The sequence below is a fragment of the Elongatibacter sediminis genome, from assembly GCF_037892215.1.
Classification (GTDB): domain Bacteria; phylum Pseudomonadota; class Gammaproteobacteria; order Xanthomonadales; family SZUA-36; genus Elongatibacter; species Elongatibacter sediminis.
Genome location: NZ_JAZHOG010000004.1, coordinates 208,930 through 266,282, shown reverse-complemented (window position 1 = coordinate 266,282; position 57,353 = coordinate 208,930). Strand labels below are relative to the sequence as shown.

At 60.6% G+C, this 57,353-nt stretch carries 56 protein-coding genes (1 of these 56 running past the window's edge); 22 read left to right on the top strand and 34 right to left on the bottom strand.

From position 1 onward, the window contains the following. Positions 1-358 carry the beginning of an alkaline phosphatase PhoX gene (locus tag V3330_RS08050; protein ID WP_354694888.1) on the bottom strand. Its footprint begins 1,073 nt before the window's first position, so only the first 358 of its 1,431 coding nucleotides appear in the window; the start codon lies at positions 356-358; its stop codon lies beyond the left edge, outside the window. A gap of 54 nt (positions 359-412) precedes the next feature. Next, positions 413-1,804: a signal recognition particle protein gene (gene ffh, locus V3330_RS08045; RefSeq protein ID WP_354694887.1), complete on the bottom strand. Its 1,392-nt coding sequence runs from the start codon at positions 1,802-1,804 to the stop codon at positions 413-415. A 95-nt stretch (positions 1,805-1,899) separates the two neighbouring features. Between ffh and V3330_RS08040 the strand changes: the two genes are divergently transcribed. The 3 genes from V3330_RS08040 (at position 1,900) to V3330_RS08030 (ending at position 5,182) form a co-directional block, all read left to right on the top strand. Then, positions 1,900-2,715: a cytochrome C assembly family protein gene (locus V3330_RS08040; protein WP_354694886.1), complete on the top strand. Its 816-nt coding sequence runs from the start codon at positions 1,900-1,902 to the stop codon at positions 2,713-2,715. Between the two features lie 83 nt (positions 2,716-2,798). Then, positions 2,799-4,058, top strand: a complete 1,260-nt coding sequence (locus V3330_RS08035) for an HlyC/CorC family transporter (protein ID WP_354694885.1) — start codon at positions 2,799-2,801, stop codon at positions 4,056-4,058. Positions 4,059-4,066: 8 nt separating this feature from the next. After that, complete coding sequence (locus V3330_RS08030) at positions 4,067-5,182, top strand: acyltransferase family protein (RefSeq protein WP_354694884.1); 1,116 nt, start codon at positions 4,067-4,069, stop codon at positions 5,180-5,182. On the opposite strand, the gene radA is transcribed toward V3330_RS08030, so the two are convergent. Continuing rightward, a complete protein-coding gene (gene radA, locus V3330_RS08025; RefSeq protein ID WP_354694883.1) occupies positions 5,143-6,513 on the bottom strand; it encodes a DNA repair protein RadA in 1,371 nt (456 codons plus the stop codon). The two genes, V3330_RS08030 and radA, sit on opposite strands and share 40 nt — an antisense overlap. Before the next feature lie 135 nt (positions 6,514-6,648). Between radA and pspF the strand changes: the two genes are divergently transcribed. Further along, complete coding sequence (gene pspF, locus V3330_RS08020; protein WP_354694882.1) at positions 6,649-7,674, top strand: phage shock protein operon transcriptional activator; 1,026 nt, start codon at positions 6,649-6,651, stop codon at positions 7,672-7,674. 37 nt (positions 7,675-7,711) lie between these two features. Here the strand turns inward: pspF and alr are convergent, their stop codons facing one another. The 6 genes from alr to V3330_RS07990 form a co-directional block, all read right to left on the bottom strand. Then, entirely contained in the window at positions 7,712-8,785 is a 1,074-nt protein-coding gene (gene alr, locus V3330_RS08015) for an alanine racemase (protein ID WP_354694881.1), read from the bottom strand. A gap of 119 nt (positions 8,786-8,904) precedes the next feature. Beyond that, complete coding sequence (gene dnaB / locus V3330_RS08010) at positions 8,905-10,284, bottom strand: replicative DNA helicase (protein ID WP_354694880.1); 1,380 nt, start codon at positions 10,282-10,284, stop codon at positions 8,905-8,907. Between the two features lie 105 nt (positions 10,285-10,389). Then, a complete protein-coding gene (rplI, locus tag V3330_RS08005) occupies positions 10,390-10,836 on the bottom strand; it encodes a 50S ribosomal protein L9 (protein WP_354694879.1) in 447 nt (148 codons plus the stop codon). A gap of 25 nt (positions 10,837-10,861) precedes the next feature. Beyond that, positions 10,862-11,086: a 30S ribosomal protein S18 gene (gene rpsR / locus V3330_RS08000; protein WP_354694878.1), complete on the bottom strand. Its 225-nt coding sequence runs from the start codon at positions 11,084-11,086 to the stop codon at positions 10,862-10,864. A 20-nt stretch (positions 11,087-11,106) separates the two neighbouring features. Then, on the bottom strand, positions 11,107-11,625 hold the full coding sequence (gene rpsF / locus V3330_RS07995) for a 30S ribosomal protein S6 (RefSeq protein WP_354694877.1): 519 nt from the start codon (positions 11,623-11,625) through the stop codon (positions 11,107-11,109). Between the two features lie 165 nt (positions 11,626-11,790). Further along, positions 11,791-12,114, bottom strand: a complete 324-nt coding sequence (locus tag V3330_RS07990; RefSeq protein WP_354694876.1) for a HesB/IscA family protein — start codon at positions 12,112-12,114, stop codon at positions 11,791-11,793. 113 nt (positions 12,115-12,227) lie between these two features. Here V3330_RS07990 and asnS point away from each other — a divergent pair, with 113 nt between their 5' ends. The 3 genes from asnS to V3330_RS07975 all read left to right on the top strand — a co-directional run bounded on the left by asnS (position 12,228) and on the right by V3330_RS07975 (position 16,870). Beyond that, positions 12,228-13,628 carry an asparagine--tRNA ligase gene (gene asnS, locus V3330_RS07985; protein WP_354694875.1) on the top strand — a complete coding sequence of 467 codons (1,401 nt, stop codon included), beginning with the start codon at positions 12,228-12,230 and terminating at the stop codon, positions 13,626-13,628. 1,297 nt (positions 13,629-14,925) lie between these two features. Beyond that, positions 14,926-15,786, top strand: a complete 861-nt coding sequence (locus tag V3330_RS07980; RefSeq protein ID WP_354694874.1) for a DUF6502 family protein — start codon at positions 14,926-14,928, stop codon at positions 15,784-15,786. 115 nt (positions 15,787-15,901) lie between these two features. Beyond that, a complete protein-coding gene (locus tag V3330_RS07975; protein ID WP_354694873.1) occupies positions 15,902-16,870 on the top strand; it encodes a hypothetical protein in 969 nt (322 codons plus the stop codon). Between the two features lie 156 nt (positions 16,871-17,026). On the opposite strand, the gene V3330_RS07970 is transcribed toward V3330_RS07975, so the two are convergent. Continuing rightward, positions 17,027-17,371, bottom strand: coding sequence for a histidine triad nucleotide-binding protein (locus V3330_RS07970; protein ID WP_354694872.1), 345 nt, complete (start codon positions 17,369-17,371; stop codon positions 17,027-17,029). A gap of 227 nt (positions 17,372-17,598) precedes the next feature. Next, positions 17,599-18,288 carry an SDR family NAD(P)-dependent oxidoreductase gene (locus V3330_RS07965; RefSeq protein WP_354694982.1) on the bottom strand — a complete coding sequence of 230 codons (690 nt, stop codon included), beginning with the start codon at positions 18,286-18,288 and terminating at the stop codon, positions 17,599-17,601. Positions 18,289-18,510: 222 nt separating this feature from the next. On the opposite strand from V3330_RS07965, the gene V3330_RS07960 reads away from it, so the two are divergent. Further along, positions 18,511-18,849 carry an FmdB family zinc ribbon protein gene (locus V3330_RS07960; protein WP_354694871.1) on the top strand — a complete coding sequence of 113 codons (339 nt, stop codon included), beginning with the start codon at positions 18,511-18,513 and terminating at the stop codon, positions 18,847-18,849. A gap of 77 nt (positions 18,850-18,926) precedes the next feature. Here V3330_RS07960 and V3330_RS07955 read toward each other — a convergent pair whose 3' ends face one another. The 6 genes from V3330_RS07955 to efp are packed head-to-tail and all read right to left on the bottom strand — an operon-like array spanning position 18,927 to position 24,063. Next, complete coding sequence (locus V3330_RS07955; protein ID WP_354694870.1) at positions 18,927-19,835, bottom strand: squalene/phytoene synthase family protein; 909 nt, start codon at positions 19,833-19,835, stop codon at positions 18,927-18,929. Positions 19,836-19,844: 9 nt separating this feature from the next. After that, positions 19,845-20,720, bottom strand: a complete 876-nt coding sequence (hslO, locus tag V3330_RS07950; protein WP_354694869.1) for an Hsp33 family molecular chaperone HslO — start codon at positions 20,718-20,720, stop codon at positions 19,845-19,847. A gap of 5 nt (positions 20,721-20,725) precedes the next feature. Continuing rightward, entirely contained in the window at positions 20,726-21,412 is a 687-nt protein-coding gene (locus V3330_RS07945; protein ID WP_354694868.1) for an HAD-IA family hydrolase, read from the bottom strand. Further along, on the bottom strand, positions 21,409-22,131 hold the full coding sequence (gene ubiG / locus V3330_RS07940; protein WP_354694867.1) for a bifunctional 2-polyprenyl-6-hydroxyphenol methylase/3-demethylubiquinol 3-O-methyltransferase UbiG: 723 nt from the start codon (positions 22,129-22,131) through the stop codon (positions 21,409-21,411). Before ubiG ends, V3330_RS07945 begins: the two co-directional genes overlap by 4 nt. Then, on the bottom strand, positions 22,131-23,456 hold the full coding sequence (locus V3330_RS07935; protein ID WP_354694866.1) for a TRZ/ATZ family hydrolase: 1,326 nt from the start codon (positions 23,454-23,456) through the stop codon (positions 22,131-22,133). The genes ubiG and V3330_RS07935 overlap by 1 nt, the downstream gene beginning before the upstream one ends. A gap of 37 nt (positions 23,457-23,493) precedes the next feature. Then, on the bottom strand, positions 23,494-24,063 hold the full coding sequence (efp, locus tag V3330_RS07930) for an elongation factor P (protein WP_354694865.1): 570 nt from the start codon (positions 24,061-24,063) through the stop codon (positions 23,494-23,496). Between the two features lie 384 nt (positions 24,064-24,447). On the opposite strand from efp, the gene V3330_RS07925 reads away from it, so the two are divergent. The 7 genes from V3330_RS07925 (at position 24,448) to dxs (ending at position 32,962) form a co-directional block, all read left to right on the top strand. Further along, on the top strand, positions 24,448-26,475 hold the full coding sequence (locus tag V3330_RS07925) for an EAL domain-containing protein (RefSeq protein WP_354694864.1): 2,028 nt from the start codon (positions 24,448-24,450) through the stop codon (positions 26,473-26,475). Between the two features lie 67 nt (positions 26,476-26,542). Continuing rightward, complete coding sequence (gene gluQRS, locus V3330_RS07920) at positions 26,543-27,433, top strand: tRNA glutamyl-Q(34) synthetase GluQRS (RefSeq protein ID WP_354694863.1); 891 nt, start codon at positions 26,543-26,545, stop codon at positions 27,431-27,433. 63 nt (positions 27,434-27,496) lie between these two features. After that, complete coding sequence (locus tag V3330_RS07915) at positions 27,497-28,453, top strand: acetyl-CoA carboxylase carboxyltransferase subunit alpha (RefSeq protein WP_354694862.1); 957 nt, start codon at positions 27,497-27,499, stop codon at positions 28,451-28,453. 16 nt (positions 28,454-28,469) lie between these two features. Further along, positions 28,470-29,855 (top strand): tRNA lysidine(34) synthetase TilS, encoded by a 1,386-nt coding sequence (tilS, locus tag V3330_RS07910; RefSeq protein WP_354694861.1) that lies wholly within the window; start codon positions 28,470-28,472, stop codon positions 29,853-29,855. Positions 29,856-29,886: 31 nt separating this feature from the next. Then, positions 29,887-30,138, top strand: a complete 252-nt coding sequence (xseB, locus tag V3330_RS07905) for an exodeoxyribonuclease VII small subunit (protein ID WP_354694860.1) — start codon at positions 29,887-29,889, stop codon at positions 30,136-30,138. Next, complete coding sequence (locus V3330_RS07900; RefSeq protein WP_354694859.1) at positions 30,122-31,015, top strand: polyprenyl synthetase family protein; 894 nt, start codon at positions 30,122-30,124, stop codon at positions 31,013-31,015. The genes xseB and V3330_RS07900 overlap by 17 nt, the downstream gene beginning before the upstream one ends. A 33-nt stretch (positions 31,016-31,048) precedes the next feature. After that, entirely contained in the window at positions 31,049-32,962 is a 1,914-nt protein-coding gene (gene dxs / locus V3330_RS07895) for a 1-deoxy-D-xylulose-5-phosphate synthase (protein ID WP_354694858.1), read from the top strand. On the opposite strand, the gene V3330_RS07890 is transcribed toward dxs, so the two are convergent. Genes V3330_RS07890 through V3330_RS07880 form a run of 3 tightly spaced genes read right to left on the bottom strand, consistent with a single transcriptional unit; the run spans position 32,953 to position 34,672 of the window. Next, positions 32,953-33,585, bottom strand: coding sequence for an alpha-ketoglutarate-dependent dioxygenase AlkB family protein (locus V3330_RS07890; RefSeq protein ID WP_354694857.1), 633 nt, complete (start codon positions 33,583-33,585; stop codon positions 32,953-32,955). The genes dxs and V3330_RS07890 overlap by 10 nt on opposite strands. Continuing rightward, positions 33,549-34,172 carry a DUF2238 domain-containing protein gene (locus V3330_RS07885; RefSeq protein ID WP_354694856.1) on the bottom strand — a complete coding sequence of 208 codons (624 nt, stop codon included), beginning with the start codon at positions 34,170-34,172 and terminating at the stop codon, positions 33,549-33,551. The genes V3330_RS07890 and V3330_RS07885 overlap by 37 nt, the downstream gene beginning before the upstream one ends. 44 nt (positions 34,173-34,216) lie before the next feature. Then, positions 34,217-34,672 (bottom strand): universal stress protein, encoded by a 456-nt coding sequence (locus tag V3330_RS07880; RefSeq protein WP_354694855.1) that lies wholly within the window; start codon positions 34,670-34,672, stop codon positions 34,217-34,219. A 149-nt stretch (positions 34,673-34,821) separates the two neighbouring features. Here V3330_RS07880 and V3330_RS07875 point away from each other — a divergent pair, with 149 nt between their 5' ends. Next, on the top strand, positions 34,822-35,034 hold the full coding sequence (locus tag V3330_RS07875) for a hypothetical protein (protein ID WP_354694854.1): 213 nt from the start codon (positions 34,822-34,824) through the stop codon (positions 35,032-35,034). Continuing rightward, the gene (locus tag V3330_RS07870; RefSeq protein ID WP_354694853.1) at positions 35,031-36,110 is read left to right on the top strand and encodes an alcohol dehydrogenase catalytic domain-containing protein; all 1,080 of its coding nucleotides are present in this window, start codon (positions 35,031-35,033) and stop codon (positions 36,108-36,110) included. The genes V3330_RS07875 and V3330_RS07870 overlap by 4 nt, the downstream gene beginning before the upstream one ends. A 54-nt stretch (positions 36,111-36,164) precedes the next feature. Here V3330_RS07870 and V3330_RS07865 read toward each other — a convergent pair whose 3' ends face one another. From V3330_RS07865 to V3330_RS07835, 7 genes are all read right to left on the bottom strand, one after another. Further along, the gene (locus V3330_RS07865; RefSeq protein ID WP_354694852.1) at positions 36,165-37,547 is read right to left on the bottom strand and encodes a DUF1501 domain-containing protein; all 1,383 of its coding nucleotides are present in this window, start codon (positions 37,545-37,547) and stop codon (positions 36,165-36,167) included. Between the two features lie 89 nt (positions 37,548-37,636). After that, a complete protein-coding gene (locus V3330_RS07860) occupies positions 37,637-39,583 on the bottom strand; it encodes a DUF1800 family protein (RefSeq protein ID WP_354694851.1) in 1,947 nt (648 codons plus the stop codon). 206 nt (positions 39,584-39,789) lie between these two features. Beyond that, positions 39,790-40,188 (bottom strand): cytidine deaminase, encoded by a 399-nt coding sequence (locus V3330_RS07855; RefSeq protein ID WP_354694850.1) that lies wholly within the window; start codon positions 40,186-40,188, stop codon positions 39,790-39,792. Positions 40,189-40,193: 5 nt separating this feature from the next. Further along, the gene (deoA, locus tag V3330_RS07850) at positions 40,194-41,534 is read right to left on the bottom strand and encodes a thymidine phosphorylase (RefSeq protein ID WP_354694849.1); all 1,341 of its coding nucleotides are present in this window, start codon (positions 41,532-41,534) and stop codon (positions 40,194-40,196) included. A gap of 37 nt (positions 41,535-41,571) precedes the next feature. After that, the gene (locus V3330_RS07845) at positions 41,572-42,468 is read right to left on the bottom strand and encodes a nuclease-related domain-containing protein (protein ID WP_354694981.1); all 897 of its coding nucleotides are present in this window, start codon (positions 42,466-42,468) and stop codon (positions 41,572-41,574) included. 71 nt (positions 42,469-42,539) lie between these two features. Continuing rightward, positions 42,540-43,277 (bottom strand): TSCPD domain-containing protein, encoded by a 738-nt coding sequence (locus V3330_RS07840; RefSeq protein ID WP_354694848.1) that lies wholly within the window; start codon positions 43,275-43,277, stop codon positions 42,540-42,542. A 367-nt stretch (positions 43,278-43,644) separates the two neighbouring features. Continuing rightward, the gene (locus V3330_RS07835) at positions 43,645-45,789 is read right to left on the bottom strand and encodes an adenosylcobalamin-dependent ribonucleoside-diphosphate reductase (RefSeq protein ID WP_354694847.1); all 2,145 of its coding nucleotides are present in this window, start codon (positions 45,787-45,789) and stop codon (positions 43,645-43,647) included. Positions 45,790-46,122: 333 nt separating this feature from the next. Between V3330_RS07835 and V3330_RS07830 the strand changes: the two genes are divergently transcribed. Continuing rightward, positions 46,123-46,587: a tRNA (cytidine(34)-2'-O)-methyltransferase gene (locus tag V3330_RS07830; RefSeq protein WP_354694846.1), complete on the top strand. Its 465-nt coding sequence runs from the start codon at positions 46,123-46,125 to the stop codon at positions 46,585-46,587. A gap of 30 nt (positions 46,588-46,617) precedes the next feature. Here the strand turns inward: V3330_RS07830 and V3330_RS07825 are convergent, their stop codons facing one another. The 3 genes from V3330_RS07825 to V3330_RS07815 form a co-directional block, all read right to left on the bottom strand. Continuing rightward, positions 46,618-47,646, bottom strand: coding sequence for an NAD(P)H-dependent glycerol-3-phosphate dehydrogenase (locus tag V3330_RS07825; RefSeq protein ID WP_354694845.1), 1,029 nt, complete (start codon positions 47,644-47,646; stop codon positions 46,618-46,620). A gap of 10 nt (positions 47,647-47,656) precedes the next feature. Continuing rightward, a complete protein-coding gene (gene secB, locus V3330_RS07820; protein WP_354694844.1) occupies positions 47,657-48,196 on the bottom strand; it encodes a protein-export chaperone SecB in 540 nt (179 codons plus the stop codon). A gap of 171 nt (positions 48,197-48,367) precedes the next feature. Beyond that, a complete protein-coding gene (locus tag V3330_RS07815) occupies positions 48,368-48,793 on the bottom strand; it encodes a rhodanese-like domain-containing protein (RefSeq protein WP_354694843.1) in 426 nt (141 codons plus the stop codon). A 207-nt stretch (positions 48,794-49,000) separates the two neighbouring features. Here V3330_RS07815 and gpmI point away from each other — a divergent pair, with 207 nt between their 5' ends. From gpmI to V3330_RS07795, 4 genes are read left to right on the top strand one after another with little or no spacing between them, the layout of a single operon-like run. Continuing rightward, positions 49,001-50,536 carry a 2,3-bisphosphoglycerate-independent phosphoglycerate mutase gene (gene gpmI, locus V3330_RS07810; protein WP_354694842.1) on the top strand — a complete coding sequence of 512 codons (1,536 nt, stop codon included), beginning with the start codon at positions 49,001-49,003 and terminating at the stop codon, positions 50,534-50,536. Between the two features lie 15 nt (positions 50,537-50,551). Then, positions 50,552-51,721, top strand: a complete 1,170-nt coding sequence (locus V3330_RS07805) for a murein hydrolase activator EnvC family protein (protein WP_354694841.1) — start codon at positions 50,552-50,554, stop codon at positions 51,719-51,721. 32 nt (positions 51,722-51,753) lie between these two features. Next, a complete protein-coding gene (locus V3330_RS07800; protein ID WP_354694840.1) occupies positions 51,754-53,088 on the top strand; it encodes a S41 family peptidase in 1,335 nt (444 codons plus the stop codon). A gap of 18 nt (positions 53,089-53,106) precedes the next feature. Continuing rightward, complete coding sequence (locus V3330_RS07795; RefSeq protein ID WP_354694839.1) at positions 53,107-53,658, top strand: DJ-1 family glyoxalase III; 552 nt, start codon at positions 53,107-53,109, stop codon at positions 53,656-53,658. Positions 53,659-53,687: 29 nt separating this feature from the next. Here the strand turns inward: V3330_RS07795 and V3330_RS07790 are convergent, their stop codons facing one another. From V3330_RS07790 to V3330_RS07775, 4 genes are all read right to left on the bottom strand, one after another. Further along, entirely contained in the window at positions 53,688-54,017 is a 330-nt protein-coding gene (locus V3330_RS07790) for a DUF1820 family protein (protein WP_354694838.1), read from the bottom strand. A 28-nt stretch (positions 54,018-54,045) separates the two neighbouring features. After that, positions 54,046-54,672, bottom strand: a complete 627-nt coding sequence (locus V3330_RS07785) for a rhomboid family intramembrane serine protease (RefSeq protein ID WP_354694837.1) — start codon at positions 54,670-54,672, stop codon at positions 54,046-54,048. Between the two features lie 72 nt (positions 54,673-54,744). After that, positions 54,745-55,461: a general secretion pathway protein GspB gene (locus tag V3330_RS07780; protein ID WP_354694980.1), complete on the bottom strand. Its 717-nt coding sequence runs from the start codon at positions 55,459-55,461 to the stop codon at positions 54,745-54,747. 134 nt (positions 55,462-55,595) lie between these two features. Further along, positions 55,596-57,305, bottom strand: coding sequence for an AAA family ATPase (locus V3330_RS07775; RefSeq protein WP_354694836.1), 1,710 nt, complete (start codon positions 57,303-57,305; stop codon positions 55,596-55,598). Between the last annotated feature and the right edge of the window lie 48 nt (positions 57,306-57,353).

Genomic DNA, 57,353 nt, shown 5'->3' with positions numbered 1-57,353 from the left:
CGATCGGACCGGAAGACCCACGCAATTCATGATTGCGCACCAGCGTGACCCGCCCATCCCTCGAGGCCACCACGCCCATGCCGTCGGCACTGCCGGGCACGACGTGCCCGTCGTGCAGGGTCTCGCCCGCCCAGGAAATCGTCCGATAGCGAAACCCGGGTGGCAGCCGCAGGAGCGGAATTCCGGTGGTTTCGTCCGGCACAGCAACCAGAGGCCCCATCAATTCCGGCATTTCCCGCAGGCTGGATGCGGACGAATCCCGCGCCTGGCGCCGTGACCACGTCAACAAGCCAAGCGCGGCAGCGCCGGCACCGAAAACCCCGGCCTGAAGCAGAGTCCGTCGTGAAGCGGGAGGCATCGTGATTCCTAGGTTCGGTTCGGCTCGGTTAGGGTCGGGTCGGGCCGATCCGCCCTAGAATGGAGGCTTGTTGCCTCCACCGGGCAACATCCCGGGCGGCAGATTCCCTTGCAATTTGCTCAGTTTCTTCATCATCTTGCTGGCGCCGCCTCCGCCCAGTTTCTTCATCATCTTCTGCATCTGCGCATGTTGCTTGAGTAATCGGTTGACGGTCTGTATCTGCAAACCGGACCCCTGCGCGATGCGTTTCTTGCGCGAACCCCGGATGATGTCCGGAAAGCGCCGTTCCTGCGGGGTCATCGCATTGATGATGGCAATCATGTGGGCGGTGCTCCGATCGTCCATCTGGGCCTTCATCTGCGGAGCCAACTGACTCATTCCAGGCAGTTTTTCCGCGAGACTGCCCAGGCCGCCCATGTTCTGCATCTGTTCCAGCTGCGAGCGGAAGTCTTCAAGATCGAAGCGGTTGCCCTTGCGCATCTTGCGCGCCAGCTTCTCCGCCTTGCCGCGATCGACCTTCTGCTGAACCTCCTCGACCAGCGACAGTACGTCGCCCATTCCGAGAATTCGCGACGCGACCCGTTCAGGATGGAACGGCTGCAACGCATCGATTTTCTCTCCGGCGCCGAGAAATTTGATGGGCTTGCCGGTGACCTGCCGAACGGACAAGGCCGCACCGCCCCGGCTGTCGCCGTCCGTCTTGGTCAGAATGACGCCGGTCAGGCTGAGCGCCTGGTCGAAGGCTTGTGCGGTATTGGCGGCATCCTGGCCGGTCATGCTGTCAACGACGAACAGCGTTTCGTGCGGCTGCACCTGGCCATGAATGGCGCGAACTTCCTCCATCATTTCCTCATCGATGTGGAGGCGGCCAGCGGTATCGACGAGAAGGACATCAACCAGGTTCTTGCGTGCGGCGGCAAGCGCATCCCGGGCGATATCGACAGGACGTTGTGTTGCGTCGGAAGGATGGAAATCCACCCCGGCCTGCCCGGCCACGGTACGCAACTGGTCGATGGCGGCCGGACGATAGACATCGCAGCTGACCACCATGACCCGCTTACCTTCCCGTTCCCGCAGGTAGCGACCCAGCTTGGCCGTAGTCGTGGTTTTGCCCGCGCCCTGCAGTCCCGCCAGCAGCACAACGACCGGCGGTTGCGCCTTCAGGTCCAGAGCTTCATTGGCCGCGCCCATCAATTCGACGAGTTCATCGTGCACCAGCTTGATCAAAGCCTGTCCGGGCGTCAGGCTGCCAAGTACCTCCTGGCCGACGGCCTTGCCCTCGATGTCCTGAATGAATTGACGCACGACCGGCAGCGCAACATCGGCCTCCAGCAGCGCCACGCGGACCTCGCGCAGGGTTTCGCGCACGGATTCCTCGGTCAGCCGCCCCTTGCCGCGGATCCGATCCAGCGTGCCGGCGAGTCTTTCTGTCAGGGTGTCGAACATCAACCGCTCCACCACAAAATGAGTCGGGTATTATAGCCTCAGGACGACCTGCCCGACGCGGGTCCGGACCAATCCCGGAGTGATTCGTACCCAACATGAACCACGACACGACCCTGTTGTACGCGCTCGGCCTTTATGCCGCGGCCACGGCGCTGCTCTACCGGTCCATCATCACCGGCTCGCGCCGCTGGCGTCATGTATCGCTGGGAGCTGCCCTGGCGGGAGCCGCCCTGCATGGAGCGGCGCAGTGGCAGCATTGGTCGACCTCCGGAATGCCGGACGTCGGTTTCCTCAATCTTTTGTCGCTCTGCGCGCTCGTGATCGTCGTCATGCTCTGCCTGTCGGCGTTGTCGCGCGACTCACTGTTCGATGCCAGCCTGGTCGCCCTGCCGCTGGCGGTCCTGGTGCTGATCCTGGAGTGGAGCCTGCCATCGGAACGCCTGCTGGTGGAGATCGACTCGTGGGGTACGGCAGCGCATATCGTCAGTTCCGTGTTGGCGTTCGGGCTGTTCAGCATCGCCGGCGTATACGCCCTGTTCGTCGTCGCCATCGACCACTTTCTGCGAAGCCATCACCTCAATCCGCTGGTTCAGGCCCTGCCGGCCCTGGATGTGCTCGAGCGCCTGCTGTTCCGGTTGCTGGGGGCCGGATTCGTGTTACTCACCGTGTCGCTGGCCACCGGCCTGGCCTATGTGCAGGATCTGTTCGCCCAGCACCTGGCCCACAAAACCCTGCTGTCGTTCCTGGCCTGGTTCGTCTTCGGCACTCTGCTACTCGGCCGTTGGCGGTACGGGTGGCGCGGTCGGCGGGCGGTCTGGTTGAGCCTGGCGGGTGTCGTGCTGCTGCTACTGGCCTATTTCGGCAGCAAACTCGTGCTCGAAGTGATTCTCGACCGCAATTGGTGGGTCTGATACCTCCATCACCAAAACCGCCTGGCTCTGTCGCGCTGGTAAGATAGCCGATTGTCGCCGAGCACCCTGGATGTCCTTGGAACTTGAACGAGATACCGCTTAGCACCCTCTACCTGATTCTGTTCGTGCTGCTTTGCCTGTCCGGCTTCTTTTCCAGTTCGGAAACGGGACTGATGGCGGTGAACCGCTACCGCATGCGGCACCTCGCCAACAACGGTCACCGCGCCGCTCGCATGACCCAGCGCCTGCTGCGCAAACCGGACCGGCTCATCGGCCTGATCCTGCTGGGCAACAACCTGGTCAACATCCTCGCGGCTTCCATTGCCACGGTCATCGGCATCCGCCTGTTCGGTGACTCGGGGGTCTGGATCGCCTCACTCGCCCTGACGGTAGTCATTCTGATTTTCGCCGAAGTCGCCCCCAAGACCATGGCTGCACTGCATCCGGAACGGATCGCATTTCCGGCCTCCTTTGTATTGGCGGTTTTGCTCAAAGTGTTCTATCCACTGGTCTGGCTGATCAATGGCGTAACCAATCTGTTGCTGCGACCGTTTGGCATTCGCACGCGCGCCGAGGTGATCGAGCGGTTGAACCGTGAGGAACTGCGCACCTTGCTACAGGAAGGCGGGCAGATTTCCAACGAACATCAGCGCATGCTGGTGAACATTCTGGACCTGGAGCACGCCACCGTCGACGATGTCATGATTCCGCGCCACGACATCGTCGGCATCGATCTCGACGACGACTGGGAAACCGTGCTCAATGACTTGACCCAGACGCTGTACACACGGATGCCGGTGTTTCGCGACAGTATCGACAATGTCGAGGGCCTGCTGCACATACGCACGGTGATCGCCAAGCTGACCGAAGGCGGCTTGACGTTCGGTGACCTGAAACGCTCCATCCGGTCGCCCTACTTCATTCCCGAAGGAACCAACCTGATGCAGCAACTGCTGGAGTTCCAGTCGCGCGAGCGCCGCATGGGCCTGGTGGTGGACGAATACGGCGACATCCAGGGCATGGTCACGCTCGACGACATCCTCGAAGAAATCGTCGGCGAGTACACCACCGAGGGCAAGGAACGCTCCCGTGCGATCCGCCATCTGGATGACGACACCCATCTGGTGGAAGGCGCGACCAGCGTGCGGATGCTCAATCGGCGCATGAACTGGGACCTTCCGGAAGAGGAAGCCAACACCATCAACGGCCTGCTGCTTGAAGTGCTCGAAGTCATCCCGGATGGAAAGACCTGCGTGCGGATCGGCAGCCATGAAATGACCATCGTGGAAATCAACGATAACGTGATTGGCAAGGTTATGGTCCGAACCCGGCAGAGCGGCTGACACCACCGGTGCTCATCAACATCCAGTTCCTGCGCTTCGCGGCCGCCATGCTGGTCGTTTTGTACCACGCCAGTTCCCACCTGGCTGATTCCGGGGCCAAACCCGGCTTCTTCTTTCAGGCCGCCGAAGCCGTCGGATTCGCCGGCGTGGACATTTTTTTTGTCATCAGTGGTTACATCATGGCGCATACCACGGCGCGTGCCAGCGGCGTGACGCCCGGCCTGGCGTTCCTGCGCCGGCGGATCGCGCGTATCTATTCCGGCTACTGGCCCTTTTTTCTGCTGGCATTGGTCGTTTTCTGGTGGATCAACCCCGACCATCTCGCCCAATCCAGCCTGGTCCGTTCGGCCGTGCTCTGGCCGGCGAACCATTTGCTGATCGCCGTCAGCTGGACCCTCATTTTCGAGATGTTCTTCTATATCTTATACACCGTGTTGATCACCACCGGCCTGCATCGGTTGCGTCATTTGCTGGCGACGCTCACCGTGCTCATGGCTGCGTTCGCCTTGTACAGCCAGTTCGTACGACACGCCTATGATCCCGGCCAGCTGGAAACCATCAGCCTGGCCGAGTACTACATGCTCAGCCCCTACCTGCTGGAATTCCTCGGCGGCGCCCTGCTCGCGCGCTATAACGCCAACCGCAAGGCCGGTGCCGGTTGGCAGACCGTGGTGCTGGGCATCGTTGTTTTCGGGGCGGGCGGCTGGATCAACCTGGCCGGCTTTCAAGGCCATATCGAGCAGGGCTATTACGTGTTCTACCGGGTGGCTGTATTCGGTACCGCGTCGCTGCTGATCGTGGCCGGAGTGGTCGGGCTCGAAGCCCGCGGGTTCATGGCTCCGCGTCGTTTCAGCCTGCAGGCCGGCGGTGCGTCATATGCCATTTATCTCAGTCACACGCTGTTTCTGGCTGCAACACAGTACCTGGGTCTCAATCGGTGGCTGCGCGGCCAGGATGACGGCTTCGCGCAATGGATTTTCCTGCTCTATGCCGGTTTCATTCTGGTGCACGGCATCGTGCACTACCGCTGGATCGAACGGCCGCTCCACCAGCAGTTCCGCCGAGTACTCGGGGTGGGCAGGCGTCAGCCGGCCGCGTCATCTGAAATCACGTCCAGCGCCTGAGCCACGGAAGTCACAGGCAGGACCCGCAGGCCTTCGATGGGCTTGCGCGGCGCATTCGATGCCGGTACCACGACCGCTTCATATCCGTGACCGACCGCGGCTTTCAATCGATCCTGACCATCGGGCACGGGCCGAACTTCACCCGAAAGACCGACTTCGCCGAAGCAGGCCCAACGTGAGGGCAACGGGCGGTTACGGAAACTCGACTGCAGCGCCAGGATCAGCGGCAAGTCACCGCTCGTTTCATTGATGCGGATGCCACCGACCACGTTGACGAACACATCCTGGTCCGCCAGGTTGATCCCGCCATGCCGGTCCATCACGGCCAGCATCATCGCCAGTCGATTCGGGTCCAGGCCCAGGGAAACGCGCCGGGGATTGTTGAGATGGCTGGTTGCGACCAGTGCCTGAAGTTCGAGCAGCAGCGGCCGGGTGCCTTCACGAACCACGGTGACGACGCTGCCTGAAACCGGCCCTTCATGGCCAGACAGAAAGATCGCCGATGGATTGCTGACTTCCCGTAATCCCGTCCCGGTCATGGCGAACATGCCCAGTTCGTTGACCGCTCCAAACCGGTTCTTGATCGCGCGGATGATCCGGTACCGGCTGCTGCCATCGCTTTCGAAGTAGAGAACCGCGTCGACCATGTGCTCGAGCACCCGCGGGCCCGCAAGTGAGCCTTCCTTGGTCACGTGCCCGACCAGGATGACGCAACAGCCGTGACGCTTGGCCCAGCGCAACAGGCGCGCCGTGGCTTCGCGAACCTGGGAAACGGAGCCCGGCGCGGAGTCCAGGTCTGCGCACGAAGCGGTCTGGATCGAATCGATGATCATGAGTCCCGGACGGATACGATCAGCGGCGGCCAACACCTGGTCTACGTCCGTGGCCGCCAGGCACTGGAGTTCCTCCAGGCCGAGACCGAGCCGGCGGGCCCGCATGCCGACCTGCTGCAGCGATTCCTCTCCGGTGACATACAGGCTGGGCACCTGGCGAGCGACAGCCGACAGCATCTGCAACAACAGGGTCGACTTGCCGATGCCCGGGTCCCCCCCGAGCAACAACACCGAACCGGCGACCACGCCTCCGCCGAGAACCCGGTCGAGTTCACCAATGCCGCTTTGCAGGCGCTGAAGCCGGCCTTCCCCGACATCGGCGAGTCGACTCGGCTCCAGATCATCCGCACCCGCGTACCCTCCGCGGGCAGCGGCCACCGGACGGGTTCGGGTTTCCGACAACGTGTTCCACGCGCCACATTCCGCGCACTGGCCAGCCCACTTGGGCTGCATCGCCCCGCAGGTTTCGCACTGATAAGCAGTCCTGGATTTGGCCATGCGCCACCCGGCATCGAAGTATGGAGCACGACTTGTAACAGATCGGATGCATGACCTCCAGCCCGATACACGCCACGCTGGATTTTCCTACAATACTCCACACTGGCATGCCCCTGCCGACGGCCCGGTAACCCGATGGATAATGCAAGAGAACAGCAACTGATCGGTGAATCACGCGTATTTCTCGATGTTCTCGATCATGTTTCCCGCGTGGCGCAACTCAATCGCCCGGTGCTGGTGATTGGTGAGCGCGGAACCGGCAAGGAACTGATCGCGGCACGGATTCATTACCTGTCGCCGCGGTGGGACCGTCCCTTCGTCAAACTGAACTGTGCGGCGCTGGCGGAATCCCTGCTGGAAACCGAGTTGTTCGGTCATGAGGCCGGCTCATTTACCGGCGCGAACCGTCGCCGCCTGGGCCGTTTTGAACTGGCCCACCAGGGCAGCCTTTTTCTCGACGAACTGGCGAGCACATCCGGTCGCGTTCAGGAGAAGATCCTTCGCGTTATTGAATATGGTGAACTCGAACGCGTTGGCGGGACCGAGACCATCGAAACCGACGTTCGTATCATTGGTGCGACCAACGAGGATCTGCCGGCTCTGGCCGAAGCGGGCCGCTTCCGCGCTGATCTGCTCGATCGTCTCGCTTTCGATGTCATCACCCTGCCCCCACTGCGGGAGCGACAGGACGATATTCTGCCGATGGCGGAGCACTTCGCCGTGAAAATGTGCGGGGAACTGGGCCTGGAGGTTTTCGCGGGGTTTACGGACCAGGCGGTTACCCGCCTCGTGGACCATCCATGGCCGGGCAATGTACGCGAATTGAAAAATGTGGTGGAACGGGCGGTCTATTCATCGGAGGAAGCCGATCAGGAGCCCATAGACGCCATTGATTTCGACCCTTTCGAATCGCCGTGGCGGCCAAAAACATCCCGACCGGAAACGCCGCCGCCCGCGGTCGCCACCCCGGACCGACCCTACGATTTCAAGGAACACGTCCAGCAAGTCGAAATCGATCTGCTGAATCAGGCCCTCGAGCAGTGCCGGTTCAACCAGAAAAAAACCGCGGAGTACCTGAGCCTGACCTACCATCAGCTGCGCGGATACCTGCGTAAATACGACCTGACCGAAGCGGCCAGTACCACGGACGACTCCGCCTGATTCGCATCGCACGGCAACTTCGAAAATCAGCCAACCATCAGTCTGCGACGGATCGAACCCTTGCAGTGACCCCGCAGATCAATTCGTACGGAATGGCCTGCGCCCAGACTGCCACCTCTTCAATTGGCAGACCCTCCCCCCAGAGCGTGACCCGGTCGCCGACCCGGGCGTCCTCGAGGCCGGAAAGATCAATGGTAATCATATCCATGGAAACCCGACCGGCCAGCCGCGCGCGCCGACCATTGACCAGCACGGGAGTACCACTGCGGGCCCCGCGGGGATAGCCGTCGCCATAGCCAATTGCAGCCACACCGATCCGCATGTCCTGCGGACAAACGAATTCAGCGCCGTACCCAACGGTTTCGCCCTGGCGGACGGAATTGATGGCGATCAGGTCACATTGCAGACTCATGGCCGGTCGCAGCCCGATTTCGGTTGATCGTTCGCGCCCGCACGGCGAAATGCCATACAGCATGATCCCGGGACGCACCCAGTCCCGGTGACTGTCCGGAAAATTCAGGATGCCCGCTGAATTGGCGAGGGAAACGGGTCCATCCAGACCCCGAATCGCCGCGTCGAATCGTTCGATCTGGCCGGCGGTCATGGGATTCTCGCGATTGTCGGCGCAGGCAAAGTGGCTCATCAGGACAGTGGGTTGCGGGCCACGCAGCTGTTCCAGCTCGCCGTGGACGGCGGCAACATCATCGACCGGAAAGCCCAGCCGGTGCATTCCGGTATCGATCTTCAGCCAAAGCGCACCGGGTGGCGTGGCGGACTGCTGCCTGAGCAGGTCGAGCTGGGTGCGGTGATGCACCACCATGTCCGCTCGCAGTTCAATAATGTCTTCCAGCTCCGAACGGTTGTTGGGGCCTTCCAACAACAAGAGGCGGCCCTGCCATCCGTGTTCACGGCAAACGAAACCTTCCCCGGTCGTCGCCACGGCCAGAAGATCGGCCTTCTTCAGCGCGGAACAGATGCGGGACAAACCGTGCCCATAGCCGTCGGCTTTGACCACGCAGGCCACACGGCTGTCCGGCGCCAATTGGCGCACGCAGGCAAGATTATGGCGGATAGCCCGGAGGTCGATGCGGGCAACGGTGTTTCGGCTCATCGGTGCATTCTAGGCGGGCTCGCTGCACAGATCATGCACATTCTCGGGCAATTTCGGGAATCGTTACCGACAGCGCGCAAGTGACGGCAGACCGGCGCAAGCGGCGTAGGATCAGCCTTTTACTCGCCGTGTTCGTCGTAAAAATACTCGGGCGCGAAGTTCGCGAACCGTAACCAGCGACCCTGCCAGGTCAGATTTACCGTACCCGTCTCACCGTTGCGGTGCTTGCCGATGATGATCTCGGCCTTGCCCTTTTCAGCGGTTTCCGGGTTGTAGACTTCATCGCGGTAGATGAAGACGATCAGGTCCGCATCCTGCTCAATGGACCCCGACTCGCGAAGATCCGCCATGACCGGCCGTTTGTTGGGGCGCTGCTCGAGGGACCGGTTGAGCTGCGAGAGTGCAACTACGGGGACATTCAGTTCCTTGGCCACGGATTTCAATGAGCGCGAGATTTCGGCGATTTCGGTGGCCCGGTTATCGCGGCTGCCGGGAACCGCCATGAGCTGCAGGTAGTCGACCACGATCATACCAATGTCGTGTTCGCGCTTTAAACGCCGTGCCCGCGCACGCAATTCAGCAGGCGAAAGCGCTGGCGTTTCATCGACGAAAATCCGGCTCTTGTGCAGTAAATTCATCGCCGAAGTCAGTTTCGGCCAGTCCAGATCCGTGAGATTACCCGTGCGCAAGCGTCCCTGTTCGATCTGGCCCAGGGATGAAAACAGACGCATGACCAATTGCAACGCCGACATTTCCATGCTGAACACCGCGACCGGAACGTCGTGTTTGAGCGCTGCGTGTTCCGCGAAATTCATTGCAAGTGTCGTCTTGCCCATCGAAGGGCGGCCGGCGACGATGATCAAATCGGAGGGCTGAAGACCCGCGGTCATCCGGTCGAAATCACGAAAACCGGTTGCCACGCCGGTAATTTCGCCGTCGAATTCGTTGAGCTCCTGAATCCGCTCGATGGCTTCCTTGATCGTTTCCTGAACCGCGATGAATCCCGATCGGTTACGGGCTCCGAGATCGGCAATGGCGAACACGGCCCGCTCGGCATCCTCGAGCAATTCCTGACTGGTTCGCCCGTCCGACTGAAAAGCGGACGAGGCGATCTCGGTACCCACATCAATCAGTTGGCGCAGAATCGATTTCTCGCGCACGATCTGCGCGTAAGCCGTCACATTGGCGGCGCTCGGTGTGGTGCTGGCGAGCTGCATCACGTAGGCGCCGCCATCCACCTGGTCCGACACTCCGTGCGCCTCGAACCACTCCGTGACGGTGACCGCGTCGACGGGATTACCCAGTTCATTCAACTCACTGACGGAGCGGAATATCAGCCGGTGATCCTCGCGGTAGAAATCGTCTTCGCCCAGCAAGTCCGCAACCTGCTCGAAGGCGCGGGCCGAAAGCAACAAACCGCCCAGCACCGCCTGTTCCGCTTCCAGGGAGTGCGGGGGTACCTTGAGCGAATCGATTGAAGCGAGTTTGGGGGCGGCCATGGCGACTCGGTTGGCTGCGTGATCGCTGCGGCCCGGAAATCCGGACCGCAGCTCAGAGCATAGAAGTTGATCGAGTCGGGCGCAAGGAATGCGCCGGCCGGCGAACTACTCGGGGGAAACGACCACTTTCACAGAGGTATCGACATCGGCGTGAAGGATCAATTGCACATCGTACTCACCCACCACCCGGATGGGACCTTCACCCATGATGACCTCGCGCTTGCTCACATCGTGCCCCATTTTCTGCAGGGCATCGGCGATTTCGCGCGGACCGATCGAACCGTAGAGCTTGCCTTCCTCGCTGGCATTCGCCGCCATCTCGACTGTGACTTCCGCGAGCGCGTCGGAACGCGATTGGGCGGAACCCAACTTGTCCGCAGCAGCCTTCTCGAGTTCCGCACGCATGGTTTCGAACCGCGCCACGTTCTCGGCTGTGGCGGGCACCGCCTTGCCCTGTGGCACCAGGAAATTGCGTCCGAATCCGGATTTGACGCTCACCTTGTCGCCCAGGTCCCCGAGATTCAGGACTTTTTCCAACAATATCAGTTCCATGAATATTCTCCCGCGAATCCCGCGATCAGTGATTGTCCGTATACGGAAGCAATGCCAGGAATCGCGCCTGCTTGACGGCCGTCGCCAACTGACGTTGATAACGCGCCTTGGTGCCGGTAATCCGGCTGGGTACGATCTTGCCGGACTCACCCACGTATTGTTTGAGGGTGTTGATGTCCTTGTAATCGATCTCGGTCACGCCTTCGGCTGTAAACCGGCAATACTTTCTGCGTCGAAAATGTCTAGCCATGTCTTGTCTCCTGTCGCCCGTCAGGCCTCGGCCCGTTCTTCGTCACCCGACTCCGGGGCCGTCTCGACCTGGGTTTCGGCATCGCTTTCATCCGCCTTTGACTCATCGGAATCGCTCGATTTGGTGTCGGAATCGCCGCCTGCCTCGTCACTCGAGTCACTGTCTGAATCGTCGTTGGACGACGAGGCCGGCCGATCACGAACCGGACGATCCTTGTCGTCCTTGGCCTGCATGATCAGAGATTGCTCGACGATGGCGTTCTGGCGCCGAATCGTCAGGTGCCGCAGAACCGCATCATTGAAGCGAAAAGCGCCTTCGAGTTCGGCCAGCGTTTCACTGTCGCACTCAATATTCATCAGCAAGTAATGGGCTTTGTGCAGCTTGACGATGGGATAAGCCAACTGGCGCCTGCCCCAGTCTTCCAGACGGTGCACCGCACCGTTGTTGCTTTCTATCAGGTTCCGGTAGCGTTCGAGCATGGCCGGAACCTGTTCACTCTGGTCCGGATGGACCAGAAAACAGATCTCATAATGTCGCATTGTGGCTCCCTGTGGATTTTCCGACGCGAATCACGCCGTAAAAGCTTCCCTCGGCACAAACCGACTTCCGGTCACCGGGTGAAGCAAGGATTTTCCATGCCTTGAGGCATAGCCGACGAATTATATCAGCAGATATGGGTACGGTACAGTGTAGAATAACGGCTGTCAGTTGACGGTAAAACTCTCACCGCAGCCGCATTCCTCGGCGACGTTTGGATTTCGGAACCGAAACGTGCGTCCCAACCCCTCGTCCGCGAAGTCGACCTCCGACCCATCGAGAATGTCGAGATTGTCGTGGGCCACGACGATTTTGACGCCGCGGTCCTCGAAGACCACGTCGTGCTCGGATACCGCCTCGGCAAGCTGCACCGTATAGGCCCAGCCTGAGCAACCGGTGCGTTTGACACCCAGCCGAAGCCCAATGCCGCCGTCGCGATCGAGAAAATCGCGAACGCGGTCCGCCGCCCGTTTTGTAAGCTGTATGGCCATTACTGTTTGCCCACCCCGCTGGGGATTGCGATTGATAATTTCACGGGGGTGTACGCTCAAACCCGCCGTGCATTATTATTTGGGGTTTAGCGGCTCCGGATCAACTCAATCACATGTCTTTCATCAGCATCAAGTCGGCTTTGACCGACAGCGCCGTCGTGGGTTCCAGGATTGGCGTGCGCGGCTGGATTCGAACCCGCCGGGATTCCAAAGCGGGCCTGTCGTTTCTCCACCTGAACGACGGCTCCTGTTTCGACCCGATTCAGATCGTGGCCCCGGCCGAGCTTGAAAACTACGAGGATGAGGTGAAAAACCTGACGTCCGGCTGCGCCGTGGAATGCCATGGCCTTCTGGTCGAATCATCCGGTCGAGGTCAGTCGGTCGAAATCCAGGCGGATTCGGTCCGGGTTGTAGGCTGGGTGCAAGATCCGGACACCTACCCCATTCAGCCGAAGCGGCATTCCTTCGAATTCCTCCGGGACGTCGCGCACTTAAGGCCACGCACCAACACTTTTGGGGCCGTGACGCGCGTTCGCAACGCCGTGGCGTCGGCCATACACCGGTACTTCCAGGAACGTGGCTATTACTGGATCACGACGCCGATCATCACGACGTCGGATGCCGAGGGCGCTGGCGAGATGTTCCGGGTGAGCACCCTCGATCTGGCCAACCTTCCCGCCACACCCGAAGGCAGCGTAGACTTTTCCAGGGATTTCTTCGGGCGCGAAACCTTTCTCACGGTATCAGGCCAACTGAATGTCGAAGGCTATTGCCTGGCACTCAGCAAGGTCTATACGTTTGGTCCGACATTTCGGGCCGAGAATTCGAACACGCCGCGGCATCTTGCAGAATTCTGGATGGTCGAACCCGAAATCGCGTTTGCGGACCTGGAAGACCTGGCCGCTTGCGCGGAAGATTTCCTCAAGTATGTTGCCAGGGAGACTCTCGAGCATTGCGAGTCGGATATGGCCTTCTTTGCGCGACAGATAGAACCCGAGGCAATTAACCGTTTACAGCATCTGGTCGACCAGCCATTCATCGCTATCGACTATTCTGAAGCCATTTCCATTTTGCAGAAATCGAAGCGTTCGTTCGAGTTCGCCGCGCAATGGGGCCTGGACCTGCAGACCGAGCATGAGCGCTACCTCACCGAGAAGCACTTCAAGGCGCCAGTGATCATCAAGAACTACCCCGCGGAGATCAAGGCATTTTACATGCGCCTGAACGACGATCAGAAAACGGTTGCCGCCATGGATGTCCTGGCACCCGGTATCGGTGAAATCATCGGCGGTTCGCAGCGCGAAGAGCGACTCGATGTTCTGGAGCGCCGAATGCGCGAAGACGGACTGGACACAGAAACCTACGATTGGTATCTCGACCTGCGTCGCTACGGATCGGTGCCCCACGCCGGTTTCGGACTGGGCTTTGAACGGCTGGTCGGCTACATCACCGGAATAGCCAATATCCGGGACGTCATCCCCTATCCCAGGGTACCCGGTCGCGCGGACTTCTAACTCCCCGCCCTCAGTTCCACCCCGACTCCGGAAGCTTACCCGGGCCGAGCACCCAGCAAGCAACTGCCACACACGACATCGCCGTCGACGCAAAGCGGCAGACAGCCGCACGCTGCCGACAATTATGTTTGTCATGGATCGACGATCTCTGGGCAGGCGCCACCTCGAATCCTTCAGCGGAGACACAGCCAGAACCGGGTCAAGCGGGGAGCCCCGCCGGGTCGGGTCGGGTCGGGTCGGTCATCTGCGGTGACTGTCAGGGCTTGGCATTGTGCTGCCCACAAAGAAAAACGGCCAGGAACATCTTCCGTGATGTTCCTGGCCGTCTTGCGGACGTCTCGCCACCCGCAAAGTGCGTCCTTGCCTTTCACAAGGTCTGCAGATCCTTCTGCCATGGAGTGGGCAATCCCTGCCTTTTCCATCCTTGTGGGACACATCATAGCCAATTTTGTCTATAGACGCAAGTGTCTAAATGCAAAAAAGTCTAAATGCAAAATTGGCTATAGACAGAAGCGGCTACTTAAGGTATATTTTCAGCATGTACTTTTTCCTCCAACATGCGACCGGATCCTTGTTGATCGCCGCCAGCGATCGGAAACAAGCAGTATCCTGGTGCGAGCGACAGTTCGGAGCACAAGCCTCACGAATGTCCTTGATCGATTGGGAGGAGTCGCTTCACTACGTGGAACGTTCTGGTACTGGAATTCGTGAATCTCAGATCGGATACCTTGATGTTGTGGCTTCTGTAACCGCAGATTCGGTCCTGCCATGTTCTGCCATCGCAGTTACCGAAAACCGGTTTTCAGCCGATCCTGAGGAACAGTTCGGATCGCGCAAGCGACCCCTACTGCACTGAATTGCCCACCAAGGACGGTGGGATTGGCCGCGGAACAGTGCGGCAGGGAAACGGAGTTTCCAAGGATAAACAGGAAGTTATCCTGAAGTTTTGACAAGGAAGTCAGCGTCCGGAAGGATTCCGGGCGCATAATCAACACGGATGTAATGAGCGACGACCGATATCGCCGGTCAGCTCTGCGACTGGTGCCCACAGGGATGGTGGGCACCTCTTTTAAACCCCAGGATCCCGGCACACATGGACTTCAAGGACACCCGGGCTCAGGAGCTGGCCACTATCTTTTGAAAGTCAGTAATTTATGACGATCTATTGATATAACATCTTCGTTGATGTTAAATGGTCCAAACCTAATTCAGGTACCCGTTCGAGGGCACGGACGGGCCAGCTTCAGAGAGACGGATTTCCAAGTGTGAAGGAAGCGATTTTTCAGGAGACTGAAAAGTGCCAGGCCTTGCCATGCAGGACACAAACCGTCTTTCCGACGACTCAAAGTCTATTGGCTATTTTCTGAGCCAGGTTTTTAGCAAAGTCGTGCGATTGGTCATCGGCACGGTCTCGCTGCCGGCGCTTGTCGACATCCTCAAAGCCATCTACGTGGAAGAGGCTGAAAAGAAACTCGTGCGGGAAGGCTCGAAACCAACCAAGAGTGCCTTGGCCCTGATGACGGGTTTGGATACCCGAGTGGTATCCCAGGTTTTGAAGCAGAACCTGGAAACAACAATTCAAACTCAAAACGTAAACCCTGAAAATGCGTTGATCGACATGTGGTGTAGCGACCCCTATTTCCAAGACCCAGAAACCGGGCAACCGGCCTCACTGCCGATTGCCGGCAAGGGAAAAACCTTTCAAGGCTTAGTGCTTCGATCTATCGGTCGAAACATTACGGTTAAGACGGTTATGGACAGGCTTCTGAAGTGGGGAAGCATACGAGTGAATTCAGGCGAGATCGAGACCGTAGATATCCTTTCACGAACCTATTTGCCGTTAACAGATGACAAGGTCAAGCACACTGAAATTGCTTTCTTGGAAGCATCAAGAGTATTGAGCGCGGTGATTCACAATATGAATTGCTTGCCGGAATTTCGAGTCCCTCAGCAGGGCAGATGGACGTATCGGCTGTCATCTGATCGCTATAAAGAGTTTCGTCTTAAAGCACGAGATTTACTAGATAAACAAATTAAGGAAGGGGAGGCGCTTCTCGAAGAATTTGAGGAGCCCAAGAAAGACGCTGGCCAAATGACCGTGGGAATCGGTTGGTACCAGTGGAGTGACCACGAACCCGAACAGGAGGAGAGTGATTAGAAGGGGGATATAGTTACTCAAACTCCTCTCGGGTTGGTGTTTAGCAGCCTGGGTCGTAGAAGGCGGATCAAACCGCTCGCGGACCAGTCACCACCTGAAATGAAGGAGCAAAGCTATGTCTCGTTGGACCATTGAAAGAAGCGGAACCGGAGTTGAACGCTCCGGAACCGGAATAGAGAAGTCCGGAACCGGAATTGAAAAATCCGGCACGGGAATCGAAAAGTCAGGCACAGGGATCGAAAAGTCTGGCACTGGTATACAGCGCTGCATTTCATTAGTGCCACGCGCTGTGTTTGCGTGCGTGATCGCCTTAGGTACATTTGCGTCGACCGTTCAGGCCAGCGGAAACATAAATCCTGCTGGCACGCTTCAATTAGTTGCCAATAATGGCACTATGGCGGTCTCATGGATTTTTGATGGAAGTGTCTTTGCGGGAGTTGCCCCACTGACGGGCTCCTATGCAAACCTTACGCTAACGGAAGTTGCGCTTTCTGCGCCTCCAATGGATGTTGAAGTCACCGGCAACGGCACTGGAGCCTCCCTTCACGTGACTGGCAACGGAACTGGATCTTCTTTAGAAGTGACAGGCAACGGCACAGGCTCGGCTGTCCATGTAACGGGAAATGGCACGGGTTCAGCCGCACATGTGACCGGGAACGGCACAGGATTCTCCGTCGAGGTAACCGGAAACGGCACGGGGTCTTCTCGTGAAGTTACTGGAAATGGGACAGGCCGTTCTGTCCTCGTAACTGGCAACGGTACGGGTTCAGCGGTAGATGTAACTGGAAACGGAACTGGGCGGTCCGTGCAAGTAACTGGAAACGGGACTGGACGCTCCGTACTCGTAACCGGGAACGGCTCTGGCGCCGATGCCATCCGAATCACGCTGCCGGAAGGTACCGGGATGGCCATGGAAGTGTCTCTGGGATGTGGCAAGGCTTCCGTGGCGGTGATGGGTCAATCAGGAGCGGCCCTGGCTACGTTCAATAACGTTCCTGTGGTAGGCGATACAGGGCTGTGCTCCCGAGGCGGGTTCGGCGGTGACTTCATCCGTGATCCCGGCCGGGACTTCCGCTCGTACTGATCTCTGAGATTCAAGATCTGAGATCGGACTGCATGGTTTCGCTCCAACGAGAAAGGTTTGCCCCTGCACCACGCAGGGGCACTCTTTCGGGCCGTTGGAACCATGATCCGTAGCGCGCCAGAAATGGGCAGCACATGAACCGTCATGAGGCCTCGGCTAGCCAGGCGGCCATGTCATTTGGCGCCCCCCGAGCAGGTGCAGGTGAATGTGGTAGACCATTTGCCCACCCGCTTCCCTGCAGTTGACGACCAATCGGTATCCATCTTGGGCAAGCCCTTGTTCACGTGCGATTTCGGCGGCCGCCAGCACCATGCGGCCGACCAGACCCGCGTGATCAGCTTGTAGATCATCAAGGGTTCTGATGTGCTCTTTGGGAATGATGAGGATATGCGTGGGTGCCTGAGGATTGATATCCCGGAATGCCAGCAGCTCATCCGTTTCGTACACGATATCCGCATCGATTTCCCGCTGGATGATTTTCAAAAACAAGTCGTCCGACATGATTGTCTCCCGGATTGTCTTTTCCCATGGCGGCATGTGCATGCGGCCAAGGCTCGGTTGCCGACCCAAACCCTATCTGCTGCCGTCTGCTTCCGCAACGGCAGGAAATCCAATACCGTCGGTCGGCTTATACGCCACCTGGCATACGCCGGGTGAAGGGTGTCAGGGACGCAGAAGCGATATTCCCGGGTACTGCGGCGTTTAAACCGCCTCGTCGAACCCGGCGCTCAGGTCGCGAGACCGGGTTGCCTACCAGCGGGTTCACCCCGAGTTTCGACCAGCTCAATGATTTTTCGTGCCGGACCTTCCGGAGGTGAAAGATCAGAGGGGTTCTCGTCATGATAGGCCCGGGCCCGCAGATCGGACGGCATCGGCCCCGGGTCAACGGCGTGAACGTCAACCTGGGCAGTCTTCAAGTCGGCTGCAAACTGCGACGACATGGCCTTGACAGCCCATTTTGAGACCCCGTAACTGCCCCAGAAGGGTCCGGCAACCCGCTCCAGATCATCCAGTACGAAGATGAGGCTCGACCTTTCCGCAGCCCGCAGCAGCGGCAGACAATGGGTCGTCAGCAACCACGCGGCATGCACGTTCACCTGGAAATCCCGCAACCATGTCTCCGGTGGAATCTGGTGGATGGGAGTCAAACCCTCGAAGGAGGCGGCGCAATGAATCAACGCATCCAGGCGCCCGGGTCCCGAACCGATTGCGCAGACCATGTCGGCGCACTCGTCAGGTCCGATTCCAGCCAGATCCGCGGGTTGGATAAACGGTTCTCGGCCGGTTTCCGCTACGATTCGCCTGCGGACCGGATCGAGCCGCTTTGTCGTACGGTCAAGCAGTATCGGCTCCCAATTCCGGCGCGCAAAGCCGCTGGCCAGTTCGGCACCCAGGGCCCCACCGGCTCCGGTTATCATTACCACCTGTCTTTGTCCGCCTGAACTCATGGGAAACTGCACTCCTGCATCTGTAACGAGTGACGATCCGCCAATAATGCGTCACGTGGAGAAATCGGTGATCCCGTCGCCATCAACTGCGGTTGACCGGGAACACAATATTGCGCAAGCTGCTCCGGAACCGGCCGGCGCTGAGCAGCTTCGCCGTCAAGCATCCATGCCCCGGGGCGCAGGGAGCCCTTTATGCTGGCTTACGCGCGACCCTTGCGCCGGGTCATGGTCCATATAATCCGGGTACGATCGATGCCAATATACGAATACCGCGCCACAACCAGTCGCAGCTGTCCGCAGTGCGAATCGGGTCTGGAGGCACTGCAAAAATTAAGCGACCCTCCCCTGGCAGCCTGTCCGGACTGTGGCGCACCGCTCAAACGAGTCATTTCCGCCGCCTCCCTGCCAACGTCGGACGACACTCTTTCCCGAGAGAACATCGAACGACACGGATTTACCCAATACAAGAAAGCCGGAGCCGGAGTTTACGAGAAAACAGCCGGTAATGGACCGGACAAACTGAATAAGTAGTCTCCAGGGACACGCTGCAATCCGGTGACCTTCCCGCCGCGTTCGCCATGCACCAGGCCGGTTGGCCGGATCCGAAATCACCGGCCGCCAACTCGTTCCTGCCGATCATCGGCCAGGTGACGAAATCGTCGCGCCTGCCGCCATGCAATCCAGACATCGGCGAGACGCAATCGAGACAATTCTGCCAACCAGTCCTCGTGCGCTGACGCGCGTAAACGAGCCAGCCGCTCGGACTCCAGCCGGGCGTAAACGCTCCAGTGCCGAACTGCCGGCACGTCGTCCGAACTGCCGGGCAAGCCTCCCGCCCCGACGGCCTCGCCCATTGAATGCTGCAGATCCAGCGTCTCCTGAATGACCTGGAGCAGCGCGGACGCGCACGAACGATCGATCCGACGGGGCAGAGCATCCCGGGAAACACCGATTCGTGCACTCACCGCCAAAGGAATCCACCAGAAACCGAGAAAAGCGGACCGCAGACTTTCACGAAAGACCTGCATGAGTCCAACCGCACAAACCCGGGGCGGAACGGCTTTCGCGGTTTTTGAGGCGGAAATCCCAAGGCTGCGTTCCAGCTTCCATTGGTTTTCCCCCAATTCGCGGCACATCTGCGCCAGCGCCTGCTGACTGACGAGCGCCTCACGGTCCACGCGCGCCATGGCCGCCTGCAACTCAGTTTTGATGCAGTCCCTGTCCAGGGTTTTGAAAGCCCCCGAGTCCGCCAGCAACCTCGGGATGGGATGTTGACTCCCGGAAGAATTCGACTCGAGCAATTCATGGTGCCACCAGGCGAGACGAGCCCGCGCCACTCCGGGATCGCGCGTGCTTCCGACCGCCTCCTCAATCGCACACAGGAACGCATGGCCTGCCAAAAGACGCAGCTGCGCGTCCTTCGGCGCATAACGGCTACTGATCTGAAACGGTGCGCGAATGCGATTCACCAGATCGGTGCAGAACAGAATGTCATTTTCCTTCGGCGCGGCCGGCATGGTGGTTGTTCAGTGCAGCTCCGGGGTCCCGCTGCCCCCGGCGCGAACCCCCCTGAACAAAGCCACCGTATCGACCGCATCGAATACATAGCCTTTCCCGCAATGCTCGCAATCGACTTCGATCTGGCCGCGTTCCTCGAGCAGACTCATGATGTCGTCTCGCCCAAGCGCCTTCAACACATTCCGCACCCGGGGCTTTGAACACCGGCAGCGAAATTCCAATCGGGAAGGTTGGAACAGACGAACATCCTCTTCGCCAAACAACCGGCGAACGATAGCACCTGACCCGAGATTCAACACTTCTTCTGCCGTGATGCTCGAAGCCAGGGTGGTCAGGCGGTTCCATGCATCCTCGTCGGTCAGGCGACCGGGAACGCGCTGCAACAGCAACCCGCCGCAACGATGCTCATCTGCAAACAGCCTCAGGAAGGTCGCCAATTGTTCGGATTGACGAAAATAAGCTTCCAGCGCCGGACCAATGCCACCCGAACCCATTTCCACGATCCCCTGGTAGGTTGACCCGCCCTTCCCTGCTTCCAGTTGGACGGCAAGAAGCGCGCCTTCCAGATCGGACGGGTGGATGGCGCCATCTGAGCGCACCAGGCCGCGCAGGAAACCCGTGTTGGAGCATTGGGCCTGAAGCAGGCGCAGCGAACCGGACGACTGGATCTGGACGCCGAGCGAACTGCTGGATTTCCGGTCAGCGATCAACAGTGCCGCTGCAACCAGCGCCTGGCCAAGCAACTCACGGGCGGACTGATGCGGCTGAGATCGTGACAGAACCGCCCGCCAGCTGTCTTCAAGGCGCACGACACGACCCAGCACCGGCTCGGACTCGAACACGAACCCCTGGGCGAAATCCTTGAAAGTGTCCGGCGCCTCCACCCCCGTCAGCTCCTGGCCGTTTCCGTAGCCGGGCCACGCTTGGCCTCCAGAAAGGCCTGCAAGACCCGCGGATGCTCCACGATCAGACTGTCACCGACCAGAACCTCATTGAATTTTCCCGAACCATAGCCGTACATGATGGCCGCGACCGATGTTCCGGCTGCCCGGCCCGCCTCCAGATCGCGCACATCATCGCCGGCGAACAGCGCCTGCGCCGGACGTACATCCAAATCCTCGCAGGCACGCAGAACCGGTGCGGGATGCGGTTTGGTCTGCGCAAGGGTATCGCCACAGATCACGCATCCGGCGCGATCCGCGAGTCCCGCCGCCTGCAGGACGGGATGGGTCAGTCGCTCGTGCTTATTGGTCACGATGCCCCATGGCACGTCATTGGCATCGAGATAATCCAGCAGTTGGGGAATTCCCTCATACAAACTCGAATTCTCAAAACTGTGGCGGGCATATTGCTCCAAAAACGCCTGCTTCCAGTCTTCCAGTTGTCGAGAATCGGCGGGCGGCATACCGGCACTCAGCAATCCCGCCGCGCCCTCGGCGGCATGTACGGCAAACTGTCCCACATCGACCGGAGCCAGCCCTTCCCGACCACGTAACCAGTTCAACGCGCCAACGAGATCCGGCGCGGAATCGATCAGGGTGCCATCGAGATCGAACAGCAGCGCGGAAATAATCATTGATCGTGTGGGCGCTGGAGGTGGGCGAGGTAGTTGATCCGAACATGACCGCCGGTCCTGACCGTGCGCGACACCGGCTCGTAGTGCAGTCCGGTGATATCGCGCACCCGCAAGCCCGCCTGGCGTGCCGTGGCAGCCAGTTCCGACGGACGAATGAACCGGTCGTATCGATGTGTTCCCCGCGGCAACAGCCGCGCGACGTACTCGGCACCAACGATCCCCAGGAGAAAAGCCGGAATGGTTCTGTTGAGCGTTGAAACGAACACGTGACCGCCCGGTTTGACCCGCGTCGCGATGGCCCGGATGACGGACCGGGGATCGGGGACATGTTCCAGCATTTCCATGCAGGTTATGACATCAAAAGAGGCTGGACTCTGTTCAGCGAACTCTTCAATGGTTGACTGCCTGTAGTCCACGTCCAATCCTGACTCGAGCAGGTGCAAGCGGGCCACAGCCAGAACCGAAGGCGCGATGTCCAGGCCCGTGACTTTCGCCCCCTGGCGGGCAAGCGCTTCGGCCAGTATCCCACCCCCGCAACCTACGTCGAGCACCGTACGACCATCGAGCGCGACACGTTCAGCCACGTAGCGCAATCGCGCAGGATTCAGGTCATGCAGCGGCCGAAATGGTCCCGCAGGGTCCCACCAGGCCGCCGCTTCATTGTCGAACCGCAAACGCTCCGACTCATCGAGATTGGTGGGGCGCTGATCTACCATCATCAGGCCACCGTACGTCCGGCGGCGATTCGCCGACCCCAGTTCACAGCCCGGGCCAGCACGTCGGCCTCATCCAGAGTGCACAAAGAGCCGCCCTTCATCAGCCGACGCCCGGCGACCCAGACATCGCTGAACTGCGCGCTGGCCGCGGAATAAATGATCGCAGAGACGACGTCATGCACCGGCAGGGTGCGGGCCTGATTCAGATCCAACGCCACCAGGTCGGCTGCCTTGTCGGCTTCGATGGAACCGACAGTATCCTCGATGCCCAGCGCATGGGCCGCATTGATGGTGAGCATTTCAAGCGTCGTAAAGGCATCGGGTTGCGTCGCATCGTTCGAGATTCCCTTGGCCAGCAGCGCCGCGGCGCGGGCCTCAGCCAGCAGGTCGAGGTCATTGTTGCTGGCTGCTCCGTCGGTGCCAATGCACAGGTTTATCCCGGCCTCCAGGAGCTCAACCAGAGGACAGATTCCACTCGCAAGTTTCAGATTTGATTCGGGGCAATGCACGATATTGACGTGATGCTGAGCCAGCGTCTCGATATCTGAAGACTCCAGCTGTGTCATGTGTACCGCCAACAAACGCTCGTCGAGCAGACCATTCGCGTCCAAGCGTTCGAGGGGTGACTTTCCGTACTGCTCCAGGGACTGTTGGACTTCCCAAGCGGTCTCGAGCAGGTGCATGTGAACCGGCATTTGCTGTGTGGCGGAATACGTCGCGATGCGTTCGAGGGTCGGGTCCCCCACCGTATATGGCGCATGTGGCGCCAGGCTGAACTGCAGCCTGGAATGCGAGGCGTAGGATTCGGCAAGCTGCATGCCACGGGCAAAACAGTCATCAACCGTTTCAGCCCAGGCAGTCGACATTTCGATGATGGGCAGACCAATACACGCCCGCATTCCAGCGGAATCGGCTGCGGCTGCGATGGCATCGGGAAAGAAATAATTTTCGTTGAAGCAGGTCGTGCCGGCCCGAATCATTTCTACGATAGCCAATCGGGAGCCGTCCGCGACGAATTCCGGAGATACGAAACGGGCTTCGAGCGGCCAGATGTCCTCCCGCAGCCATGACTGCATATCCCTGTCATCCGCGTAGCCTCGCAAAAGGGTCATCGGCGAATGCGTGTGCATGTTGATCAGACCAGGCAGGAGTACGTGATGACCGAGATTGACTTCCCGCACACCCTGAAAGCGCGACTGCGCTACCTTTGTCGGCAGGAGTGCTGTGATTCGACCCCGCTCGATGACGACCGAGTGCTGCTCGAACACGGTACCGCGCGGCCGCACGGGCACGACCCAGGCCGCGTTCAGGAGGACGGTTTCCGTCACCGGCCGCCGCTCATACCGAAATCGCCATCCGGGTCATTCAATCTTTCACCCGGGAAACGTACTCGCCGGTCCGGGTATCGACCCGAATGACTTCATCGTTGTTGACGAACAAGGGTACCCGCACGGTCGCGCCGGTTTCCAGGGTCGCCGGCTTGCCGCCACCACCGGACGTATCGCCGCGCACACCCGGATCCGTCTCGACAATCCTCAACTCGGTGAAGTTCGGTGGGGTCACACTCAGAGGCTCACCGTTGTAAAGCATCATCAGGCAGATATCTTCTTCCTTCAGCCACAGGGTCGCGTCTCCCATTCGTTCCTTGGCACACGCGTGCTGATCGAAGGTATCCTGATCCATAAAGTGCCAGAACTCGCCATCGTTATACAGGTACTGGACATTCAATTCGAAGATGTCAGCGGCTTCCACCGATTCGCCGGACCGGAAGGTGCGCTCGATCACTCGGCCGCTCTTCAGGTTCCGTACTTTTACGCGGTTGAAGGCCTGCCCTTTTCCCGGTTTAACGAATTCGTTTTCCACGATGGTGTACGGATCGCCATCCAGGATGATCTTCAATCCACCGCGAAATTCATTGGTGCTGTACGTCGCCATCCCTTCCTCCACAATCCACGTTTCATGACCCGGAACGGTCGGGCAACCTCATTCCGGGCAAAACGCCCATTCTATCGCGAATCGCCCCATTGATTCACACAAACCTGGCCGCCGTGGGCCACAACCAGAACCGTTTCGCGAAACACATTTCGCATAATAGTGTTTGCACCATTCCGTGATCTTCTTCGGCACCTGTCCCCGCCACCGTATTTGAGCCCGAATCAGTGCGAGCGCTGTCAAATTTCGCTCCATTCGTCCATAATCGATCGGGCAACTGCACAATCAGATTGGAACAGGAATTCTAGAAAACCCCTATAATTAATTGATTCCAACTGATAAGTCGTGTAAAAATCCCCAAGGAAAAGGGGTTGGAGATCTTTAGCTATGGAAAGCGCGAACCTGCTCGTCGTCGACCGTTCCCCCGAATGCGCGGAACACGTCAATTCCCTGCTTCGTAACTCCGGAATTAAAATTCACGTAATACACACCTCCAAAGCAGCGGAGGTCAAGCGCGCGATCGATCAGACACGACCGCTGCTGGTGCTTTTCCGTCAACCGGATGAAAAACTCGCGAGCCTGGAAGAGATCAGCGCCCTGACCCAGGATTTGGGCATTCCACTGGCTTTGTACATTGACCTGGAAGATCCCGACTCCCTGCTCCGGCACCTGCACGCCACCGCCTGCCTGGTTATTCATTCCGGCGACGAATCCCTGCTCACCGGGACTGTCCGGCGCCTGATGATCCGTTCGAGCGAGAGCAGTCAGTTTCTCATTCAGAAATCCCGGCTCGAAGAACTCGAGCATCGATATGACCTTTTGCTGGACAGTTCCCGCGAAGCCATCGCCTACATCCACGAAGGCCTGCATGTGTACGCCAATCGCGCATACCTCGAAGCACTGCACGTCGAATCGGCAGAAGAAATCAACGGTATCTCCCTGTTGGAAATGATGAAACTGGAACAAGGCGACCTGAAGAAGCTGCTTCGTGGCCTGTCCAAAGGCGACTTTCCCGATCAGGGCGTCGCGGTCGCGGTACACCGGCCTGACGGCTCGGAATTCGATGCGACACTCACGTTCTCCGCCGCACGTTTCAACGGTGAAGATTGCATTCAAATGATGGTCCAGGAATCGAATGAAGCCGCCGAACTGGTCGCTGAACTCGAACGGCTGCGAGTCATGGACCCTGTCACCAAGCTCGGAAACAAAAGAGCACTCGTCGATCGGGTCAAGACGGGGCTTGAGGATTCACCCACAAGCGGCAAGGTTTCCGCCGTCCTGTACATCGAACCGGATGGCATGTCCGATCTGAACGATGAACTCGACGTCGCACACATGGACGAATTCCTGGTCGAACTGGCCGGCGTGCTGGTCGGCGCAGCCGACGAAAACGACTTTGCGGCACGGGTCAGCGATCACGGTTTCGCACTGCTCGCTACCCGTCCGAACATGGAAGCAATGGAGGCCTGCGCACAGCAAATCCTGGATGCCTTCGCCCGGCACCTGACCGAACTGGGAGACCGCTCGTTCACGGTGACTTGCAGTATTGGCATCGCGACCCTTGGACGTTTGGCAAAAGATGCCACTGCAGTCATTGCCGGTGCCCGCCGCGCCCAATTGGAGGCGGCACAGAAAGGCAATGCCTACATCACTTTCCGACCGCAGTTGACTGCGGTGACCAGCTTCGAAGACGACCGTCAGTGGGTCGATCGCATCCGTTTCGCATTGGGCAACGGGGATTTCTACGCGGTGCAACAGCCCATTGTCGATCTCGACGGGGAGGGAGACCATCTGGTCGAAAATTTCGTCTACATGCGCGACGAAGCTGGAGACCTACCGCCCAGCGAATACCTGGCAATCGCGGACCGCAATGATCTGGCCGGCCAGGTCGATCGAATCATCATTCCTGGATTGTTGAAGGGCTTCGCGGAATCGAGCGATCGTCAAATTATCAATCTGAGCACGAACTCAGTGCTCGATTATGCCTTCCCAGCCTGGTTTACCGAGCAGGTATCAAGCCATTGCACTGACGGCGAACGAATTATTCTTCAGATCGGCGCGGCCAGTGCGCACAGCAACCTGAAGCCCACGCAGAGGTTGATGCAGGAGCTTGCGTCACTGGGCTGCCATTTCTCCATAGCGGATTTTGGAACCGAAGTCCGGCATCAACAGACCCTTGAGCACCTCGAAGCGAAATACGTGAAACTCCACCGGTCCTTCACTGAGAATCTGACGACGAATTCCGCCAACCAGGAAGCGATCCGCGCCATCGTGGACGGCGCCGAAGAACGCGGCGCGATCGTTATCGCGGACGAAGTCGCCGACACGCCCAGCCTGGCCATCCTGTGGCAATGTGGTGTCAAGCTGATCGCGGGCGCGTTTCTCAAGGAAAACTCGCAGGTGGTCGGGCAGTAAGAGCCGACCGCCCGAACCAACCTCCAGGTCAGCGATTGCCCCGTTAATTGCAGTAAACTGCGGCGCCATGGGGCGTCACCATCACATTCACTATGTTGGGCGATTCGCGCCCTCCCCGACCGGTGACCTGCATTTCGGCTCACTGGTGGCCGCCCTGGCCAGCTACCTCGAAGCCCGACGACATCACGGTGACTGGTTGATACGCATTGAGGATCTCGACCCTCCCCGAGTGGTCAGCGGGAGCGCTGAGCGCATTGTCACTGATCTGGCCCGGTTCGGCATGACCTCGGACCGGCCCATTGTTTTCCAAAGCGAACGGTTTGCGGCGTATGCGGAGGCCATCCAGTCTCTGCTGGCCAACGGACTGGCCTATTGGTGCGGATGCTCGCGCCGTGATCTCAACGCGGACGGCTCCTATCCCGGAACCTGCGCGAACGGATTGCCGCCCGGCCGCAAACCACGCGCCGTCCGACTGCGTGTTCCGGCCGAACGGGTACGGTTCGTCGATCGAATACAGGGGCCGGTTAGCTGCGATTTGTCCGTTGCCGGCGATTTCGTCATCCGCCGCGCCGATGGTCTGGCCGCTTACCAACTCGCCGTAGCACTCGATGATGCATTTCAGGGCATCACGGACGTGGTTCGAGGTGCCGACCTGCTCGATTCTACCGCCCGCCAGATTCATGTGCTGAGCTGCCTCGGGCTGCCTGCGCCCGATTACGCGCACGTTCCGGTGGTGATGGGCGCGGACGGCGGAAAACTGAGCAAGAGCACTGCATCTGACCCCGTACGCTCGGGTGAGGAAATCCATGCGCTGCGCGCCGCTCTCGAATTTCTGGGACACCCGCCTCCGCTTGTGGACTTTGAATCGACCTGGGCCTGGGCGCTGGAAAACTGGACCATCAAACAGGTGCCGGCGAGACCACCCGGTCCGACCGGTCTCTGGGGCGCTGACGGCTGATCCATACACAGCCCCGATTGCCCGGCACGTTATAATGCGCTCACCGCACGCCGAGAACACACCATGAACCCGAACTTTCTCGATTTTGAGCAGCCCATTGCCGAACTGCAGGCAAAAATCGACGAACTCCGGAACGTCGGTTCCGACAATGCCATCAATCTCGACGAAGAGATTCAACGGCTGCAGTCGAAAATGCAGCAGAAAATCGAAAACATTTTCAACAACCTGTCGCCCTGGCAGGTGTCCCAGATCAGCCGGCACCCGTTACGCCCCTACTCTCTGGATTACATCGAGAAAATTTTCGACGAATTCCATGAGTTGCACGGAGACCGGGCGTTCGCGGATGACCACGCCATCGTCGGCGGACCAGCCCGGTTCAGGGATCGAGCCGTGATGTTCATCGGCCAGCAGAAGGGTCGTGACACCAAAGCGAAAGTCTTTCGCAACTTCGGCATGCCCCGCCCGGAAGGCTACCGCAAAGCTTTGCGGCTGATGCATATGGCCGAGCGTTTTCGTCTGCCTCTCATTACGTTCATCGATACTCCCGGCGCCTACCCGGGTGTGGGCGCGGAAGAACGGGGTCAGTCTGAAGCCATTGCCCGCAATCTCTCAGTAATGGCTCGTCTGCAGGTTCCCATTGTCTGCACGATCATCGGGGAAGGCGGTTCCGGTGGCGCACTGGCCATTGGTGTCGGTGATCGCGTCAATATGCTCCAGTACAGCACTTACTCGGTGATATCTCCGGAAGGCTGCGCGTCGATCCTGTGGAAGGACGCGAGTAACGCCGAAGAAGCCGCCACCGCACTGGGGATAACTTCCGATCGCCTGAAATCGCTGGGCCTGATCGACGAAATCATCCCGGAACCCCTGGGCGGCGCGCACAAGCAACCCGACGAAGTCGCCGATCGCATCGCGGACTGCATCGAAAGCCAGCTGGACGAACTCTGCGCGGTGGAGTCGTCCAGTCTGCTCGAAGAGCGCTATCAACGTCTGCTCTCTTTCGGCAAGTTCCAGGACTGAACTGCGGCAGGACATCGTGAATCGGGCTGCCGAAGGCTTCAACGGCGAACGCCTGTTAGCACGCCTCCATGACCTGCCGCGCGCGCACCGCTATCTGGTCGGGTTCAGCGGCGGGGCGGATTCCAGCGCCCTGCTGGCGGCGTTACATGAGCTGGGTGACCGATGTCCGGCGACAGTCAGCGCCGTTCATTTCAATCATGGTCTGCACGAAAATGCCGGGAAATGGAAAACTCATTGCGAAGCCTTCTGCGCGCATCGCGGAATTCCGATCCGTGTTGAAAACCTCGACATCGATGTCCCGCCGGGGCGCAGCCCCGAGACTCGGGCCCGCGCGGAGCGATACCGGGTGGTCACGACGCTGATGGAGGCCGGCACGGTCTACCTCACGGCCCACCAGCAGAATGACCGGGCCGAAACCCTGTTGCTCAATCTGCTGCGCGGCAGTGGTCTGGACGGAATCGCTTCCATCCCCAAATTGCGCCCACTGGGTAGCGGCTGGGTGGCCCGCCCAATGCTGAATGTTACCCGTTCGGAAATCGAATCGTACCTCAGGGACCGCAACATCGAGTGGATCGAGGACCCGTCGAATCGGGACACTTCCCTGGACCGCAATTTTCTACGCCACGAAGTATTGCCCCTGCTGCACACCCGTTGGCCAGGATTACCAGGCAGCCTGTCGCGAACGGCGCAGCATGCCCGTGAAACCCTGGATACGCTCAACGACGATCTCGCCACGCGGTTTGGCAAAAGGCTCGTTGACCCTTATACGTTCGAAATTTCCGGACTTTCCGCGTTGCCACGGGTGTACGCGGCCTTGCTCCTGCGCCAGTGGATTCGCGAACGTGACCTGTTGCCACCGCCGGAGCGCCGCCTCAGCGAATTTCTGGATCAGCTTACCGGTCGTGCGTCCCCCGACTCGGCACCCGAGCTTCGCTGGGCCGGCTGGCAAATCAAACGGCATGGCAGCCTCCTGTGGCTGCACCCCATCGCCTATCCTGCTTCCTGCCCGGAAAGAAAGTGGGACGGCAGCGGACAGCTCGAACTGAACCCGGATTTCGGAACATTGAGCGTTGACGCGGCGATATCCTGCAAACACCGATTTCGCGTGGGACCCCGCCGGGCCGGGCCCGGACTTCAGATTTCACCGGGCGGACCCCGACGAAAGCTCAAGGAACTGATGCGCGAACAGGGTATTCCGCCCTGGTTGCGGAACGCCGTGCCAGTGCTGTACCGGGAGGATGAGCCGCTGGCGATCGGGGACTGGACCCTGTCTCACACCTGGCGGACCCTGCTGAGCGAAAAACACTCCGTCTATCGGTGGAAGCCGCGGGACGAACTGCTGATGAAATTGCGTGCGGCCTGCCATCAGCCCACAATTGACCGGTCGGGTACGCTGAGTTAGTGTCGCCTGCGCCCGCTCCCCAGGATTTGCCATGAACACCGAAACAAAGACCGGACCCGAACAGAAACCCGACTTCGAGGAAGCCTTGCAAGAGTTGGAGGATCTCGTCGCAAGCCTGGAATCCGGAGATCTCAGTCTCGACGACTCGTTGAAACACTTCAAACGCGGTGTCGAATTGACCCGCATGTGCCAATCCATACTCGACGACGCACAGCAGACCATAGACATGCTGGACCAGGAAGTCGACTCGACCGCGCCGCAAGCCTTTGACGACGACGACTGACATCGAAGGTCAGTTGAATCGCTGGCGCGACCGTCTGAACCGTTTCCTCGAACAGGTCCTGCCACCGAACGACACGCCGCCCTGCCGGCTGCACGAAGCCATGCGCTACTCCGCGTTGGCCGGAGGCAAGCGAATTCGGCCCATGCTCACCTACGCCTCCGGACATGCGTTCGCGGTTACGCCCGCGGGACTCGACGCCATCGCCTGTGCCATCGAGTTCATTCACGCCTACTCCCTGATTCACGACGATCTGCCCGCGATGGACGATGATGAGCTGCGCCGGGGCAGGCCCACCTGTCACCTGGCATTTGGCGAAGCCACGGCAATTCTGGCAGGAGACGCACTACAGGCATTGGCTTTCAAGACCCTGGCCTCCTGCACCGCCATTCCGCCCGAGCCACGCTGCCGACTGGTCGCCAGCCTGGCCGAAGCCTGCGGTTCGACCGGAATGGCCGGTGGGCAGATGCTGGATCTGGGCGTGACCGGTCGCAACGCCGACCTGCAGGAACTCAAGCAGATTCATCGTCTGAAGACCGGAGCCCTGATTCGTTATTCAATCACCGCGGCCGCTGAACTGGGCACTCGGGACTCCGCTGAGCACGATCGGCTGACCCGGTTCGGTGACTGTGTCGGACTGGGATTCCAGATCCGGGACGACATTCTGGACGTGACCGGCGACGCGACACTGACCGGCAAGGCGGCCCACGCCGACGCGGCCCGCAACCAACCGACGTTTCCCGCCCTCATCGGGGTGGACGAATCAACCCGTGCCGCGGAAAGCCTGCTGGACGAAGCGCTGGACTGCCTGAGCGCCATTGATGGCGATACCCGCCCCCTCGCGTGGCTGGCCAGCTACATGATTCGCCGCGATCGTTAGCCTGCGGTCCGTACCAGCGCTAGAATACACTACATGAACGCAACGAAATTTCCGCTCCTCAGCCAGGTGACCGCGCCACCCGACCTGCGCCAGTTGGACGAAGCCCGGTTACCCGAATTCGCCCATGAACTGCGGCAATACCTGATTGAATCGGTCGCCACCAGTGGTGGGCACTTCGGAGCGGGACTGGGTTGCGTTGAATTGACCGTCGCCCTGCACTACCTGTATGACACACCACACGACAGGATTGTCTGGGACGTCGGCCACCAGGCCTATCCACACAAGATTCTGTGTGGACGAGCCGACCGTATCACCACCATCAAGAAACGCAGCGGGCTGGCACCCTTCCCGAAACGGACGGAGAGCCCCTACGACACCTTCGGCACGGGCCATTCCTCGACTTCGATCAGCGCCGCCCTCGGCATGGCCGTCGCCGCCCGTGCACAGGGAGAAAACCGGCGGTGTGTTGCCGTCATCGGAGATGGCGCCATGACCGCCGGCATGGCCTATGAAGCCCTCAATCACGGCGGTGATCTGGACAGTGACATTCTGGTGGTTCTGAATGAAAACCAGATGTCCATTTCTCCCAACGTCGGTGCGCTGACCAAGATGCTCGGACGCCTGATGAGCGGACCGACGGTCACGGGACTGCGTGAGCGCAGCAAGCAGATCATGCAGAGGGATTCACGAACCTGGAGGTTCATGAGTCGCTGGGAAGAGCACATCAAGGGCATGGTGATGCCCAGCACGCTGTTCGAAGAACTGGGTTTCAATTATCTCGGCCCCATCGACGGCCACGACCTGCCGACCCTGGTGCGCACAATCCGCACGGTACGGGACATCAAGGGTCCCAATCTGCTTCATATCATCACGTCCAAAGGCAAAGGTTACGAGCCGGCGGAGAAGGATCCGGTCAGATACCACGCTGTGGGGCCGTTCGACCCCAGCAAAGGTGTCGACACATCGGCCGGTACACCACCCGGCCCACCAACCTACACCGAGGTATTCGGACAGTGGTTATGCGACATGGCCGAGAAGGATCCCTCTTTGCTGGCGATCACTCCGGCCATGCGGGAAGGCTCCGGCATGGTGGAATTTCACCGGCGCTTCCCGGACCGGTATTTCGATGTCGGCATCGCGGAACAGCACAGCGTCACCCTGGGTGCCGGCATGGCCTGCGAATCAGCCCATCCGGTCGTTGCCATTTACAGTACATTCCTGCAGCGCGCATACGACCAGCTCATTCATGATGTCGCCCTGCAGAACCTGCCCGTCCTGTTCGCTATCGACCGCGCAGGCCTTGTCGGACCGGACGGACCCACCCATGCAGGCAGCTTCGATCTGAGCTTCCTGCGCTGCATTCCCAACATGCTGGTCATGGCACCCGCCGACGAGAACGAGTGCCGCCTGATGCTGACCACGGGATTTCGCCATGCGGGGCCGGCCGCCGTTCGCTATCCCCGCGGAAAGGGACCGGGCACCCGCATCGAAGCGGGGCTGGATACTCTGCCGGTTGGCAAGGCCGACCGCATCCGGTCAGGACAGGGAGTCGCAATGCTGGCGTTCGGCAGCATGGTTCAACCATGCCGCGAGATCGCCGACCGTTGGGACGAGTCGCTGTGGAACATGCGTTTCGTCAAACCTCTGGATCGGGACGCGATTCTGCTGGCAGCGGAACAACACCAGGCGCTGGTGACCATTGAGGAAAACGCGATCGCCGGTGGCGCAGGCAGCGCGGTAAACGAACTGCTCGCCACGGAAGGCGTGCAGATACCGGTTCTCAATCTGGGCCTGGAAGATCACTTCATCGAGCACGGAAGCCGCGAAGAATGCCTCAAGGCCGCCGGTCTCGACGCGGCGGGCATCGATGCCAGGATCAGCCGTTTTTGCGATCAACGCGGGTTGAGCCGATCACCCTCCGCCGAAACCGCACAGGCTCATGCCTGACGGACGTGACGGAACGTCAGATTGATGCGTAACCCCACCGGACGTGCAGTCCGGGGCACAGCGTGGCGATAACGCGACTGGGCATCGCCGCGCATGACCAGCAGACTGCCGTGTTCGAGATCCATCGGTGTACTCGGCCCACCGTTTCCCCGACGAATCAGGAACCGACGAGTCGCGCCCAGACTGAGCGATGCAATCGTCGGCACGGGCCCGAGTTCGGGTTCGTCATCGGCGTGCCACCCCATGCAATCCCGGCCATCGCGGTAGGCGTTGACCAGAACGGAATTGAAGCTTTGTTCCAATTCCCGCTGCAGGCTGTCTTTGAGCTCCGCCAGGCGGCGTGGCCAGGAATCCGGCTCCAGATCGAGGCCGCTGTAACGATATCGGGCACCGGCATCGCCGAACCAGGCGGTCAGACGCGGCTGCAGAACTCGCCTGCCGAACATGACAATGGGATCCTGGTGCCAGACCACGCCACGCCACAGGTATTGCAGAAGCCCGTCCGCATGGTCCCGCCCCAGAAATCCCGGACGGTACTCGAACGTCTCGGGTCCGATCTGCTGCTCTACGACTGGCCGGTCGGTTATCACGCTCCGAGAGCGGCAATCTGCCGATCGTGCCATCGGGCCAGCAGAATCAGCGCCGCACTCGCGCCCAGCAAGGCGAAGAACATGTCACTTTGCGTATCCCAAACATAGCCCTGGGTTCCGAGGAAGGATTCAGCGGCCTGCTGGCTGATGAGGGCCACCCACCATTCGATGAGTTCGTACAACGCGCTGAATGCCAGACACACACTGATGACGAACAGGCTGAGCCAGCCCCGGCGCGCCAGCACCCGGTTGCGGATCAGTATCTCGCGAGCCACGATGGCCGGGATGAAACCCTGGGCCAGATGCCCGAGCTTGTCGTAATTGTTGCGCGAACCGTCGGTGATCTCACGTAACCAATCACCTGCAGGAACTTCCGCATAGGTGTAATGCCCTCCGACCATGAGAATGACGGCGTGAATCAGAATCAGGGTATATGCGAGCGGCGTAAGCGGAAATCGATTCCGGGTGGCACCGAGAATCAGTAAAGCCAACAACGCCGGGCTGACTTCAAGCCACCACGTCGGGTAGTCGTGCGGTTTCCAGGCCGACCAGACCAAAACCGCGAAAAACACGGTCAGCCAAGCCATCGGTGCCGGAGAATCGAACCGTTTTCCGGCCATGATGCAGGCGCTTCAGACTTCGGTCATGACGACGTGAACCGGCCTTAATCGGCCTCTTCCAGAATACGGACTGCCAGCACATCGCAACAGCAACCATGCAAAACCGAGTTCGCAGTGGACCCGAGCAGTAACTGCACGCCCTTTTGACCATGCGTGCCAAGCACGACCAGGTCGATGTCGGCCTCTTCGGTGAATCGATGGATTTCGCGGGCGGGCACGCCGTTGAGAAAATGACGTTGTGCCTCGGGCACGCCGAATTCTTCACCCAGAACTTTCAATTTGCCCTCGAGTTCCTTCTTGAGGTTTTCCTCGACCTCGTCCATTCCCACGAAAACCGGACCGTAAGGAACCACACCCATGTAGACGGAGTCCATAGGTTCCTGAACATAGACGAGATGCACCTCGGAACCATCGGAGGCCACATCCATCGCACGGCGGATTATGATGTTCGATTCATTGCTGAGGTCGACGGCGACGGCGATTTTGCGATATCCGGACATGCAGTTCTCCCGTGGTTGAATATTCAGGTGCACTTTTATTCTAACCGACGATTTCCGACAATGTGTGACCGGGATCAAGCCCGCGCTGACGGGCGGACCGCATGATGAACCTGGCTTCACCTTGATCCGGCAAATTGGAGGTACGCAGAATGACCGATCAATTCAAGCAGTTGCTAGACCGGCGGGACGAGTTGCTCAAACGCCTCAAGGCCATCCGGGCGGATCTCGCAGGCGGACTTGCGGCCGATTCGGAGGAGCAGGCAATACAACTCGAAAACCTGGAGGTGCTGCAGGAAATTCAGCGCCTCGCGGAGAAAGAGCTGCGCTCCATTGAAGAGGAACTCGCCGGTACTGGCGAATGATGTCAGCGCGGGACCAGTGCACTGAGATTCCGGACCGGATGCGCGCACTGCGCATTCAGCGACTGGGTTTGTTGTCCCGGACACAGTCACTCCTCGAATTGGATCAAATACCCACGCCTCGTCCCGGGTCGGGCGAGGTCCTGATTCACGTCCATTACTGCGGCGTTTGCCACACCGAACTCGATGAAATCGAAGGCCGTACCCCACCGGTCAGCCTGCCCATGACGCCAGGTCATCAAATCATCGGGACCGTCGTTGCCGAGGGCCCGGACTGTTCCCGGCGCCTGATCGGCGCCAAGGTAGGGGTGGCCTGGATTCACTCTGCCTGCGGCGACTGCGAGTTCTGCCGCAGGGGTCTGGAAAACCTGTGCCCGGACTTCAGCGCCTGCGGGCGTGATGCCCCGGGCGGCTATGCTGACTATCTGGTCGCTGACGAACCTTTTGTCTATCCGCTTCCGGCGCAACTCGACCTGGAATCGGCAGCGCCATTGCTGTGTGCCGGAGCGGTGGGCTATCGCGCCCTGAAGCTTTGCGACCTCGACAACGGAGCGTCTCTGGGGCTGACGGGTTTCGGTGCGTCCGGTCAATTGGTTTTGCAGATCGCGCGCCATCGCTTTCCCGATTCGCCGGTTTTCGTTTTCGCGCGAAGCGAAAAGGAACGTGCCATCGCGGAGCAAATGGGCGCTGCCTGGACAGGTGACACGCAGGAAAGTCCTCCGACCTCCTTGCGCGCCATCATCGATACCACACCGGCCTGGCTACCCGTGCTTTGCGCACTGGACGCCCTCGAACCCGGCGGCCGCCTGGTGGTCAATGCCATTCGCAAGGAATCCGGCGACCAGGACAAGCTCACCAACCTGGATTACGCGCGCCAGCTTTGGATGGAAAAATCCCTGACCTCAGTCGCCAACGTCACCCGGAAAGACGTGTCCGAAATGCTGGACCTGGCAGCCTCCGGGTCGCTGGAGCCCCGTGTCACTCCTTATCCGCTGGAGCAGGCCGAAGAGGCCTTGCTGGCCATCCGTTCGGGTGATATCCGGGCAGCGGGAGTGTTGCACATCTCCAATCCCGACTGAGCGCCTCACACCCGGGCATTTCCGGCACTCGCCGACGGCAGACCGGTGTGCAATTCACGCATCGGCGAGCAACGTGCCCACATCCACCCCTGGCTCGAGACCTGAGCCGGACGCTGCCGGAAAAACCACCGCCCCGGCACCGGGCGATACCCAATCCGCCGCCGTCGCGAGCAGACGGTCGGTAGACGTCTGGCCCTCGATGTCGGCACCCGGGGTTTGCAAGGGAATACGACCGTCCGCGTCGGGAGCGGCTTCACGCTGCGGAAACATCTCGCCGTAGACTCCGCCGCGCACCTGCTGCCCTATCAGCACGCTGTAGGTGCCCCGACCGTGATCAGTACCCGCCGTCCCGTTGGCCACCAATTGTCGACCGAAGTCGCTGGCGAAATAAAACACGAGTTGACTGGCAGGTGAGACATCCCGGTAGGGAAGCTCCTCGATGGCCGCGGTCGTCGTGGCCAGACCACCCGAAGACGCGAAAAGATCGGAGAGGTTGCGTCGGATTTCTCCGGCCTCACCATCATGGGTATCCCAGCCGCCGTAATTCATCGACACCGCGCCTACCTGGAGCACATCCGGCACCTGGCACAGGTCGTACAGATTCCTGCATTGTTGAGCGAATCCGGACGAGGCCAGTTGCATTGACTGCAGGGATTCCGCGAGGGGCTGACACTGTGACAGTCGTTCCTCCACCCTTCCACCGAAGTCTCTCAACGATTCGTAGTGTCGATAGAACGCGTGCCAGGGCCAATCGGCGGGCTGTTCGCTACGGGTTTCCTGGCTCCTGACGTCATACCAGGAGGACAAGGCTCGGGCCAGTACGCTGCGGGCGCTGGCCGGGTTTTCCACCGACCCTGCCGCCAGCGCCATGTCACGCATGTCTTCGGCATGGACCACCTGGTCGAGTCGTGCGCCGGGAACCGAGCCCTTATTGAAGGTGGACACCGAATCTCCCAGTTCCACGGAGTTGACGTGAGGCCCCAGATATTCCACCAGGCGCCCACCCCATCCGTTGCGATCGAAGTTCAAGACTTCGAGTTCGGGTTCTCCGGCGTCGGCGTTGAGAATGGACTGATCGTGCCGCCGGTTTCGCGAACAATACGCGTTGCAGACCACGGCGACCCGGCCTTCGCCAAACTGCCGCCACAGCCATTCGGCGTCACGATGAATGCCGAACTGCAGGCCGGTGCGGTTGTCCTGGGCTGGCAGGTACTCATTTTCAAACAGGGTTTCATAGTCAGGATACTCACTGTCGTAAAGTACCCGGCGCGCCTGCCAGATCAGGCCGGTATATACCGGGTCCGGATGTCCCGGCGCCGGCATGAACAAAAATCGAAGATCCGCCCCGCCCTGCAACATGACGTTCACCAGGGTTCGCGGCATTTCGGCGATCGCGCAATCCTGGCTCCAGGCACGCAGGGGAACGGTCGCGCCCATACCCGATGCCAGACCGGCGTAGAGTGCCGTCCGTAAAAATCTGCGGCGAGACACATCCACCTGAGGTGACGCGGGTTGGCATTGGCGATTCATGGCGAACCCCCTTCAGCCGCGAACGCATAAGGCAGCATTGTGATGAAATTCACCGCCATGCCGATCTGGTACTGAACCCTGAGATCGGACAGGTCGAGGCTCAGTCCGGCCAGCGATTCCACCGTTGCCCGCAGTTCCCCATCCGACAAGTCGTCCGACGTGTAACGGGCGTCCAGGCGCTCCGGATCGACCAGGGCGCCGAAGTCAAAACCCGTGGCCAGCAGGCTGTAGGTCTGGGCCTTGGCAACCACATCGAAATTTTGCCCACCATCGGCGATAAACCGGTTCCACAGCCAGTCGGCCACGGACCCCACCCGATGAACCCCGTCGGGGTCGGGCGGGACGACTTCATCCCAACGCTTCTGCCAGCGCTCAGCTTCACCCGACCCGTCGCGGTACTCTTCCTGGACCTGCGCCAGTACGCCGGGCGTATTCACATTGGCGGTCCAGGCATTCTTGAAGACGAAACGATCGTTGGCTGCATCGGTACCGGTCTGCCCTCCGAACACATCGCGAATCGGGGCGAACACCAGCGCCCCCTGCTCGATCATCCGGATGGTTGGCCCCGCGTAGAACGCCCGCGCAAAAGACTCCTCGTTGTCCAGTGTGTTGGCGTTGTGAACGATGAGATTCCGTTCGAACGCAGACCAGTATTGCACCCGCCCCGGATCATGAAACAGGGTCGATATCGCGTAGGCCCGAAGGAACCGCAGCAGGTCCCATTCGGCATCCACCCACGCTGTCCGCAACGCCGCGGCCTCCGTTTCGTCGATTACCGCATCGGCAAAGAAGCGAATCAGCTTGAGCGGCGTGTTCGCCATACTTTCGGGGTGCGCGGCCGCGACCGGCCCCAGTGCAAGCAACTTTGCATCGGCGGTCGCGCCGCAAACCCTCTGATGCAGAATCTCCAGGCAACTCTCGTCACCCATGCGGAATTCGTAATGCGCCGTCCGGTTGTATATCCGGCGTCCCGCAGCATCCTGGTGATCGGTAAAATCGATACCGGACACGAACCAGTCACCCGGATTCGTCGACCCAAAGCGGTCCGGAACCTGATCGAGCATCATGCCGGTAAGTAATCGCGCATTGTTCTCAATCGAAACGTTTTCGTGATAATCCGGGTCTTCGGATGTGCCTTGAATGGAGAACAGCAGTTGGAAGTACTCACGTGCGAAGTCATCATTCCCGACAAAGGCCCCGGTTTGAGGATGCACGTAATTGAGGGCGTGTCCGTACGCAAATGCCAATGCGCCGTTCCGCGCCGCGTGATACATCAAGCCGACGAAGTCAGCGCCCGAGACCAGCGCACTGACCATGTCGTCGTAGTAGTCCCGAATCAGAGCGACCCCCGCATTCTGAATGTGGATCGACGCATGATAGTTCGTCAGATAAAACGCCATTCGGTGTAGGAAAGGGTTACAACCCCGGGTATGCATGGCGCGTCCCCAGGTCAGGATCAGTCCGACCGGTGTGACAAAGCTGTCATTGTCGTAAAGCATGACGTGATAAGGCCGGTCAGACTCACGTACCGGGTTATCGGGCGCGTCGGAACTCCAAAAATTCTGCAAATCGGTGAGCGACGTGCAGCCAATTTCGGCGGCTGTTCCACCGTCGGGTGGGGAGAGTCGGGCGTTGACCGCCTCGAAGTCGAGCATCTGCACGATCGCCTGTTCGGGCGGCATGTTCGACCAGGCCAATATATGGGCTTCATCCGCCATGCCGCCGAATGCGAACGACTGCAATACCCGCCGCACCGCAGCCGTATTCCAGGCGGTACGCGTCACAAGCGTCAGACCCTCCAGCTGTAATTCGCCGGCCGGCGAAGGCAGTGTCGGCGGCACACGGTCCCGGCCCGGGTCGATCCGGGGCTGCGCTTGCGCAACCGAAGCAATGAGAGTCGCCGCCAAAAGGACGGCCGAGCGGGTAACAGCTTGATTTCGCATGGATCTTTCCCTCCTGCGCCAGCTCCCGAATTGCGGCTTATGACGCTCGGCGCGCCGTCGCTGCATACCCACCGTGATTCACAATGATGGTGTCAGAATGGAGAGAATGTGAAGAATTTGCAAATTCAGGTTACCAGACCGGAACAATCCTTCCGTCGGAAAATCCGGCAGGACTCCGGTCGCACATCAGACAGCCGGGCCGCCGATTATCGATGGTGAATCGAGAATGTGTCGGGCAGCAGTTCGTCAACCCGCCACGACCGGACCGCCCCGGCACTGCAACAGGAGTGCACCTCCGCGTCGGCCGGCATCAACTCATTGATGCATTGCCGGCAGGCGCCGCAGGGTGACCAGGGCACGTCGCCGGGACTGTATATGACCAGGGCCAGCAGAATTTCCGCACCCGAAACGACTGCTGCGGCAAGTGCGTTTCGTTCCGCGCATGAGGTCAGCCCGAAGGACGCATTCTCGACGTTGCACCCCACGTGCACGCCGCCCGCTCCGTCCAGGATGGCGGCACCCACCTTGAACCCGCTGTACGGCGCCCATGCGGCTTCACGAGCGGCTTCAGCCTGCGCCCGCAGTCCCGCGAGGTCTATGTCCATGCTGTTCACTCCGCCTTCACGTCAGCACCCGCTATTCTGGCACGTATTGCGGAGGTTTTCGTTTGAGGCAACGCTGCTTCCGACCAGCGAACCGCTTCGCGCACCTGCAGCACCGCCTGCTCAAAAGCGTCTTCACTGGCGGCATGTACATGGCACAGGGGCGAGTCGGGGCTCAGATCCACGCCCGGTGAAATCAACCCGGCCAGACCCACCGACGGATCAATTTCATCCTCGGCTCGCCGCCGACCACCCCCCAGAGCAATAACCGCGAGACCCAGTGCCCGCATGTCCCATTCGGCCAGACAGGCCGTACGACCGGCCGTTACCGGCCCGGTCACCGGCGCTTTCGGCAAGTGGTTCCGCGCCTGCTCGACAAAATCCGGCGGACCGCCCTGACGTGCCACCATGGCTTCAAAGCGCTCGGCCGCACTGCCATCGTCTAAACGCCGCCCTGCCCGCCCGGACGCGCGACCGAGATCACTTTCCAGCCCTCCGAGCACCAGCAGTTCAGCGGCGAGTTCGATGACAATTTCACGCATGCGGGGATGCTGCTGCCGACCGGCCAGAAAGTCGGCCGCTTCGGCTACTTCGAGCGCGTTTCCGGCCGTCCGGGCAATGGGCTGCCCCATTTCGGTCAGCACGGCGTTACAGCGCACACCGGACTCCTGGGCCACGCGGCACAAATCTTCGGCCAGGGCACGCGCTTCGGACACGTCGCGCATGAAGGCGCCGTTGCCCAATTTGACGTCCATGACCAGCCCGTCCAGGCCTTCAGCCAATTTCTTGGACAATATGGACGAAACGATCAGCGGCATCGAGGCGACCGTGGCGGTCACGTCGCGGACGGCGTAGATGCGGCGATCCGCCGGCGCCAGGTCTTCCGTCTGACCAATTATCGCGACCCCGGTCCTGCGAACCAGCGACTGGAACCGGTCCGGCGCCATTCGGGTGACGAATCCGGGTATGCTCTCCAGCTTGTCGAGCGTGCCACCGGTGTGACCCAGACCCCGGCCCGAGATCATCGGCACGTAGCCCCCGGCAGATGCCACCAGCGGACCGAGTACGAGGCTGACGAAATCGCCGACGCCACCGGTGCTGTGCTTGTCTACGACCGGCCCGTTGAGACCGGACCATTCGAGCACCCGGCCGCTGTCCCGCATCGCCAGTGTCAGCGCGCTTTGCTCGGGCACGGTCATGCCACGAAACCAGACTGCCATCGCAAACGCCGCGATCTGGGCATCCGTTACCGTCGCGTTGGTGATTCCCTGGACGAAGGCCGTCAGTTCTTCTGCATTCACGGACTCGCCATCCCGCGTCTTTCGGATCAGTTCCGTCGTGAGTTGCACAAGCCGCCCTCCGCCTGGAATTCCATCTGGGAACCTCTCACCGCTTGAGCACCGACCCACGTTCCGCCAGTTCCCGGCAACGCTCCGGTGAAATCTCCGCACGCCCTCCGGCCGGCTCGTAACAGGCGCACCGTCCCGTATCGGCAGAATAGCTGCACACCAGTCGGTCTTCCCATCGTTCGATATCGCTCTTCGCGCTGCCGTCGGGATGATAGTTCTCCGGCGCCATGCGCCAATCCGCCTGGTGTTGCAGCTTCGCAGCCAGACCGGTTATCTCTTCGTGGTAGGTCAGACCAGCAGCCGTCAGAAACAACACCAGCAGGGCCAGCCGTGCCCAGTACCACCGGCGGCGCGGATTCCAGGGTCGCTCCAGCGCGGAATCCATCAGGACGCGTAACGCCCGATCCGCTTCATCGGCCTCGAGCAGCATCCGGTTTTCCGAACGAATCCGTGCGAGCAACTGCGGAACCGTGACAAGATTGTCGGGCAAGCTGTCTTGCAGGCGTGCAGGACCGCTAACCGCAACGTACCCGTGGAATCGGGAGATCGGCAAGTTCAGCAATCCGGCCAGCGCCTCGATCCGCAAAGCATTGGCGTGCACGGGATTGTCAAAACGCAGGGTTCGCCACCAGCGCCGCTCCGCCCACCGCGCCTGCACCCGCGTTCCACTGATTTTCCCGGACCGGTGCATCGTGTCGATTACGAAGATGCCACAACGCGAAACCACGACCACATCCGCGTGCATCGTGCCGCCTCCGGCCGGAAGGTCGAGATCATCGAGTACCGTGAATTTTCGCGGATCCAGTGCTGAGCGCAGCAGACGTCGCACCCGCGCGAGCGCAATGGTACCCGTCATGCGCGGAGACCCGACATAGATCACGAGAGCCGCCAGGGGTAGCAGCCAGATCAAATGAACCAGCGGGTGCGCATTCATCACGCACCAATCTGGCACATCACACGCGGAATTTGAAGCCCGGCAGCAGCCGGGAAGCAGACCTCAGAGGCTCAGCCGCACTTGGAATAACCGCAGGACAGGCAGGTTTCGCAATTGTCCATGATGATCACCGCTTTGGTATTGCACTTGTTGCAAAGGGTGGCCGAGGCCGGATAGTCACCGTTGGATTCAGGCGACTCGCCGCTGGGCGCATGTGCGGTTGCCTCGAAGTGAGCGGCCTCGGCTTCGGCTCGCTTCTGTCGAAGATGCAGCTGTTGCTGTTCCGACAGCTCTTCCTTTTCCATCAGGCCGATCTTTTGCAGGTGGTTCTCGATCACCGCCCCAATTTCGGCGATGATGGAGGGCATGAACTTTCCGCCAGGCTTGAAATAACCGCCTTTGGGGTCGAAAACGGCCTGCAGTTCTTCGGCCAGGAAGGTCACGTCGCCGCCTTTGCGAAACACCGCCGACATCAGCCGGGTCAAGGCGACAATCCATTGGAAATGGTCCATGTTCTTCGAGTTGATGAAAATCTCGAAGGGCCGTCGCTGCTCATGTTCGGTTCCGGGATTGAGGATGATGTCGTTGATGGTGACATACATGGCGTGATCGTCGAGCGGTGTCTTGATCTTGTAGGTCGCTCCCTCCAGCGCTTCCATGCCTTCCGGCCGCGCAACCTGCTCGGTCATCCTGATGATCTTGGCAGACTGGCGCTGACCGCCCCCGTCATCCGACTTCGCGGGTGGGGCTTCAGCGTCCGGACGGACGACTTCGTAGCCGACGATCTTATTGTCGATTTTGATGCTCATGACGTCTTGTTTCCTTCAGCCGGCCCGCCGCTTCGTGGCGTACCGATTCTTTACGCGGCGCCCGACTGCGGACACCCATACCATGGTGCTCTGGAGCGACCCTTCTGCCGCTACGTCCGTGTAGCGGGATTCAGGCCCGTGCTCCCCGTATCTGCAATTCTGCGCGCCGGGTTCCAGCCACGACGGCATCGAAGTGTCTTCAATCACCATCAAAAAGAGGTGTACGTCCCTGTACAGATACACCTCCCTTCTGGTTGGCGGTTCCCAATACATCCCTTGCCGCCACTGGATCCCTGCTCTTTTCTTATGGCTATATAAAGGTGTACGTCCATGTACTTCAGTACACCTCCGATGTCCTTTTACGGCTTCAGAACTTGCCGTAGTACCCTTCCTTGAGGGCGTCGAACAAATTGGCTGCCGTATGCATTTCGCCGTCGTATTCGACTTCCTCGTTGCCCTTGACTTCGATGGTCTGCCCATCGTCCAGCACAAAACGGTATGTCGTGCTCGCCAGATCCTGTTCCTTCACCAACACACCCTGGAACGCCTCCGGGTTGAAACGGAACGTGGTACAACCCTTCAGGTCCTGATGGTGTGCGTACAGGTAGATGTCCTTGAAGTCCTCGTAGGCAAAATCGGTGGGAACATTGGCCGTCTTGCTGATCGAGGAGTCAATCCATTTCTGCGCGGCGGCCTGAATGTCGACATGTTCCGACGGCTTCACTTCCTCGGCAGTCACAAAATGTTCCGGCAGGCCATTCTCATCGGTCGAAAACGGCATTGCGTCGGCATTGACGAGATGACGATAGGCCAGAAGCTCGTAGCTGAATACTTCCACTTTTTCCTTGGTCTTGCGCCCTTCACGAATCACGTTACGGCTGTAATGGTGCGCAAAACTCGGCTCGATGCCGTTGGAAACATTGTTGCCCAACGACAGCGAAATCGTGCCGGTGGGCGCGATGGAGCTGTGGTGCGTGAAACGGGCCCCCTCTTCCTCGAGCGCTTTGACCAGTTCCGGAGCTTCGCTCGCGACGCGCTGCATGTAGCGACTGTAGCGTGCATGCAGCACGCGCCCGGGTACCCGATCACCGACGCGGAAGCCATCGTCCTGCATTTCCGGCCGGCGCCGCAGCATATCCCCGGTGACCGTGAACATTTCGTCCATGACAGGGGCGGGCCCTTTCTCCCGGCTCAACTCCAGGGCCTGCTCCCACCCGGCCAGGGCCATTTCGCGCGCCACGGCCTCGGTGAATTCCAGCGACTCGGCCGAGCCGTAGCGCATGCCCATCAGGGCAAGAGTCGAACCCAGGCCCAGAAAGCCCATGCCGTGCCGGCGCTTGCGCACGATTTCATCCCGCTGCCGCTGCAACGGCAGCCCGTTGATTTCAACCACGTTGTCGAGCATGCGGGTGAAGATGCGCACAACCTCGCGATACTCGTCCCAGTTGAAACTCACTTCCGGCGTGAAGGGCTTGTCCACGAAGCGCGTCAGGTTCACCGAGCCGAGCAGACAGGCGCCATATGGCGGCAGAGGCTGCTCGCCACAGGGGTTGGTGGCCCGAATGTTCTCGCAGAACCAGTTGTTGTTCATCTCGTTGATGCGATCGATGAGAATGAACCCGGGTTCGGCGAAGTCATAGGTCGAGGACATGATCATGTCCCACAGGCGGCGCGCCGGAATGGCTTTGTAAATCCGGCACGCGACCAGACCGTCGTCGCGCGTCACGTATCCTTCGGTAACGGGCCATTCACGCCACAGGATATCGGCACTGTCTTCCAGGTCCAGGCCTTCCGCTTCCTGCTCGTTGATCGGGAAACTCAGGGGCCAGGGATCATTGGCCTCGACCGCGTGCACGAATTCATCGGTGATCAGCAGCGAGCAATTGAATTGGCGCAGCCGGCCGTCTTCGCGCTTGGCGCGGATGAACTCCATGACATCCGGATGGCCGATTTCGAAAGTCGCCATCTGGGCACCGCGCCGGCCGCCGGCGGACGAGACCGTAAAGCACATCTTGTCGTAGATGTCCATGAAGCTCAGCGGCCCTGATGTGTACGCTCCGGCACCGGACACGTAGGCACCCTTGGGTCGCAGGGTCGAGAACTCGTAGCCGATACCGCAGCCAGCCTTGAGTGTCAGCCCCGCCTCATGGACTTTCTCGAGGATACCGTTCATGGAATCCTTGATGGTGCCCGATACGGTGCAGTTGATCGTGGATGTGGCCGGTTTGTGCTCCTGCGCGCCGGCATTGGACGTTATCCTGCCGGCCGGGATGGCTCCGCGCCTTAGCGCGCGGAGAAACCGGTCATACCACAATTCCCGCTTTTCTTCCGTTGACTCCACATCGGCCAGCGCCCGGGCGACCCGTTTGAAGGTATCGTCGATGGTCTCATCGATGACCTCTCCGGTCTTGGACTTGAGCCGGTACTTTTTATCCCAGATATCCTGGGAAGCGACCTGCAGGGGAATCTCTTTTGAATCAGTGTGAATGGCCTCGACGTGCACGCTGCTCATCAATTCTTCCGTCTAATTCTTTGGTTTTATTTGATTATGGAACACAATGGATTGTGCGCCACTTCTTATTCCAACACAAGATATTGTGTCGGCGGGATTAGACGATACGCTCCCGCAATGGGGCTGTCAAATGCTTGCCGCACCCTTGCTCCCCTGCCCGGCAGAAGTGTTTTTTCTCAAATATTCAAGATGTTATAGAATAAAGGCCCGACGACGACGGGAGCCGTGACCGCCTGCAAACCGCCAGCTGTCTGGCTCTGTCGGTTCGTCGCAAATTTCCGCATCCATCCGTAAGCTCTCCGTGGGCCTTCGGCAACAGGGAGAATCACCGAATTGCTTCACGTCATCCTCCACGAACCGGAGATTCCTCCGAACACGGGCAACATCATCCGCTTGTGCGCCAATACCGGAACCCAGCTCCACCTGATCGAACCGCTGGGATTCGCCCTTGATGACGCCCGCCTGCGTCGCGCCGGGCTGGACTACCGGGAATGGGCCCGGGTCGAACAGCACACCGACTGGCGGGCGTTCAGACGCCGCTACGCGGATTTACCGCTGTGGGCCTTTTCCACCCGTGGCACCAGGACCTACGTGGACGCGGTCTTCGGACCGGATGACGGATTGGTTTTCGGTCCCGAATCCCGCGGCCTGCCCACCGAACTGCTTGAAGAAATCGGTGTCGACCGCACACTCCGCCTGCCGATGCAGGCACGCAGCCGCAGCCTCAACCTGTCCAATACGGTCGCCGTGAGTTTGTACGAAGCGCTGCGGCAGCAGGCATTCGGGGGGCTCGTTTGATGCGAACACCGGGTTCGCGTGCTGCCGGATTCAGATGGTTTCCTGCTTCTGTTCCCGGGCGAACAGTTCACGCAGGCTTTCCTCCGGATTCCGGCCCGAATGCAAAATGTCGTGGACCTGTTCGGAGATGGGCATGTCGATGCCGTACTGGCAGGCCATGCGCCAAACCTCGCTGGACGTGTTGACACCCTCGACGACCTGGCCGATGGCCGCGACCGCCTCCGCCACACTCTGCCCTTTCCCCAGCGCAAGCCCAAGACGGCGATTGCGCGACAGATCACCTGTGCATGTCAGCACCAGGTCACCCATGCCGGCCAGGCCAATCAGGGTCTGCTCGCGAGCACCGATTGCCCGACCGAGGCGCATCATTTCCGCCATACCGCGAGTGACGAGTGCAGCCCGGGCGTTGTCGCCCAGACCCATGCCGTCGGAGATACCGGTGGCGACGGCCAACACGTTCTTGACCGCACCGCCGAGCTCGGCGCCGACGATGTCGTCACTCATGTACGCGCGAAAGTACCCACCGTGGAGCGCACCCGCCACCACCTGGACGTGTTCCGGGTCCGTCCCGGCCACCGTGACGGCGGTCGGTTGACCGCGAGCGACTTCAACCGCGAATGACGGCCCTGTCACCACCGCAAGCGGGCGGGACTCTCCCAGCAGGTCCTGGGCGGCCTGGTGCAGAAAACGACCCGTGCCCGGCTGCAAGCCCTTGCAGGCCCAGCTGAGCCCGCGATTCTCGAGAAAAGGCCGGATTTGCGCCAGTAACGCATCGAATGCATCACTGGGGATGGCGAGCAGAACCTGATCCGAAGCGGTCACCGCCGCGCCGAGGTCGTCGGTGAATTCGACCCCGGAGGGAAACCGGATTCCGGGCAGAAAACGCTCGTTGGTAGCCGACGAACGCATCGCGTCGACCTGCTCCCGGCTCCGCGCCCACAGCACGCAATCCGTAGCGTTGCGCGCCAATTGCATGGCCAGAGCCGAACCCCAGGAGCCCGCGCCGAGCACCGCCACGCGCCCGGCTGGCCGCATGGTGGAATCGGAGGGTGTGCCCACGTCGGCGGTATCAGTTCTCGGTGGTGAACTCCGCGGGAACGCCGCCAGCGTCATCCTGGCCGTTGCCGCCCGCACCTTGCTGGCCGGCCAGTTCCTGCATGCGCTGCGCGTACAACTGCTCGAAATTAACGGGCTGCAGGGTCAGTGGCGGGAACCCCCCCTCGCCAACCAGTGCCGAAATGGCCCGGCGGGCATAAGGAAACAGCGCGTTCGGGCACATGGTGTTCATCACCGCGTGTTTGGTCTGGTCGTTGAATCCGGAAATCAGGAAGATGCCGGCCTGTGCGACTTCGGCGAGATAGGCGGTCTTCTCACCCATCGACGCAGTCACGGTCACGGTAAGCACGATTTCGTGCAGGTTGTCACCAATATCGTCGACCCGCTGAGCCAGGCTCATCTTCACATCGGCCTGCCCCTGCTCCTGGAAAATTTCGGGCGCATTGGGCAATTCGAAGGAAACGTCCTTGCAATAGAGTTTCTGGATCTGGAACTGCGCCGCTGCCATGTCTTCCGGCGACATCGCCGGGGCTTCTGTTTGCTCTTCTGCCATGTTGATTCACTCTGTGATGAAATTGGGCCGCGCACCGGGGCAGCGGCAAGGTCGGGGATTATCCCATCTGTACACGGGCTTCGCCAGCACACGGCCTGCCGCCCGATCATGCCGGGCGCTGCCGGAGAACCTGCCGGGAAACGGCAGGCCGGGCCGGCTATCAGGCCGTCTTCACTTGCGGGTGACCGGGTACTGGTCGGCCAGCCATCGGGCCATTCCGCCCTTGAGGATGGCTATGTTCCTGGCACCCAGCTTGCCGAAACCGGATGCCGCCTGGCCGGCAGTCTGACCGGCTTTACAGACCACGAGCAACTTCTTTTCCGCCAGCTTCCGGACTTCGGCATCCGCCTGGGTGATGCGGGTCAGAGGCAGATTCTTCGCCCCAATGATGTGTCCCTTGTTGAAGTCGGCGGCCGGAGATACATCGATGACCGCCGAATCGGGGTCGTTGATCCACGCAACGGCCTGAGCCGGCGTCAGTTCTTTGGTGCCGGACAGGCGGCGTGCGAACTCGGTCCAGACCAGCAGTAACAACACGGCGACGAATCCGCCGGCCAACAAGGCATGATTCGTGATGAATTCGATCAATTGATCCATGAATAACGGAACTCCGCGGCGGCACTGCCGACTGTAAATTCCCCGATCCGCCCATTGCGCCCGGGCCAATGCGGGACTGCCCGCCATGTGGAATAATTGCGGCCTTCGGCGGCATCCGCCGCCGCAGTCGCCGCGAACCACCCGGCTGATCGGGTAAGTGGAGTCAAACCGCCGCGATTACAAGAGCCGGCCTGAGACGGAGAGAAAATGCAGCCGCGAACAAAACCCCTGGTGTTGATGATCCTGGATGGCTGGGGCCATCGTGTTGAATCCGAAAACAATGCCATCGCGCTGGCGAAAACGCCCTGCTGGGATACCCTGTGGTCCAACGACCCCCACGCCCTGCTCGAGACATCCGGCGCCGCGGTCGGGCTGCCCGACGGGCAAATGGGCAATTCCGAAGTCGGACACATGAATATCGGTGCCGGACGCATCGTGTATCAGGACTTCACACGCATTTCCCGGGCCATTGAAGATGGCAGTTTCCAAAGCAATGCGGCCCTGTGCCGCGCCATCGACGCTGCCCGTTCCCGCCACGCGACGGTCCACGTCATGGGCCTGCTGTCCCCGGGCGGTGTTCACAGCCATGAATCCCACTTCATCGAAACCGTCCGCCTGGCCGCTCAACGCGGGGCGCCCCGCGTCGCGGTGCACGCCTTCCTAGATGGGCGCGACACCCCGCCGCGCAGTGCACGAGCCTCGCTCGAAGCCATGCAGGAGGAAGCGGACCGGCTCGAGTCGGTTTCGATCGATTCCGTCATCGGGCGCTACTACGCGATGGACCGCGATCAGCGCTGGGACCGCGTGGAACGGGCCTGGCATGCCATTGCGGACGGACGGGCCGAGCATTCCGCGGAATCGGCGGTGGCCGCTCTGGAGGCCGCCTACGAGCGCGAAGAAAACGACGAGTTCGTACAGCCCACGGTCATCGGCACTCCGCCTGGCGTGCGCCCCGGAGACAGCGTGATTTTCGTGAATTTCAGGGCGGATCGTGCCCGCGAACTGTCGCAGGCCTTCGTCGATCCGGCGTTCGATGGTTTTGCACGCGAACCGCGGGAATTATCCGCCTTCGTCTGCATGACGGAGTACCTGAACGGACTGCCCGCAGAAGTCGCTTTTCCCGCGGAAACGCTGCCCAATCTGCTGGGCGAAGTTCTGGCCCGCCACGGACTGCACCAACTGCGCCTGGCGGAGACCGAAAAATATGCCCACGTCACGTTTTTTCTCAATGGTGGCCGCGAAGACCCCTTCCCTCTGGAAGAACGGGTGCTCATTCCCTCACCCCGCGTCGCGACCTACGATCTGCAACCGGAAATGAGTTCAGTCGAGCTGACCGAACGCCTGGTGGACGCGATCGCTTCGAACCGGTTCGATGTGATCATCTGCAATGTCGCCAATCCCGACATGGTCGGGCACAGCGGCAAGCTGGAGGCCGCGATCCAGGCCGTGGAGGCCGTCGACCGGGTGCTGGCACGCACCATTGAGGCCATCGATGCGGCCGGGGGTGAACTGCTGGTGACCGCGGACCACGGAAACGTGGAACAGATGATCGACCCCGAAACCGGTCAGGCCCATACCGCGCACACCACCCAACCGGTCCCCCTGCTCTATCACGGCCGTGACGCCAGGATGGCCGCCAGCGGTTCGCTGCGCGACATCGCTCCCACCCTGTTGTACCTGCTGGGTATCGACATTCCCGCGGAGATGACGGGCCAGCCCCTGATCGCGCCGGCGGGCGCCTGACCCGGGGATATCGGGGTGTGCACACCGGCACCCGTCGGAATTCACGTTGCCCGGTTCTGGCTTCGCTGCCTGTTTCTGGTCGCGTTGCCTTTCGCACTGCCGGCGCAGCAGGAATCGCAGGCAGAGGCGGAGCAACGGCTGGAGGCACTGCAACAGGACATCCGCTCCCTGCAGGAGGATTTGAGCCGATCCCGGACCGCGCAGCAGTCAGAGCAGAGCGCGCTGCGTCAGCTCGATCTCAGAATCCAGGAAAACACGCGTACCCTGAAGCGGCTGGATCACGAAGTCGATGAGCACCGTCAGCATCTCGCTGAGCTGGAAGAGGAACGCGACCGCGAACACACGCGCATCCTGGCGGGCGAAGACGACCTTTCCCGGCTGCTGGCGCTGACGTATCGGCTCGCCCGACAATCACGCATCAAGCTGGTCCTCAACCAGGATGATCCGCTGCGGGTGGCGCGTCTGCTGGCCTACCACGATTACATCAGTCGCGCGCAGGCCGACCGAATTGCGAGTTTGCGCAGCACACTGCGGGAACTGGACCGGTTGTACAGCGACATTGAAATCGCGCTGCAAGGCATCGAGCGATTGCAGCATGAAGAGACCGTGGCTCGTGAAGCCCTGCAAGCCCAGCGCGAAGAACGAGAAAACCTGATCGAGGAACTGGAGCGCCAGATCGGTGGCGGCGAAAAACGCCTGGCCGAACTGGAACGTGACCGGGCCGACCTCGAACGATTGATCGAACGTCTGGGGGACGCGCTGGCCGATATTCCGGCGAATCTGGGCCAGGAGGTCGACCTGAAAGCGCGCAAGGGGAAACTCGCGATGCCCCTGTCGGCACCCGTTCGCCATGCGTTTGGCCAACCGCGAGCTGCGGGATTGCGCTGGCAGGGATGGCTCCTGGGCGCGACCCCGGGCACAGAAGTCGGCGCCATTGCCCATGGACGAGTCGCATTCGCGGACTGGTTTCGGGGTTACGGATTGATGCTGATCATCGACCACGGAAAGGGATTCTTGAGCCTTTACGGCTACAATGAGAGCTTGCTGCGGGATGTCGGCGACTGGGTTGAACCCGGTGAAGCGATCGCAACCGTGGGCACCGGGCCCGGTGGTGACCCCGGGCTGTACTTTGAATTGCGCCGGGACGGCAAGGCCGTCGACCCTGCCGCCTGGCTGGATCGTTGACTTTGGCCTCGAAATCCGAGGCCGGGAGAACCATGCATCACCCCTATCGATTTGTCGTTCTGCTGTATGTCGTCTTCGCGGCATGTTGCGGATTTGCCCCGGTTCTGGCATCGGACACGGATGCCGGCGAAAATACCGCCCCCGCTGACGCCTCCGGCGCCGCCCAACTGACCCTGGACGAACTGCGAACGTTTACCGACGTCTTCAATCAGGTTCGACGCAATTACGTGGAACCGGTGGACGACCGGACCCTGCTCCGGTCCGCCATCGAGGGCATGCTGGCGGATCTCGACCCGCATTCAGCCTATCTTCCCCGGGACGACTACGCGGACCTGGAAAACTCGTCTCGCGGCCGTTACGTTGGCCTGGGTTTCGATGTGCGCCCCGAAGACGGCAGACTCGTGGTCAAACAGGTGATTTCGCCCAGTCCCGCGGATGACGCCGGCATCAATCCCGGCGACATCATCCTGGCGGTGAATGACGTTCCCATCCGGGGCCGGCCGCTGCAGGAGTCCATCGATGCCATCAGCGGACCCGAGGGCAGCCCGGTTCGCCTGACCCTGCTTCGCCCGGACGGCGAGCGCCTGGAATTGGACTTGCGCCGTGCCTTCGTCAAGGTACCGGCCATGGATTTCAGGCTGCTGGACGGGCATTTCGGCTATTTTCACCTGGCCTTTTTCCACCGCGACAGCGCCACGGATCTCAAAAACTCGATAGATTCCATACGGAACGATGGAATCGACCTCAAGGGGCTGATCCTGGACCTGCGCAATAATCCCGGTGGTGTTCTGCAGCCGGCGATCGACATTGCCGATGGATTTCTGGACTCCGGCACCATTGTCGTGACCCGGGGCCGCGACCCGTCCAACGAGGTCAGCCATGCGGCCACGCCCGGTCAATGGCTGCCCGGCACTCCGCTCGTCATACTGATGGACCGCGGTTCCGCTTCGGCTTCAGAGGTTCTCGCCGGGGCGCTGCAAGACCATGGCCGGGCATTGATCATTGGCGAACGAAGCTTTGGCAAAGGTTCGGTGCAGTCGGTGCTTTCATTACGCAACGGCGCCGGTCTGAAGCTCACAACCGCACGCTACTACACCCCGTCCGGACGCTCCATTCAGGCCGAGGGTATCCGGCCCGACCAGGTCGCCGCACCTCAGATGTTCGTCGCCGACATCCCCGACGAACGCACGCGCGAAGCCGACCTGGAACGGCACCTGGCCAGCGACGGCAGCCCGCCGGAAGATCTGTTCGACACCGAGGCGGTGAGTCCGCAAGAGGATTACCCGTTGTTCCAGGCCATCAACGTGCTGCGTGGCGCCCGGATCCTCTCCAGCGCCGCGCTCGGAGCACCGCCCGCGCAAAAGTAATATTCCAAGGAGTCACTGATGAAGAAACGTGTACTGGTGCCACTCGCTCCCGGCTGCGAAGAGCTTGAAGCGGTGACCATCATCGATTTGCTGCGGCGCGCCGATATCGAGGTCGTCGTCGCCGGACTGGAAGCAGGACCGGTCACCGCCAGCCGCGGCGTACGCCTGCTTCCGGATACCACCCTGGACGAGGCGCTGGACGCCGACTACGACATGGTGGCCTTGCCAGGCGGACTGCCCGGATCGGACCATCTCGCGGAGGATCCGAGAATCGGCGCGGTTCTGAACCGGATGCACGAGGGTGGGCACTTCGTGGGCGCGGTCTGCGCGGCACCCAAGGTGCTGGCACGCAACGGTATCCTGCAGGGAAAGAAAGCAACGGCCTATCCCGGTGTTCTGCAATCAGAGGGGCATGAAGCCATCACGGGCAATGCCGTTACCCGCGACGGCACGGTGATCACCTCCCGCTCCGCGGGAACCGTGATGGACTTCGCTCTGGAAATCGTGGAGGTGCTGTGCGGGCAGGAAACCCGTCAGTCGGTGGAAGGCAGCCTGGAACGAAGCCGATGACTCCCGGGCGCCACCCAGCGTGAGCGCCGTCAGGATTGGGAACGCGAAGGCGGTGACAACGGAAACGGCGTGACTTTCTCGCCCGACTCGCGGTCCCGGATCAGGCACTTGCCCCGCTTGTCGACTTCCTCGACCCGCAGAACACTTTGAATCGGCAGGTGCAACACTCTCGCTCCCGCGAACTCCTGGCGCATTTTTTCTTCGGTCGGATCCACCACGAGTCCCTCACCGGTTTCGAACACGAGCTCCGAAACTTCGATGAATCCCCACAGCCCGCTGCTGCTGACACTGCGGCTGTACAACTCGTACACCTTGCCATGATTGATGAAAACGACTTTGTAGAGTGCATCTGCCGACATCCGATCCATCCTTTCGGTTCGTCCAGGTTCAGCCCCGGAATTGCACGATGGCCCGGTATATCAACGCGATACTGAGCCCCAGCGCGAAACCGGCCAGGTGTGTCCACCAGGCCACTGCTGCATTTATGGGGCCGAAAACGGTGTAAAGCAACTGGAGTGTGAACCAGGAACCGATGACCAGAATCGAGGGAACCTGCGCGAACTGAAGATAAAGGCCCAGAGGCAGGAACATCCCGATACGGCGGGACGGAAACAAACCGAGGTACGCACCCACCACAGCCGATACGGCACCGCTCGCGCCGATGATCGGCGTCTCCAGGCTTCCCAACTGCAGCGCGACAATGATGTTGGCCAGGGTTCCGCCGGCCAGAAACAGCACAATCATGGCGAAGGTGCCGATACGCTGTTCGACCGGCAGACCGAATACCCAGAGATAAGCGAGATTTCCGGCCAGATGCACACCACTGGCATGCAGAAAAACCGAACTCAGAAGGGTAACCGCCGGGTAATGCAGCCAGGCATGAAACGGGCGTTCGAACACCACTTCCACCTGACTGGGCTTCATGCCGCCGAGGTCGATCATGGCCTGCTGAACCCGCGGATCCACCCCGAAATACAATCCGAGCAGGGCAAGGCAAAGCACGGATATCGTCACGGTCGCATACGGACTGATCGGACGAACGTCGGTCCATTGAGTAACGATTCCCGGTCGCAAATCCGGCCCCGCTCAGCTCTTTAGATGAAACCGGTAGTCCCGGTAGGTGAAAATGGCCCGATCCCTTCTGATTTCTTCCAGGCGCAATCCCGGCTCCAGTTCATCGCCTTCCCGAAGGCGTTTGTCATTGATCAGCAAAAACCGGTCTTCCGGCTGATCCGCGTAAACCAGAACCCGAATCCGCATTTCCGGCATCCCCGAACGCGTCGATCCCGGAATCTGCCAGTAACTGATGGTTTCCTCCCGAGGCACCTGGACGGAGCCGGCTTCGGTCAAAGCATCCCGGGAATCAGCGGCCAGCGCCGCCACGGTCATGCCGGTGTCTCCTTCCGGCTCGGCCGCCGCTTCCGCCACCGGCCCGGCAACATCGCTGGCCGCCTCGGGCGCTGACCGTGCGGCTTCATCGGTCGCGGCGTCCGTGGTCCCGTCCGCGGGCGCGGAATACGCCTGGAAAGACTTACCCAGCAGGCGACGCTTTTCAGCGATGTCCTCGCTCGACCGGGACCGCCGTGCCCCGGAAGACACCAGCGGCCGGGGCGTTGCGGCCGCAGCGTCCAGTGGAAGCTGTTCGTCGCGCTCCCCGACATGACTCGCGGCCGCGCCCTCTTCCGCCGCGCGGCCGGCAGGCTCGGTGGCGGCGGTTGGCCGGGTCTCCGGGGCGCCCGATTCGTCGGGGCGATACTGTTCCCATCCCAGCCAGGCCATGACGATGCAGGCAACCGCCGTCATCACCACCAGCGGCCACCTCGGTCGGTCCTGTCGGTTGCTTCCGGTGGGTTCCACGGGACTCTGCAGAGTCGGGGTGGCACCAAGCCGACGCGAGGATTCGGATTTCTTCAGTGCATCAAGCAGGATTGACATATTCAGAAGTCTTTTTCAATCGAAGTCAGCAAACGCGGCTCCTCGACTCCGGGCGCCAGCAGGTAGAGAAGTGTCTTGGGGCCAATGATACCGTCAGCGGTCAAGCCGTTGTTGCGCTGAAAAGCCAACAGCCAGGCTTCGAAGTCGGCATTGAAGTGATCGCTCCCATGCCAGGGTGGATCAGCGAGCTCGGCCATGCGCAGTACGATGTCCACCGCCGGCCCGCTTTCCCCCCGACGAATCTGGAGCGGCCAGTCCGGCGCCTGCGGCCATGCAATGAAGTATTCCCCCAGCCACCGGGCTTCGACCTCCGACCGCCCCACCAGGCGAGTGTCGGACGCGTCGCCGAGCAGGACCTGATTCGCCGCGACTCCCCGGAGAAGTACCCGCCGGCCTCCGCGGTCGTTCAGCACCAGGATGACAGGCAATCCGAGATGGAGCACACGCGACCAGTTGCCGGAATCGCGCAGGCAGGCGTACCCGGCGCCCTGTATCCCGCCACAGGCCGCGCGGATGGCTTCAGCGCCTCCCGCCCCACCCCATAACTCGGCGAGACCGGCAAACGCGCGATCGTGCTGCCGATCGATCCAGGCCGGATCCATGCCGGTGGCCGGGAGAGTTCCGGGAGCCCGAAATCCGGTTGCCGCCAGGGAATCGCTTGCGCCGTCTTCGGATCGGGTCGCACCCACCGCACTCATACGATCCTGATTCGGGGATTCTTCAATCGTACTTCCGGCCTCGTCGGGCGGTGCTTCCGCGGCAGCCGTCACTGAACCATGCCCGGCTCCGAATGGCTGTATTCCCGGCAGGCCCCAAACCGCCCACAGGATTCCAATCCCGGCCACCACCGCGCCAGCCGCCACCCACATGGGCCAACGACGCCGATTGACCCGACCTTCACTCGGCTGAACCTCGTCCGCGGCGGCCTGAACCAGCCGCGCACCCACCCGCGTTCGTTCCCCCGCGTAAGCAGCAGCCAATGCCCGATCGGCGATGATGTTGATCAGGCGCGGCACCCCTCCCGAACGCCGGTGCAAGGCGCGCAGGGCCGCCCGGGTGAACGGGTTGCGTGGCGCACCCGCCACCTGCATTCGATGTCGCACGTAGGCCACCGTTTCGGCACTTCCGAGCGGGGCCAGGTGATAACGCGCGGTGATGCGCTGCGCCAGCTGTCGCAGATTGCGTCGCTGCAGGAGTTGCCGCAATTCAGGCTGTCCCAGCAACACGATCTGCAACAGCTTGTTCTTCGCCGTTTCCAGATTGGTCAGCAAACGAACCTGTTCGAGGGCTTCCGGGCTGAGGTTCTGCGCTTCATCGATGATCACCACCACCCGGTTGCCCGCCGCGTGTTGTTCGAGCAGATAATCATTCAGGGCATCCACCCGCGCCTTGGTACTGTCACCGGGCCCATCCACCGAGACTCCCAGTTCATCGCAGATCGCATCAAGCAATTCACGGGGCGTTACCATGGGATTGAGTATCAGAGCCACGCGGGTGTTCTCGGGCACCTGCTCGAGCACACAGCGGCAGATCGTGGTTTTCCCGGTACCGACCTCACCCGTCAACTGCACGAAGCCACCCGCGGCCCCCTGGCCGACCCCGTACAGGAGGTGCGCCAACGCATCGCGATGCGCGGCGCTAAGGTAGACGAACGCCGGATCCGGTGTAATGGAGAACGGCGGTTCGGTGAGTCCGAAGTACTGCAAATACATTTATTGTGTCTCGTTTGCCTTCTTAACGCTGCGCGTTAAACCGGCTGC

Excerpts from the sequence above, each read along its gene's own strand:
- ffh (WP_354694887.1), bottom strand. The coding sequence starts at position 1,804 with ATGTTCGACACCCTGACAGAAAGACTCGCCGGCACGCTGGATCGGATC.
- V3330_RS08040 (WP_354694886.1), top strand. The coding sequence starts at position 1,900 with ATGAACCACGACACGACCCTGTTGTACGCGCTCGGCCTTTATGCCGCG.
- radA (WP_354694883.1), bottom strand. The coding sequence starts at position 6,513 with ATGGCCAAATCCAGGACTGCTTATCAGTGCGAAACCTGCGGGGCGATG.
- pspF (WP_354694882.1), top strand. The coding sequence starts at position 6,649 with ATGGATAATGCAAGAGAACAGCAACTGATCGGTGAATCACGCGTATTT.
- alr (WP_354694881.1), bottom strand. The coding sequence starts at position 8,785 with ATGAGCCGAAACACCGTTGCCCGCATCGACCTCCGGGCTATCCGCCAT.
- dnaB (WP_354694880.1), bottom strand. The coding sequence starts at position 10,284 with ATGGCCGCCCCCAAACTCGCTTCAATCGATTCGCTCAAGGTACCCCCG.
- rplI (WP_354694879.1), bottom strand. The coding sequence starts at position 10,836 with ATGGAACTGATATTGTTGGAAAAAGTCCTGAATCTCGGGGACCTGGGC.
- rpsR (WP_354694878.1), bottom strand. The coding sequence starts at position 11,086 with ATGGCTAGACATTTTCGACGCAGAAAGTATTGCCGGTTTACAGCCGAA.
- rpsF (WP_354694877.1), bottom strand. The coding sequence starts at position 11,625 with ATGCGACATTATGAGATCTGTTTTCTGGTCCATCCGGACCAGAGTGAA.
- V3330_RS07990 (WP_354694876.1), bottom strand. The coding sequence starts at position 12,114 with ATGGCCATACAGCTTACAAAACGGGCGGCGGACCGCGTTCGCGATTTT.
- asnS (WP_354694875.1), top strand. The coding sequence starts at position 12,228 with ATGTCTTTCATCAGCATCAAGTCGGCTTTGACCGACAGCGCCGTCGTG.
- V3330_RS07975 (WP_354694873.1), top strand. The coding sequence starts at position 15,902 with ATGTCTCGTTGGACCATTGAAAGAAGCGGAACCGGAGTTGAACGCTCC.
- V3330_RS07970 (WP_354694872.1), bottom strand. The coding sequence starts at position 17,371 with ATGTCGGACGACTTGTTTTTGAAAATCATCCAGCGGGAAATCGATGCG.
- V3330_RS07965 (WP_354694982.1), bottom strand. The coding sequence starts at position 18,288 with ATGATAACCGGAGCCGGTGGGGCCCTGGGTGCCGAACTGGCCAGCGGC.
- V3330_RS07960 (WP_354694871.1), top strand. The coding sequence starts at position 18,511 with ATGCTGGCTTACGCGCGACCCTTGCGCCGGGTCATGGTCCATATAATC.
- V3330_RS07955 (WP_354694870.1), bottom strand. The coding sequence starts at position 19,835 with ATGCCGGCCGCGCCGAAGGAAAATGACATTCTGTTCTGCACCGATCTG.
- V3330_RS07945 (WP_354694868.1), bottom strand. The coding sequence starts at position 21,412 with ATGATTATTTCCGCGCTGCTGTTCGATCTCGATGGCACCCTGATCGAT.
- ubiG (WP_354694867.1), bottom strand. The coding sequence starts at position 22,131 with ATGATGGTAGATCAGCGCCCCACCAATCTCGATGAGTCGGAGCGTTTG.
- efp (WP_354694865.1), bottom strand. The coding sequence starts at position 24,063 with ATGGCGACGTACAGCACCAATGAATTTCGCGGTGGATTGAAGATCATC.
- V3330_RS07925 (WP_354694864.1), top strand. The coding sequence starts at position 24,448 with ATGGAAAGCGCGAACCTGCTCGTCGTCGACCGTTCCCCCGAATGCGCG.
- gluQRS (WP_354694863.1), top strand. The coding sequence starts at position 26,543 with ATGGGGCGTCACCATCACATTCACTATGTTGGGCGATTCGCGCCCTCC.
- V3330_RS07915 (WP_354694862.1), top strand. The coding sequence starts at position 27,497 with ATGAACCCGAACTTTCTCGATTTTGAGCAGCCCATTGCCGAACTGCAG.
- xseB (WP_354694860.1), top strand. The coding sequence starts at position 29,887 with ATGAACACCGAAACAAAGACCGGACCCGAACAGAAACCCGACTTCGAG.
- dxs (WP_354694858.1), top strand. The coding sequence starts at position 31,049 with ATGAACGCAACGAAATTTCCGCTCCTCAGCCAGGTGACCGCGCCACCC.
- V3330_RS07890 (WP_354694857.1), bottom strand. The coding sequence starts at position 33,585 with ATGGCACGATCGGCAGATTGCCGCTCTCGGAGCGTGATAACCGACCGG.
- V3330_RS07885 (WP_354694856.1), bottom strand. The coding sequence starts at position 34,172 with ATGGCCGGAAAACGGTTCGATTCTCCGGCACCGATGGCTTGGCTGACC.
- V3330_RS07880 (WP_354694855.1), bottom strand. The coding sequence starts at position 34,672 with ATGTCCGGATATCGCAAAATCGCCGTCGCCGTCGACCTCAGCAATGAA.
- V3330_RS07875 (WP_354694854.1), top strand. The coding sequence starts at position 34,822 with ATGACCGATCAATTCAAGCAGTTGCTAGACCGGCGGGACGAGTTGCTC.
- V3330_RS07870 (WP_354694853.1), top strand. The coding sequence starts at position 35,031 with ATGATGTCAGCGCGGGACCAGTGCACTGAGATTCCGGACCGGATGCGC.
- V3330_RS07865 (WP_354694852.1), bottom strand. The coding sequence starts at position 37,547 with ATGGGCGCGACCGTTCCCCTGCGTGCCTGGAGCCAGGATTGCGCGATC.
- V3330_RS07860 (WP_354694851.1), bottom strand. The coding sequence starts at position 39,583 with ATGCGAAATCAAGCTGTTACCCGCTCGGCCGTCCTTTTGGCGGCGACT.
- V3330_RS07855 (WP_354694850.1), bottom strand. The coding sequence starts at position 40,188 with ATGGACATAGACCTCGCGGGACTGCGGGCGCAGGCTGAAGCCGCTCGT.
- V3330_RS07845 (WP_354694981.1), bottom strand. The coding sequence starts at position 42,468 with ATGAATGCGCACCCGCTGGTTCATTTGATCTGGCTGCTACCCCTGGCG.
- V3330_RS07840 (WP_354694848.1), bottom strand. The coding sequence starts at position 43,277 with ATGAGCATCAAAATCGACAATAAGATCGTCGGCTACGAAGTCGTCCGT.
- V3330_RS07835 (WP_354694847.1), bottom strand. The coding sequence starts at position 45,789 with ATGAGCAGCGTGCACGTCGAGGCCATTCACACTGATTCAAAAGAGATT.
- secB (WP_354694844.1), bottom strand. The coding sequence starts at position 48,196 with ATGGCAGAAGAGCAAACAGAAGCCCCGGCGATGTCGCCGGAAGACATG.
- V3330_RS07815 (WP_354694843.1), bottom strand. The coding sequence starts at position 48,793 with ATGGATCAATTGATCGAATTCATCACGAATCATGCCTTGTTGGCCGGC.
- gpmI (WP_354694842.1), top strand. The coding sequence starts at position 49,001 with ATGCAGCCGCGAACAAAACCCCTGGTGTTGATGATCCTGGATGGCTGG.
- V3330_RS07800 (WP_354694840.1), top strand. The coding sequence starts at position 51,754 with ATGCATCACCCCTATCGATTTGTCGTTCTGCTGTATGTCGTCTTCGCG.
- V3330_RS07795 (WP_354694839.1), top strand. The coding sequence starts at position 53,107 with ATGAAGAAACGTGTACTGGTGCCACTCGCTCCCGGCTGCGAAGAGCTT.
- V3330_RS07790 (WP_354694838.1), bottom strand. The coding sequence starts at position 54,017 with ATGTCGGCAGATGCACTCTACAAAGTCGTTTTCATCAATCATGGCAAG.
- V3330_RS07780 (WP_354694980.1), bottom strand. The coding sequence starts at position 55,461 with ATGACGGCGGTTGCCTGCATCGTCATGGCCTGGCTGGGATGGGAACAG.
- V3330_RS07775 (WP_354694836.1), bottom strand. The coding sequence starts at position 57,305 with ATGTATTTGCAGTACTTCGGACTCACCGAACCGCCGTTCTCCATTACA.